The sequence below is a fragment of the Burkholderia sp. SJZ089 genome, assembly GCF_007828315.1.
GTDB classification, from domain to species: Bacteria; Pseudomonadota; Gammaproteobacteria; order Burkholderiales; family Burkholderiaceae; genus Burkholderia; species Burkholderia gladioli.
In genome coordinates, this window is sequence record NZ_VIUM01000019.1 from 1 (window position 1) to 57,671 (window position 57,671).

40 protein-coding genes (1 of these 40 running past the window's edge) are annotated in these 57,671 nt (G+C 69.1%); 20 read left to right on the forward strand and 20 right to left on the reverse strand.

The annotated features are described in order from the left end of the window. The coding region (locus tag FB600_RS28905) for an IS3 family transposase (protein WP_145758142.1) at positions 1-614 on the forward strand (614 nt) is incomplete at its 5' end. A gap of 193 nt (positions 615-807) precedes the next feature. Here the strand turns inward: FB600_RS28905 and mdeB are convergent. Beyond that, positions 808-3,528 (reverse strand): alpha-ketoglutarate dehydrogenase, encoded by a 2,721-nt coding sequence (gene mdeB, locus FB600_RS28910; protein WP_145758143.1) that lies wholly within the window; start codon positions 3,526-3,528, stop codon positions 808-810. 171 nt (positions 3,529-3,699) lie between these two features. On the opposite strand from mdeB, the gene FB600_RS28915 reads away from it, so the two are divergent. From FB600_RS28915 to FB600_RS28925, 3 genes are all read left to right on the forward strand, one after another. Further along, positions 3,700-4,227, forward strand: coding sequence for an Lrp/AsnC family transcriptional regulator (locus FB600_RS28915; protein WP_096752733.1), 528 nt, complete (start codon positions 3,700-3,702; stop codon positions 4,225-4,227). 174 nt (positions 4,228-4,401) lie between these two features. After that, positions 4,402-5,442, forward strand: coding sequence for a D-cysteine desulfhydrase family protein (locus tag FB600_RS28920; RefSeq protein WP_186068891.1), 1,041 nt, complete (start codon positions 4,402-4,404; stop codon positions 5,440-5,442). 333 nt (positions 5,443-5,775) lie between these two features. After that, complete coding sequence (locus FB600_RS28925) at positions 5,776-8,310, forward strand: penicillin-binding protein 1A (RefSeq protein WP_145758144.1); 2,535 nt, start codon at positions 5,776-5,778, stop codon at positions 8,308-8,310. Positions 8,311-8,386: 76 nt separating this feature from the next. On the opposite strand, the gene FB600_RS28930 is transcribed toward FB600_RS28925, so the two are convergent. Beyond that, the gene (locus FB600_RS28930) at positions 8,387-9,778 is read right to left on the reverse strand and encodes a short-chain fatty acid transporter (protein ID WP_046582738.1); all 1,392 of its coding nucleotides are present in this window, start codon (positions 9,776-9,778) and stop codon (positions 8,387-8,389) included. Positions 9,779-10,311: 533 nt separating this feature from the next. Between FB600_RS28930 and FB600_RS28935 the strand changes: the two genes are divergently transcribed. Continuing rightward, a complete protein-coding gene (locus FB600_RS28935; RefSeq protein WP_105821376.1) occupies positions 10,312-10,581 on the forward strand; it encodes a type II toxin-antitoxin system ParD family antitoxin in 270 nt (89 codons plus the stop codon). Next, the gene (locus tag FB600_RS28940) at positions 10,578-10,901 is read left to right on the forward strand and encodes a type II toxin-antitoxin system RelE/ParE family toxin (protein ID WP_096752738.1); all 324 of its coding nucleotides are present in this window, start codon (positions 10,578-10,580) and stop codon (positions 10,899-10,901) included. The genes FB600_RS28935 and FB600_RS28940 overlap by 4 nt, the downstream gene beginning before the upstream one ends. A 45-nt stretch (positions 10,902-10,946) precedes the next feature. Here FB600_RS28940 and cynS read toward each other — a convergent pair whose 3' ends face one another. The 8 genes from cynS to FB600_RS28980 form a co-directional block, all read right to left on the reverse strand. Beyond that, a complete protein-coding gene (cynS, locus tag FB600_RS28945; RefSeq protein ID WP_013689718.1) occupies positions 10,947-11,396 on the reverse strand; it encodes a cyanase in 450 nt (149 codons plus the stop codon). 321 nt (positions 11,397-11,717) lie between these two features. Further along, positions 11,718-14,489, reverse strand: coding sequence for a malto-oligosyltrehalose synthase (gene treY / locus FB600_RS28950; RefSeq protein WP_145758145.1), 2,772 nt, complete (start codon positions 14,487-14,489; stop codon positions 11,718-11,720). Further along, positions 14,486-16,882, reverse strand: a complete 2,397-nt coding sequence (malQ, locus tag FB600_RS28955) for a 4-alpha-glucanotransferase (protein WP_145758146.1) — start codon at positions 16,880-16,882, stop codon at positions 14,486-14,488. Before malQ ends, treY begins: the two co-directional genes overlap by 4 nt. After that, complete coding sequence (gene treZ / locus FB600_RS28960) at positions 16,879-18,963, reverse strand: malto-oligosyltrehalose trehalohydrolase (RefSeq protein WP_145758147.1); 2,085 nt, start codon at positions 18,961-18,963, stop codon at positions 16,879-16,881. The genes malQ and treZ overlap by 4 nt, the downstream gene beginning before the upstream one ends. Before the next feature lie 31 nt (positions 18,964-18,994). After that, positions 18,995-21,436 (reverse strand): glycogen debranching protein GlgX, encoded by a 2,442-nt coding sequence (gene glgX / locus FB600_RS28965; protein WP_145758148.1) that lies wholly within the window; start codon positions 21,434-21,436, stop codon positions 18,995-18,997. Between the two features lie 79 nt (positions 21,437-21,515). After that, on the reverse strand, positions 21,516-23,714 hold the full coding sequence (gene glgB / locus FB600_RS28970) for a 1,4-alpha-glucan branching protein GlgB (protein ID WP_145758149.1): 2,199 nt from the start codon (positions 23,712-23,714) through the stop codon (positions 21,516-21,518). Further along, positions 23,711-27,181, reverse strand: a complete 3,471-nt coding sequence (treS, locus tag FB600_RS28975) for a maltose alpha-D-glucosyltransferase (RefSeq protein WP_098151833.1) — start codon at positions 27,179-27,181, stop codon at positions 23,711-23,713. The genes glgB and treS overlap by 4 nt, the downstream gene beginning before the upstream one ends. Next, on the reverse strand, positions 27,178-30,708 hold the full coding sequence (locus tag FB600_RS28980) for an alpha-1,4-glucan--maltose-1-phosphate maltosyltransferase (RefSeq protein ID WP_145758150.1): 3,531 nt from the start codon (positions 30,706-30,708) through the stop codon (positions 27,178-27,180). Before FB600_RS28980 ends, treS begins: the two co-directional genes overlap by 4 nt. A gap of 336 nt (positions 30,709-31,044) precedes the next feature. On the opposite strand from FB600_RS28980, the gene FB600_RS28985 reads away from it, so the two are divergent. The 3 genes from FB600_RS28985 (at position 31,045) to FB600_RS28995 (ending at position 35,130) form a co-directional block, all read left to right on the forward strand. Continuing rightward, the gene (locus FB600_RS28985; RefSeq protein ID WP_025099222.1) at positions 31,045-31,491 is read left to right on the forward strand and encodes a hypothetical protein; all 447 of its coding nucleotides are present in this window, start codon (positions 31,045-31,047) and stop codon (positions 31,489-31,491) included. Positions 31,492-32,066: 575 nt separating this feature from the next. After that, on the forward strand, positions 32,067-33,062 hold the full coding sequence (locus FB600_RS28990) for a LacI family DNA-binding transcriptional regulator (RefSeq protein ID WP_047838521.1): 996 nt from the start codon (positions 32,067-32,069) through the stop codon (positions 33,060-33,062). 283 nt (positions 33,063-33,345) lie between these two features. Then, the gene (locus FB600_RS28995; RefSeq protein ID WP_098153171.1) at positions 33,346-35,130 is read left to right on the forward strand and encodes an IlvD/Edd family dehydratase; all 1,785 of its coding nucleotides are present in this window, start codon (positions 33,346-33,348) and stop codon (positions 35,128-35,130) included. 102 nt (positions 35,131-35,232) lie between these two features. Here the strand turns inward: FB600_RS28995 and FB600_RS29000 are convergent, their stop codons facing one another. The 4 genes from FB600_RS29000 to FB600_RS29015 form a co-directional block, all read right to left on the reverse strand. Then, on the reverse strand, positions 35,233-36,324 hold the full coding sequence (locus tag FB600_RS29000) for a potassium channel family protein (RefSeq protein WP_096752745.1): 1,092 nt from the start codon (positions 36,322-36,324) through the stop codon (positions 35,233-35,235). 111 nt (positions 36,325-36,435) lie between these two features. Continuing rightward, positions 36,436-37,179 carry a FadR/GntR family transcriptional regulator gene (locus FB600_RS29005; protein WP_096752746.1) on the reverse strand — a complete coding sequence of 248 codons (744 nt, stop codon included), beginning with the start codon at positions 37,177-37,179 and terminating at the stop codon, positions 36,436-36,438. 154 nt (positions 37,180-37,333) lie between these two features. Further along, on the reverse strand, positions 37,334-38,182 hold the full coding sequence (locus FB600_RS29010; protein ID WP_036035539.1) for a fumarylacetoacetate hydrolase family protein: 849 nt from the start codon (positions 38,180-38,182) through the stop codon (positions 37,334-37,336). Positions 38,183-38,252: 70 nt separating this feature from the next. Then, complete coding sequence (locus FB600_RS29015; protein WP_013689731.1) at positions 38,253-38,987, reverse strand: SDR family oxidoreductase; 735 nt, start codon at positions 38,985-38,987, stop codon at positions 38,253-38,255. A 398-nt stretch (positions 38,988-39,385) separates the two neighbouring features. Here FB600_RS29015 and FB600_RS29020 point away from each other — a divergent pair, with 398 nt between their 5' ends. The 7 genes from FB600_RS29020 (at position 39,386) to FB600_RS29050 (ending at position 46,767) form a co-directional block, all read left to right on the forward strand. Beyond that, positions 39,386-41,935: a type VI secretion system Vgr family protein gene (locus FB600_RS29020; protein ID WP_098151834.1), complete on the forward strand. Its 2,550-nt coding sequence runs from the start codon at positions 39,386-39,388 to the stop codon at positions 41,933-41,935. Further along, on the forward strand, positions 41,935-42,789 hold the full coding sequence (locus FB600_RS29025; RefSeq protein ID WP_098151835.1) for a DUF4123 domain-containing protein: 855 nt from the start codon (positions 41,935-41,937) through the stop codon (positions 42,787-42,789). Before FB600_RS29020 ends, FB600_RS29025 begins: the two co-directional genes overlap by 1 nt. A 30-nt stretch (positions 42,790-42,819) precedes the next feature. Continuing rightward, entirely contained in the window at positions 42,820-43,305 is a 486-nt protein-coding gene (locus FB600_RS29030; protein ID WP_080959759.1) for a DUF3304 domain-containing protein, read from the forward strand. Positions 43,306-43,410: 105 nt separating this feature from the next. After that, positions 43,411-43,896 (forward strand): DUF3304 domain-containing protein, encoded by a 486-nt coding sequence (locus FB600_RS29035; RefSeq protein WP_080959757.1) that lies wholly within the window; start codon positions 43,411-43,413, stop codon positions 43,894-43,896. Between the two features lie 19 nt (positions 43,897-43,915). Then, entirely contained in the window at positions 43,916-45,508 is a 1,593-nt protein-coding gene (locus tag FB600_RS29040) for a T6SS phospholipase effector Tle1-like catalytic domain-containing protein (RefSeq protein ID WP_098151836.1), read from the forward strand. A gap of 189 nt (positions 45,509-45,697) precedes the next feature. Then, the gene (locus FB600_RS29045) at positions 45,698-46,183 is read left to right on the forward strand and encodes a hypothetical protein (protein WP_081060743.1); all 486 of its coding nucleotides are present in this window, start codon (positions 45,698-45,700) and stop codon (positions 46,181-46,183) included. 224 nt (positions 46,184-46,407) lie between these two features. Further along, positions 46,408-46,767: a DUF3304 domain-containing protein gene (locus FB600_RS29050; RefSeq protein ID WP_227742837.1), complete on the forward strand. Its 360-nt coding sequence runs from the start codon at positions 46,408-46,410 to the stop codon at positions 46,765-46,767. 358 nt (positions 46,768-47,125) lie between these two features. Here FB600_RS29050 and FB600_RS29055 read toward each other — a convergent pair whose 3' ends face one another. Further along, complete coding sequence (locus FB600_RS29055; protein WP_013689736.1) at positions 47,126-47,686, reverse strand: DUF4337 domain-containing protein; 561 nt, start codon at positions 47,684-47,686, stop codon at positions 47,126-47,128. Positions 47,687-47,918: 232 nt separating this feature from the next. Between FB600_RS29055 and FB600_RS29060 the strand changes: the two genes are divergently transcribed. Further along, positions 47,919-48,419 carry a methylated-DNA--[protein]-cysteine S-methyltransferase gene (locus tag FB600_RS29060; protein WP_096752752.1) on the forward strand — a complete coding sequence of 167 codons (501 nt, stop codon included), beginning with the start codon at positions 47,919-47,921 and terminating at the stop codon, positions 48,417-48,419. Between the two features lie 129 nt (positions 48,420-48,548). Here FB600_RS29060 and msrA read toward each other — a convergent pair whose 3' ends face one another. Genes msrA through msrB form a run of 3 tightly spaced genes read right to left on the reverse strand, consistent with a single transcriptional unit; the run spans position 48,549 to position 52,034 of the window. Then, complete coding sequence (gene msrA / locus FB600_RS29065) at positions 48,549-49,304, reverse strand: peptide-methionine (S)-S-oxide reductase MsrA (RefSeq protein WP_098151838.1); 756 nt, start codon at positions 49,302-49,304, stop codon at positions 48,549-48,551. A gap of 44 nt (positions 49,305-49,348) precedes the next feature. Then, the gene (locus tag FB600_RS29070) at positions 49,349-51,502 is read right to left on the reverse strand and encodes a cytochrome c biogenesis protein DipZ (RefSeq protein WP_145758151.1); all 2,154 of its coding nucleotides are present in this window, start codon (positions 51,500-51,502) and stop codon (positions 49,349-49,351) included. A gap of 28 nt (positions 51,503-51,530) precedes the next feature. Further along, a complete protein-coding gene (msrB, locus tag FB600_RS29075) occupies positions 51,531-52,034 on the reverse strand; it encodes a peptide-methionine (R)-S-oxide reductase MsrB (protein ID WP_096752755.1) in 504 nt (167 codons plus the stop codon). A 310-nt stretch (positions 52,035-52,344) separates the two neighbouring features. Here msrB and FB600_RS29080 point away from each other — a divergent pair, with 310 nt between their 5' ends. Further along, a complete protein-coding gene (locus tag FB600_RS29080) occupies positions 52,345-53,076 on the forward strand; it encodes a response regulator transcription factor (protein WP_013689742.1) in 732 nt (243 codons plus the stop codon). A gap of 2 nt (positions 53,077-53,078) precedes the next feature. Further along, the gene (locus FB600_RS29085) at positions 53,079-54,560 is read left to right on the forward strand and encodes a sensor histidine kinase (RefSeq protein ID WP_098151840.1); all 1,482 of its coding nucleotides are present in this window, start codon (positions 53,079-53,081) and stop codon (positions 54,558-54,560) included. A gap of 57 nt (positions 54,561-54,617) precedes the next feature. Here FB600_RS29085 and FB600_RS29090 read toward each other — a convergent pair whose 3' ends face one another. Then, positions 54,618-55,331: a GNAT family N-acetyltransferase gene (locus FB600_RS29090; RefSeq protein WP_145758152.1), complete on the reverse strand. Its 714-nt coding sequence runs from the start codon at positions 55,329-55,331 to the stop codon at positions 54,618-54,620. 138 nt (positions 55,332-55,469) lie between these two features. Beyond that, complete coding sequence (locus FB600_RS29095) at positions 55,470-56,117, reverse strand: DsbA family oxidoreductase (protein WP_025101804.1); 648 nt, start codon at positions 56,115-56,117, stop codon at positions 55,470-55,472. A 568-nt stretch (positions 56,118-56,685) separates the two neighbouring features. Here FB600_RS29095 and FB600_RS29100 point away from each other — a divergent pair. Then, a protein-coding gene (locus FB600_RS29100) for a chitosanase (RefSeq protein ID WP_145758153.1) crosses the window boundary here: on the forward strand, positions 56,686-57,671 show its 5' portion. 136 nt of this gene lie beyond the right edge of the window; only the first 986 of its 1,122 coding nucleotides appear in the window; it begins with the start codon at positions 56,686-56,688; the stop codon falls past the right edge of the window.

Sequence of the window (57,671 nt, forward strand, 5' to 3'; positions counted from 1 at the left end):
TGCGCACGCTGATGAAGCGCATGGGCGTGGAAGCGCTGTACTGCAAGCCGAACACGAGCCGCCGCAACGCGCAACACAAGATCTGGCCGTATCTGTTTCGCGGCGTGAAGATCGATCGTGCCAACCAGGTGTTCGCCCTCGACACGACGTACATGCCGATGGCTCGCGGCTTCGTGTACCTGACGGCAGTGGTGGACTGGGCGAGCCGCAAGATTCTCGCGCACCGGGTTGCCATCACACTGGAGGCCGCGCACGCTGTTGAGGCGCTGGAAGAAGCGTTTGCCCGCTACGGGTTGCCGGACATCGTGAACCCTGATCAGGGCAGTCAGTTCACGGCGGGTGCGTTCACAGATGCCGTGCTGGGCCGACAGGTTCGCTTGTCGATGGACGGCAAAGGGGCTTGGCGTGACAACGGGTTCGTCGAGCGGGTGTGGCGCAGCATCCAGTATGAAGAGGCCTACCTGAAGGCGTACGAGTCGGTCAGCCATGCGCGGCGCTCCCTCGACGAATACATCGATCTGTGCAACCGGAAACGGCCTCATTCGAGCCTAGCGGATCAGACACCGGATGAGGCATACTTCGCGACGCTGCCTGCGATCAAATCGGCAGCATGATTGCCTCGGACGTTCCACTTGAAAATCCAAGAAAACTGTCCGAACGGGCGAGGCCACTTCTCTGGCTGAACGTCTGACCCGTGATGGATTTCATGGCTGCCTGGCGCAATGAGTCAATAAAAAGGGACGTCTGTACTGAAGACGTCCCTTTTTCTGTTCGTGGCTCTTGCCGCAATCAGTCCTCTTCTGTCTACTACACCTGCCACGAAGCCGCGCGCCCCGCCTGCTTGCCGTAACGCGAGCGCGCCGCGCGCACCGTCTCGCGCTCGACTTCGCCCTGTTCGGCCAGCGCATGCAGCGCCGCCAGCACGATCGAGGCGCGATCCACCTCGAAGAACTCGCGCAGCGCCTGGCGCGTGTCGCTGCGCCCGAAGCCGTCGGTGCCGAGCGTCACATACGGCGCCGGCACCCAGGCGCGGATCAGCTCGGGCAGGGCGCGGGCGTAGTCGGTCGCGGCGATCACCGGCCCTTGCGCGCCTTGCAGCGCGCGGCGCACCACCGGTTCCGCCAGGGCATCTCCATGCGCATCCGTATCCGCCCCAAGCCGCCGCGCGCGCTCGATCGCGATCGCGTCGCGATGCAGCTCGGTGAAGCTGGTCACGCTCCACACCTGCGCCTCGATCCCCCAGTCGTCCTGCAGCATCGCGGCCGCGGCCAGCACCTCGGTCATGATCGCGCCGGCACCCAGCAACTGCACCCGTGCCGAGCCATGCCGTTGCGGATGCAGCGAATAGATGCCGCGCAGGATTGCCTCGCGCACCGCCTCGCCGGCCGGCATCGAGGGCTGGGCGTAGTTTTCGTTGGTCACGGTCAGGTAATGGAACACGTCGCGCTGCTGCTCGCCCATCTCGCGCATGCCGTGCTCGACGATCACCGCCACCTCGTAGGCGAAGGCCGGGTCCCAGGCACGGCAGTTCGGGATCGCCGAGGCGGCCAGGTGGCTGGTGCCGTCCTGGTGCTGCAGGCCCTCGCCGCCGAGCGTGGTCTTGCCCGAGGTGGCGCCGATCAGGAAGCCGCGGGCGCGCTGGTCGGCGGCGGCCCAGATCAGGTCGCCGACGCGCTGGAAGCCGAACATCGAGTAGTAGATGTAGAACGGCAGCATCGGCAGGTCGTGCACGCTGTACGAGGTGGCGGCGGCGATCCACGAGGAGATCGCGCCGGCCTCGGAGATGCCTTCCTCGAGGATCTGCCCGCTGGTCGATTCGCGGTAGTAGAGCATCGAGCCGAGGTCCTCGGGCTCGTAGCGTTGCCCCAGCGGCGAATAGATGCCGACCTGGCGGAACAGGTTGGCCATGCCGAAGGTGCGTGCCTCGTCGGCCACCACCGGCACGATCCGCTCGCCGATCTCCGGCGCCTTGAGCAGGCCGCCCAGCATGCGCACGATCGCCATGGTGGTGGACATCTCCTTGCCCCCGGCCTCCAGCGCGAACTGCCCCCAGCCGGCCATCGGCGGCACCGCCAGCGGCCGGCTCGCGGCGCGGCGGCGACGCGGCAGGTAGCCGCCGAGCGCCTGGCGGCGCGCGTGCAGGTAGCGCATCTCGGGGCTGTCGGCGGCCGGGCGGTAGAACTTCACCTCGGCCACCTCGGCATCGCTGAGCGGCAGCGCGAAGCGGTCGCGGAAGGCCTTCAGGTCGTCCAGGTCGAGCTTCTTCTGCTGGTGCGTGGTCATGCGGCCCTGGCCGATCGCACCCATGCCGAAACCCTTCATGGTCTTGGCCAGGATCACGGTGGGTTGGCCGCGATGCGCGAGCGCCCTGGCATAGGCCGCGTGCAGCTTGCGCACGTCGTGGCCGCCGCGGCGCAGGCGGTCGATGTCGTCGTTGCTGAGGTGGGCCGCCAGCGCGGCCAATTGCGGGTTCTGCTGGAAGAAGTGCTCGCGGTTGTAGGCACCGTCGTTGGCCGAGAAGGTCTGGAACTGGCCGTCCACGGTGTTGGCGAAGGCGCGCAGCAGGGCGCCGTCGCGATCGCGCGCGAACAGCGCGTCCCAGTCCGAGCCCCACAGCACCTTGATCACGTTCCAGCCGGCGCCGGCGAACAGCGTCTCCAGCTCGTCCACCACGCGGCCGTTGCCGCGCACCGGGCCGTCCAGGCGCTGCAGGTTGCAGTTGATCACGAACACCAGGTTGTCGAGCTGCTCGCGCGCGGCCAGCGACAGCGCGCCGATCGATTCGGGCTCGTCCATCTCGCCGTCGCCGAAGAAGCCCCACACGGTGCGTCCCGCCGTGCCGAGCAGCTTGCGATGCTCGAGGTAGCGCATGAAGCGCGCCTGGTAGATCGAGTTGATCGGCCCGATCCCCATCGAGCCGGTGGGGAACTGCCAGAAGTCCGGCATCAACCACGGATGCGGATAGGAACAGAGCCCGGGCCCGGCGATCTCGCGGCGGTAGTGGTCGAGATGCGCCTCCTCCAGAAAGCCCTCCAGGTAGGCGCGTGCATACACGCCCGGCGCCGAATGCGGCTGGAAGTAGACCAGGTCGGCGTCGCGCTCGCCGTCGGCGGCGCGGAAGAAGTGGTTGAAGCCGACCTCGAACAGGTCGGCGGCCGAGGCGTAGCTGGCGATATGGCCGCCCAGCTCGCCATAGGCGCGGTTGGCGCGCACCACCATGGCCAGCGCGTTCCAGCGCAGCGCGGCGGCCAGCCTGGCCTCGATCTCCAGGTCGCCCGGGTAGGGCGGCTGGGCGTCGAGCGCGATGCTGTTGGCATAGGGCGTGGCGCGCACGCGCCCGGTGGCCAGCCCTTGCGACGAGGCGTGCAGGGCGAGCTGGTCGAGCAGGTAGCGCGCGCGCTCCGGGCCGGCGTGCTCGACCACGCCGTCGAGCGCGGCCAGCCATTCCCCGGTTTCGCCGGGGTCCTCGTCGATCGGGTCGAGGGGCAGGGCGAGGATCGACGGCACGCCGTTCGACAGGTCGGTCATGATGCGGCTCCGGGCAGGAGAAGGCAGGTGGGGCCGCGGGTTCGGAAGCAGCGGCGATTCGACTAGCGTACTGAGCCCGTTGCGGAATGTGTGTCTGAATTGCATTGCGTTTCGGCCAGGAATCAGTATAAATATTCCGCCGATCCCGCCTTTTCCGGAATTGTTACATTCATGCCCAGTGACTCGACCCGGCTCGACCGCACCGACATCGCGATCCTCAACCAACTGCAGCAGAACGCGCGCATCACCAACGCCGAACTGGCGCGCGCGGTGAACCTGTCGCCCACGCCCTGCTTCAACCGCGTCAAGGCGCTGGAGAAGCTCGGGCTGATCAAGCAGCAGGTGACCCTGCTCGATCCCGGTCCGCTGGGCCTGAAGATCAACGTGTTCATCCAGGTCAGCCTGGAGAAGCAGCAGGAGGACGCGCTGCGCCGCTTCGAGGCGGCCATCGACAAGCGGCCCGAGGTGATGGAGTGCTACCTGATGTCGGGCGACGCCGATTACCTGTTGCGCGTGCTGGTGCCGAGCATGCACGGGCTGGAGCGCTTCATCATGGACCAGCTGACCACCATCCCGGGTGTGTCGAACATCCGCTCGAGCTTCGCGCTCAAGCAGGTGCGCTACCGCACCGCCTTGCCGCTGCCGGCGGCGGGGCTGACGCTGAGCCGCGAGGAAGAGGATACGCACGACGAGGGTTAATGCCTGAGCGGGGCGCGGCGGCCTTCCGCCGGCGCCTGCCCGGGCTTGCACGAGCCGTCTCGGCGGATATCGCCGTGCCTCGTTCGCATTAGTGTGTCTAATGTTTTGGGTAGAAATGCTCGTTTGTCGGGCTGGCCCCGCGCGCGCAGAATGCCCGGCCAAGGAGGAATGGTCATGGACACCATCGAAATCAAGGGCAGCCGCTTCCCGCGCTTCGCGCTGCTCGACGCCGTCACGCCGATCCAGCGGCTCGCGCGGCTGGAAGCCGAACTCGGCGAGCGCCTGAACGGCGTGCAGCTTTATGCGAAGCGCGACGACCACGTCGCGCTCGGCGGCGGCGGCAACAAGCTGCGCAAGCTCGAACTGCACCTGGGGCAGGCGCTGGCCGAGGGCGTCGACACGCTGATCACGGTCGGCGGGATCCAGTCGAATCACGCGCGGCAGACCGCGGCGGCCGCGGCGCTGGCCGGTCTGCGTTGCGAACTGGTGCTGGCGCGCATGGTGCCGCGCGAGGGCGTCGACTACGAGCGCAACGGCAACGTGCTGCTCGACGAGCTGTTCGGCGCGACCGTCCATATCGCGCCGGCGGGCACGTCGGCGCTCGATCTGGCCCAGGCGCGCGCCGAGGAGTTGCGCCGCGCCGGCCGCAAGGTGCTGGTGATTCCCTCGGGCGGCTCCACCGGCCTGGGCGCGCTCGGTTATGCCGCCTGCGCCGCCGAGATCGACGCGCAGGCGCGCGAGCTCGGCATCGAGTTCGCCTGCGTGGCCTGCCCGAACGGCAGCGCCGGCACGCATGCGGGGCTGGTGGCCGGCTTCCACGCGCTGGGCCGCGACCCTGGCCTGGTGCGCGCCTACGGCGTGCTGGCGCCGGCCGACGAGGCCGCCGCGATGACCGTGAAGCTGGTCGACGAAGCCTGCGCGCTGCTCGGCATCGCCCCGCCGCCGGCCGGCACGATCGGCGTGGAGGGCGCGCATCGCGGCGAGGGGTACGGCATTCCCACCGAGGGCATGCTGGCGGCCGTGCGCCTGATGGCGCGCAGCCAGGGGCTGCTGCTCGATCCCGTGTACAGCGGCAAGGCCTTCGCCGGGCTGCTGGCCGACATCGGGGCGGGACGCTTCCGGCGCGGCGACAAGCTGCTGTTCCTGATGACGGGCGGCGCGCCGGCGCTGTATGCCTACCGCGGCATCTTCGAGGAGGCGCGCGGCCAGGCCTGAGCCCCGGCCGGCCTGCTCCAGGGCCGGCTTCATTAACCGGGCTAATGCGGCGAGAAGAAATCCTCGCTTGAGCCCCGCGCGACGCGCCGCCAGAATCCGCCCTGGCGCGTCGACGCGACTTCACGCGGCGCGCCGGCGCCCGGCGCGCGCGGCACGGCCGACGCGCCGCGCGTGTTCCGGCGCGGGGCGTCATGCACCCGCCGCCCTTCGCATCGACCTCGTCGCGTCGATCCCGCTTCCGGCCGTTGCCGATCCCCGATCGCTACGGATTCCTCATCACGATCCGGCGCGCGGCCCAGCCCGCCGCGCCCGATCGCCAGCCGCGCCCATCCCATGTTCCTTCGCAAGCCCGATCCCTCGACAGCCCCTTCCTCCGAACCGCCCGGGCAACCCGGCGGCGATCGCGCGCCGCGCCGACGCGGCGGCTGGCGCCGCCTGCGCACGGCGCTGGTCGGCCTGGTCTGCGCCGGCGTGGTGGCCGGCGCCTCGACGCTGGCCTACCTCGCATGGGTGGTCTACCCGTCGCTGCCGCCGGTTTCCGCGCTCGGAGACTACCAGCCCGCCGAGCCGCTGCGTATCTTCTCCTCGGATGGCGAACTGCTGGCCGAATACGGCATCGAGCGCCGCATTCCGCTGGAGGCGGGGGCGATCCCGCTGCGCGCCAGGCAGGCCCTTCTGGCGGCCGAGGATGCGAGTTTCTACGCGCATCCCGGCGTCGACGCGGGCGGCCTGCTGCGCGCGGTGTTCGTCGACGCGCTGCGCGGCGGCAAGGCGCAAGGCGGCAGCACCATCACCATGCAGCTGGCGCGCAACTTCTTCCTGTCGCGCCACAAGACCTTCGCGCGCAAGCTCTACGAGGTGCTGCTCGCCATCAAGCTCGAACGCAGCCTGCCCAAGGATCGCATCCTGCAGCTCTACATGAACCAGATCTACCTGGGCGAGCGTTCCTACGGCTTCGGGGCGGCGGCGCGTACCTATTACGGGCGCGACCTGGGCGAACTGACGATCGCGCAGACGGCCATGCTCGCGGGCCTGCCGAAGGCGCCTTCGGCCTACAACCCGATCAGCGATCCCGAGCGGGCGCAGGCACGCCAGCGTTACGTGCTGGCGCGCATGCGCGAGGTGGGCTACCTGAGCCCGGCCGAGTATCGCGCCGCGCTCGACGAGCCGCCGTACCAACGGCCCGAGCCGCGCCGCGATTCGGTGCCGGCCGGCTCGGTCAGCGAGCTGGTGCGGCAGATGATGGTCGAGCGTTACGGCGAGGCGGCCTACGAATCGGGCTTCCGGGTCACCACCACGGTGGCGCTGGGCGAGCAGCGCGCCGCCTTCGAGGCGGTTCGGCACGGCGCCGAGGCGTATCAGCAGCGCCATGGCTACGCCGGGCCGGAGGCCAGCGTGGCCGCGCCGGTGCTGGTCGATGGGCAGTTGTCCGAAGCGGCGGCGCAGGCGCTGAAGCAGCGACCCGAAGTCGGCGGCATGGCCAGCGCGGTGGTGATCGGCGCCGGCGCCGGCCGTCTCGACCTGATGCGCGCCGACGGCGAGCGCGTGGTGCTGTCGGGGCGCGCGCTGGCGGTGCTGTCGTCCGGCGCCGGGCGGCGCGTGGTTTTGCCTTCGTCGCTGAAGCCCGGCGCGATCGTGCGCATCGCGCGCGATGGTGATGGCGATGGCCGCTGGATGCTGCGCCAGTTGCCGGCGGTGCAGGCGGCGCTGGTCGCGATCTCGCCCGACGACGGCGCGATCCGCGCGCTGGTCGGCGGCAACGGCTACACGCCTGGCCAGCTCAACCACGTCACCCAGGCCTGGCGGCAGCCCGGCTCGAGCTTCAAGCCCTTCATCTATTCGGCGGCGCTGGCCAAGGGCTTCGCGCCCGCCAGCGTGATCGACGACCTGCCGCTGGAGATCCCCGCCAGCTACCCGGGCGGCCCGGTCTGGCGGCCGCGCGAGAGCGGCGCGCTGCTCGGGCCGATCGCGTTGCGCGAGGGCCTGGCGCGCTCGAAGAACCTGGTCGCGGTGCGCGTGCTGCGCGCGATCGAGCCGGCCTATGCCAAGGACTACATCGTGCGTGCCTTCGGGCTGCGCTCCGACCTGATCGTGCCGAACCTGCCGATGGCGCTGGGCGCGGGCGCGCTCACGCCGCTGCAGATGGCGACCGGCTACGCGAGCTTCGCGAACGGCGGCTTCCGCGTGCAGCCCTACCTGATCGCGAAAATCCAGGACGGCGCGCGGCAGGTGCTGTTCGAGGCGGCGCCGGCGCGTGCCGGTGCCGACGCGCCGCGCGTGATCAGCGCCGCCAACAGCTATTTGATGACCGACATGCTGCGGCGCGCGGCGATGCACGGCACGGGCGCGGCCACCAAGGCGCTCAAGCGCGGCGACCTGGCCGGCAAGACCGGCACCACCAACAACTATCGCGACGGCTGGTTCGCCGGCTACCAGCGGCAACTGGCGACCGTGGTGTGGATGGGCTTCGATACGCCGGCCTCGATGGGGCCGCGCGAGTACGGCGCGCGCAATGCGCTGCCGGTCTGGATCGAGTTCATGGGGCACGCGCTGGCGGGCGTGCCGGAATCGATCGAGGCGCCGCCCGAGGACATCGCGCTGATCGACGGCGAGCCTTACGACAAGGCCTTCCTGCCGGGCCAGGGTTTCGTGGCGGCGCTCGATGCGCAGGGCGCGATTCCGCTGATGGCGCAGCGCGCCGGCGGCGAGGCTGGCGCGATCGCGGCGGTGGCCGCGTCGGGGCCGGTCGCGGCGCACGCCGATGCGCGCGCGGCGTCGACGCCCGGCGTGGTGTCCTCGGACGAGAAGGCGCGCATCCTGCGCTACTTCGCGGCGCCTTCGGAGGCGGGTGGCGGAGAGGAGATGTAGCGGGCGCGCCGGTCGAACGCAGTGGCCGTCGTGCCGCCATGGCCGTTGCGTTCGATGCGGCGGTTTCAGGCAGCGCTCAAGGCACCAGCCACAGCGCCAGCGCATAGATCACCAGCGACACCGCGAAGGTCACCGCCGTGTATCCCATCACACGCTGGATGCGGATCCCGGCGATCGCCACGATCGGCACGGCCCAGAACGGCTGCAGCATGTTCGAGACGTTCTCGGCCATCGCCACGCCCATGGCGGTGCGCGGCACCGAGGCGTGCAGGCTCAGCGCGGCGGGCAGCACGAAGGGGCCCTGCACGGCCCAGTGACCGCCGGCGCTCGGCACCAGCAGGGTGATGATCAGCGAGCTGAGATAGCTCCACAGCGGTAGCGAGAGCGGCGTGGCGATCGTCACGAAGGCCTTGGCGATCATCGAGGCCAGCCCGGTGCCCTTCATCATGCCCATGATCCCGCCGTACACGGGGTACTGCAGCAGCATCGAGCCGGTCTGGCGCGCCGCGCCGCGGATCGCGTTGGCGTAGGCGATCGGGGTGCGCTGCAGGGCCAGGCCGATCAGCAGGAAGATCAGGATGGTGGTGTTGATGTCGAGGTCGAAATGCCCCGAGCGCCATTCCATCACCAGGAAGCCGATCCCGAAGGCGAGCAGCAGCAGGGTGCCGAGCACCGATTGTTCGAGGCGCGTGGCGAACGAGGGCGTGCCGCCCACGCGCGCATGCGGATCGTCGCCGGGCGCCTGGCGCTGCTGGTCGGCCGCGTCGTCGAAGGCCACCACGTCCGCTTCGCGCGGATGCATGCGAATGAAGATCGCCGTCATCACCACCACCACCAGCACGGTGGGGATGAACACGAAGGGGGCGAATACCGTGGCGCCGAGCGGCACCACCTGGCCGGTGGCCTTCTCCACCAGGTTCAGCGCATTGCCGTGCGAGGCCTGCGAGAGCGCGATCGAGCTCGACAGCCCGCTGTTGCAGATCGACCAGGCCGAATAGCTGCCGGCCACCAGCCAGGCGAAATCGACGCGCACGCGCCGCGCGATCTCGCGCGAGAGCAGGGCGCCGACGATCAGGCCGAGGCCCCAGTTCAGCCAGGCCGCCACCGCCACCACCGGGAACACCAGCAGGGCCGCGCGCGCCGGCGTCTGGGCGCGCGACGCCATCGCGCGCAGGCCGCGCTGCACGATCGGCGCCTCGGCGATCGCGTAGCCGGTGGCGAGGATCAGGATCATCTGCAGCGCGAAGCCGAGGATGCCGAAGGTGCCCGTGTACCAGGAATCGAGCACGGTCGGGAGGTTGCCCTGCGGCGCGATCGCGAAGGCGAGCAGCGCGACGAAGGCGGTCAGGCAGATCGAGAGCACGAACGGGTCGGGCATGACCCGTTCGAACACGTAGACGAGGGCGGCGACCACGCCGCGCGATTCGGTGGCGCGCGCGGTTGCGGGCGCGAGGTTGTCTCTTTGCATGCTGTCAGTCTGTTGCGCAGCGGGGGCTGCTGCGGCGCCGGGCGGCGGATCGGCATGCGGGTGGGCCCGGGGCGGCGCGCGCTCGAAAGCTCGCGGGCCGCGCGACGGGTCGGGATGCGGTGCTCCTCCAGGTGCTCGTGGTGTTGCCACGGCGCAGCGGGTTCTCTATCGCGCCTTCCGCGTCGCACGCTCGACCTGCGCGGACAAGGAAGACGGCCAGCCTGTTCTTGTTACAAAAAGTTCGTCAAACGAACGTCGTTTCGATTAACGAACGGCGCATTATTCGGCGCGGGCGGTGGCGGTGTCAAGCCGGCAACGTGGGGGAAGGGGTCTTTTCGCCGGGAATCGCGGGGTGAAGGCGGGTATTTGAAAGATATTGAAGGGTATTTGAAATGAGTGGGGCGCTTCATGCGTGACCGGTGAGAGGTCGCAAGAGCGGGTTCACACAAAACGCGTGCTGATGTCAGAGCGTCGTGTGACAGGTCGGCAGGCGAGGAGTAGGATTCAATCCTATCGACGTCAATGGAACGATCATGCGCTCCACCCAACAATTGAGCATTACCTTGCCCCACGAGATGGCGGAATTGGTCCGGGCCAAGGTCGCCAGCGGCGAATATGCCTCCGACTCCGAGGTGATTCGCGATGCGCTGCGCACCCTTGCCGCGCGGGATCGCGCGGTCGAGGCGTGGTTGCGCGAAAGCGTGGTGCCGGCCGCCATCGCGCTCGAGGCGGATCCCGATCGCGCGGTCGAGCCGTCGGACGCCCGTGCCACCCTGGCGCGCCGACGAGCGGCTCGCTCGTGACGCCTGCTCCATATCGGGTCGTATTTTCCCCCGAAGCCGTCGATCAACTATCGGAACTCGAGGCACGCATCGCCGCGCGTGGCGCGCCCGTCACGGCGCAGAGATATGTCGACGCCATCGTCACGTTCTGTGAGCAGCTCGATCGTTTTCCCCAGCGCGGCGTGCCGCGCGAAGACCTGCTCGTCGGTTTGCGCCTGACGCATTACCGCGGCAGCACGGTGATTGCCTATCGAATCACCGAGGAACAGGTTGCGGTCCTCGGGATTTACCACGGCGGCCAGGATTACGCGGCCGATTTCCAGTCGTCGATCGACGACTGAACATCGATGTCCACGCCGGCGCGGCTTCCTGGCCGGGGCCGTGACTCAATACTGCTTGTACGGCAGGAACTTGCCCGACAACACCACATGCACGCGGTCGCCCTTCGGATCGGGCTCGCGCTGGATGTCCATCGAGAAATCGATCGCGCTCATGATGCCGTCGCCGAATTCCTCGTGGATCAGCTCCTTGATGGTGCTGCCGTAGACGTTGACGATCTCGTACCAGCGATAGATCAGCGGATCGGTGGGCACGGCGCTCGGCAGCGAGCCCTTGTAGGGGACGATCTGCAGCCAGGCCACCGCCTCGTCGGGCAGCTCGAACAGCTTGCCGATCGCCTCGGCCTGCGGCTTGTCGAAGGTCATCTGGCCGAGGCAGCCGGCGGTGGTGAACTCCTTGGACAGCCCGGTGGCCTCGGCGGCCTGGGTCCACTTGATGCCCTTGCGCACCTTGCTGGACAGAATCATCCTGGTCACTTCTTCACGGCTCGAAATCATGACTGGCTCCGTATGACGATAGGGAAGGCGCCGCGCATCGGGTACGGCGCCGCAACGGGAATGCTGCGGACGGCGTCGACGACGGGGTCGACAAGTCGGCGCGGCGCTGCGTCGGCGCCTCGCTCGCGAGGATCATGGGGAACGGCGTTCGGCCGTCGAGGCGGTGGCGGGGCAACGCGTGAGTGGACGTGGCGCATCGATCCGGCGGCTCGATCATAAAACCTCATTAACGAGCCGCCAGAAATCGATGTCAACGCGAGGCCGTCTGTGCTGCTTTTCCGGGACAGAGGATGTGCGTGGCGCGCGAGGCCGGCACGGCGCTCACGAACTGCTGTCGACCAGCACCGCGACGGGCAGGTCGGCCAGCAGATCGGCCAGCCGCAGCCGGGTGCCGCCGCCATCCCGCTTCGTGGCCTGGAAATCGCGATCGCCCAGCTCGTCGCGCCAGGCCGCCGACCCGGCCGGCATGTCGAGAGGCAGCACCACGCTGGTGTCGCCCCAATGACGCGCCTCGATGCGCGGCCCGGCATCGTCCGGGGCCAGCAGGCCGAGCGCGAGCCGGCTGCCGACCACCACGATGCGGGCTTGCGCGTCGTGCCGCATCAGCGCGATCGCATGCGCGCTGGCCGGTCCCTCGATCGCCAGCGGCAGGTAGGCGCCGCTCGCGAATGTCTCGGGATGACGTGCCCGCAAGCCCAGCATGCGCGTGACCAGCGCGCGCTTGACGCGCCCGTCGGCCCAGGTCGGCAGATAGCCGGCCACCGGGCCGTCGACGGGGATCGCGCGCCGCTCGGCGAAATCCACCTCGCGGCGGTTGTCGGGATCGACCAGGCTGAAATCCCAGGCGTCGGTGCCCTGGTAGAGATCGGGCACGCCGGGCGAGGCGATCCGCAGCGCGGTCTGCAGCAGCGAATTGACCACGCCGGCCGGCGCGATGCGGGCCACGAAGGCATGCAGCGCATGCGCGAAATCGTCGATGTCGCGCGGCCGCAGGATCTCGCGCACGAAGTCCTCGCAGGCCTGCTCGTAGCGCGCGTCGGGCGCGAGCCAGCCGGTCTCGCGCTTGGCCTCGCGCAGCGCCTTGGTCTGCCAGCGCACGATGCGCTCGGTGAGTTCGGCCAGGCCCTCGGCGTCGTCGGGCCCGAGCGTGGGGGGCCAGCAGCCGGCCAGCGTCTGGTAGAGCATGGCTTCGGTGGCGCGGCTCGGGCCGTCGGCCGGCGGCGCGTTGCGCGCATGCCAGGCTTCCAGCGCGCCGCGCCAGGGCACCGGCATCTCGCTGAGCACGGCCAGCCGCGCGCGCACGTCCTCGCCGCGCTTGTGGTCGTGGGTGGCGGTCGCCAGCATGGTGGCCGGCATGCATCGCGCGCGCTCCAGATTGCGCGCGTGGAAATCCTCCGGCGATAGCGCGAGCCGTTGCGCATCGGCGCCCACCTCGTTGCGCGACAGCAGGCGGCCATAGCGATAGCAGGCGGTATCCTCCACACCCTTGGCCGCGAGCGGCGCGCTCAGCCGCGCGAAGGACAGTTGCGCGCGCAACGACAGCGCGGGATCGACGTCCGGTACGACGGTATCGCCGGCCAGCTCGGGCCAGCCCAGCCAGGCCAGCGCGTGGTCGAGCGCGGCGCGATCGGTGCGCGGCAGGGCCCGGGCGGTGGCGCGCGCGGCGGCCTCGATGAAGGGCCGCTCCTGCTCGCGCTCGCCGTCCAGCGGATAGAGCCGGTAGACCGGCAGTTGCGCGGCCAGCTCGATGGCCGCGCGCCGCAGCGGCGCACGGGCCAGGTCGCGCGTGCGCGGGTCGGCGCGCGCGATCGCGTGCAGCGCGTCGGCCAGGCGCTCGGCCTCGGCCGCCAGCTGGCGCGGCACCGCCTCGCGCTTGCCGGCCAGCGCCTCGTCGGCGAAATCGGCCGTGCTGCCTGACAGTTCGGCCCAGTGATGTTCCAGCGGCTCGGCGCCGGCCGGATCGTGCAGCAGCGCGCTCACCTCGTCCATGAAGTCGTAGCCGGTGGTGCCGTCGGCCAGCCAGTCGGCCGGCAGCGTCTCGCCGCGCGCGAGGATCTTCTCCACCACCAGGTAGGGCGCCGGCTCGCGCAGCGCGGCCAGGCGCGCGCGCAGCTTGCGGCAGTAGCCGCGCGGATCGGCCAGGCCGTCGACATGGTCGATGCGCACGCCGTCGATCAGCCCCGCGTCGACCAGGCGGAACAGCAGCGCGTGCACGTCCTCGAACACGGCATCGTCCTCGACGCGCACGCCGGCCAGCGTGTCGATGTCGAAGAAGCGGCGCCAGTTGATCTCGTCGCTGGCGGTGCGCCACCAGGCGAGCCGCCAGGCCTGCCGTTCGAGCAGCGCGTGCAGGCGCGCGCGGCCGGCTTCGTGGTCGCCGGCGTAATGGCGCAGCGCGGCGTCGAGCGCGTCGCTGCCATGGGCGCGCAGATGCTCGCGCAGTGCCTCGAAGGCCAGCGCGATGCGCGGCGCACCCGGCGGCGCGTCGGCCAGCGGCGCGAAGCGCGCGGCCAGCGTGTCGAGGCCGGGATCGTGCGCGGCGCGCAGCACCTCGGCATAGGCGCCCAGGCCGATCGGCAGCGTGCGCCCGGGGCAGGCCACCGACAGCCGGCCGCTGGCCGGGTCGGCCTGCAGCGCGATCTCGCCGGCCGCGAGCGCCTCGCCATAGGGGCGGCCCAGGCAGGGCAGCAGCACACGGCCGTGCAGCGTCGGGTCGGCGGGCTGCCAGTCGATGTCGAAGTGGCGCGCGTAGCGGCTGCGCGGCCCCCATTCGAGCACGTCGTTCCACCAGCCGTTCGAGGTGCCGCCCACGCCCATGTGGTTCGGCGCGAAATCGACCACGGTGCCGAGCCCGTGACGGCGCAGCGCGCCGACCATCCGCACGAAACCGTGCTCGCCGCCCAGCTCCTCGCTGATGCGCCCGTAGTCGACGCAGTCGTAGCCGTGCGTCGAGCCCGGTTCGGCCTGGGTGATCGGCGACAGGTAGACATGGCTCACGCCGAGCTTCGCGTATTGGTCCACGTAGGCGGCGGCATCGTCGAAACCGAAGCCGGCGTGTAGTTGCAGGCGCAGGGTGGCGCGCGGCGGGCTCATCGCGGCTCTCCCGCGGTGCGGCGCGCGAGCGCGATGGCCGCCAGCGCGGCCGCGGCGGGATCGTCGATCAGCCGCGCCGTGTCGCGCGGCATGCGTCGTCGCCAGTTCGGATGGCCGACCGGCGGCCCCGGCAGGTTTGGCTGGGCGGGCAGGGCCAGCAGGTCCTCGAGCGGCAGCAGGGCGAGCGTCGAGGCGCTGCGCGCGACGAAGGCCAGCGCCGCCGCCACGGGCGGCGCGTCGGCCGTCGGCGGTGCCTGGGAGGCCGCGTTGGGCGGCACCACGCCGGCCGCCAGCAGCGCCTGCCAGAGCTGGGCGCGATCGGCTTCGCGTGCGGCGAGATCGGGCGGCAGCGGCGCGGCGGAGGTGGCCGGTGCGGCGGAGGCTCCGGAAGCGCCGGCCGCCTCCACTGCATCGCGCGGCACTTCGGCATCGCGCGCCACCGGCCGCGTCGGCGAGGGCGCGTGTTCCTGCAAAGCGGGGGCGAGAGACGAAGCCCTATCGATCATGCGGTTCTCCATGGGTGGCCAGGTTGCCTCGGGATCATCGGGCTGCATCGCGTCGGCGAACGCGGCGCTTGCCGCTGCGGCCTCACCGGCCTCGCGCGCCGGCCCGCCCTCGTCGGCGCGCCGGTCCTGCCCGGCCAGCACATGCCGGCGCCAGGCCAGGTCGACGCCGCGCCACCAGCCGGCCAGCGTCGGCAGGTCGTGCGTGGAGGACATCGCCGCCGCGTCGCGGTCCCAGGCCTCGGGCGGCCGGAACGCGCCGTCGCGTTCGCGCTCGAAGGCGAGCACGCGCATGCCGGCGATGCCGCGCGCGGCCAGCCGTTCGCGCAAGCCCTCGGGCACGGTGCCGAGATCCTCGCCGATCGCGATGGCGCGATGCCGCGAGGATTCGAGCGCGACCAGCCGCAGCAGGTCGTCGAGCGGGTAGCGCAGGTAGGCGCCCTCGCGCGGCGAGCCGCCGTCGCGCACGATCCACAACCGCTGGAAGCCGAGGATGTGATCGATGCGCACGCCGCCGGCATGCGCGAAGGCGCCGCGCAGCAGCGCGATGAAGGGCGCGTAGCCGTTCGCGCGCAGGCCGGCCGGGGTCCAGGTGGCGACGCCCCAGGCCTGGCCCTCGGGATTGAACAGGTCGGGCGGCGCGCCGATCGACAGCCCCGAGAGCAGCGTGTGCGGCGCGGCCCAGGCATCGGCGCCGTCGGGCGCCACGCCGACCGCGAGATCGGCGATCGTGCCGATCGACATGCCGGCCTCTCGCGCGGCCTGGCGCGCGCCGTCCAGCCCGCGCGAGGCCAGCCATTGCGTGAAGGTGAAGAAGGCGACGTGCTCGGCGCGCGCGGCCGCGAAGGCGCGTACCTCGGTGGTGCCGGGGCTCTGCCACTCTGCGGGCCAGCGGCGCCAGTCGGGGCCGAGCCGCTCGGCGATGGCCTGCGCCTGCAGGGCGTCGAACACGGCTTGCGCGTGCAGCGCGTCGCCGCCTTCGGTCGAAAAGCGCGCGAAGGCCTCGTGTTCGGCCGAGGGATGCGCGCGCCAGCGCTCGAACAGGGCACGCAGCACGCGCAGCTTGAGATGAAGCGCGCGCGGCCAGTCGACCAGCGGCGCGCGCGACAGCGCCTCGGCGGTCTCGGCGAGCCCGGTTTCGGCCAGCACGGCGCGCGTCGCCTCGGCGCCCAGCACCATGTCGGGATCGACATAGGCGAGGTTGTGCCAGCGCCGCGAGGAGGGCGAATAGGGGCTGTCGCGCTCGGGCTGGGCCGGGAAGCCGGCGTGGGTCGGGCTCAGCGCCAGCGCGTCGGCGCCCAGCCTCGCGGCCGAGCGAGCCAGGGTGGCCAGCGCGCTGGTGTCGCCCAGGCCCAGGTCGCCGTCGCGGCGCAGGCCGTAGAGCTGGGCCGCCAGGCCGAACGGGCGCGCGCGGCCGGCCGCATGCGCGGCGTCGTCGAGGGTCCAGCCGCGCGCCGGCGCGACGGCGACGGTGAGGCTCGTCGCGGCGGTCTCGACCTGGTGGTAGCCGGGCGTCGCGATCGGCGGCAGCAGAAGGCCGGGGCCGGAGCCTGCGCCGCCAGCATCGGCAAGCAGCTTGCCCTGGCTGGATTCGCCGCTCTCCAGCGTCAGCGTGTAGCTGTCGCCGACGCGGTCGTGCCCGCCGGGCCAGGGCACCGGCGCGCCCACGTCGGCCGTCACGAGCGGCGGCGCGGCGGCCGGCGCGTGCAGCGCGGCGCTGCTCCATTCGCGATCGGCACGCGTCGCGCAGGGCAGCCCGAGCGCATCGAGCAGCACCGCCAGCGCCGCGTCGTCGACGCGCCGCGCGGTGCCGCCGGCATCGGTCCAGTCCGGCTCGAGGCCGGCCGTGCGCGCCAGCGCCGCGATCGAGGAGGCTTGCGCGGCGCTCATCGGCCGTGCCCCTCGCGCCGCGCGTCGGCCGGCGCATCGAGCCAGGCCAGGCAGGCGTGCGCGTCGAGCCGGCCCTCGCCGAGCGAATCGCGCACGCGCGGCGGCGTCTCGAACACGATCTTGCCGGGCGGCAGCTCGGGCAGGGCGATCGCGCGGTCCTCCAGGTTCAGCGCGATGGTCAGGCCCGCGCCGTTGCCGAGCCGCCAGCGCGCGACCAGCGCGCGCGGCGCGGCGGCCGGCGCGGCGCCGTCGTCGCGGGCGGCCTTGCGCGCGGTCGCGGCGGCGAGTTCGGCCGCGGCCTCGCGCTCGCCCTGCCGCTCGGGATCGACCTGCGGCAGCCGCGATTCGTCGGGGGCGAGCGCGGGATCGTCGTTGCGCGGCGGGGGCGCGTCGCCCGCGGCGCGATCCGGATCGCGAGCGTCGCGCCCGGGGTTCGCGGGCGGCGCGTCGTCGCCGGCCGCGCGCCCCAGCAGCGTCACGCCCTCGGCGCGCGCGCCGGGCAGGTGCGGCACGATGAAGCCCGAGCGCACCGCCAGCGCGCCGCGATAGAAGGCACGCCAGGCGCGCGCGTCGTCGCTCTCGTGGTCGGCATCGACGGCCGCCAGCGAGGCGCGCGCGAAGGTGGCGGGATCGTTCGGATCGGGGATCGCCTCGCGGTGCTCGGCGCTGGCGAAGGCGGGAAATGCCGCGAACTCGCGGCGGCGCCCCTCGCGCACCGCGTCGGCCAGCTCGCCCTGGTAGTCGGTGAAGAACTGGAAGGGCTGGGTCGAGCCGGTTTCCTCGCCCATGAACAGCAAGGGCACCTGCGGCGCGAGCAGCAGCAGCGCGGTGGCCGCGCGCAGCGCGTCGTCGTTGATCAGCATGCGCAGCCGCTCGCCGAAGGCGCGGTTGCCGACCTGGTCGTGGTTCTGCAGGAAGGCCACGAAGGCGGTGGGCGGCAGATGCGCGCTCGGTTCGCCGCGCGGCCGCCCTTCATGCAGCGGCGAGGGCTCGCCCTGGTAGGCGAAGCCCTCGGCCAGGGTGCGCGCGAGGCGCTGCAGCGGCGCGTCGGCATAGGCGCGGTAATAGCCCTCGCGCTCGCCGGTCAGCAGCACGTGCAGGCTGTTGTGGAAGTCGTCGTTCCATTGCGCGTCGAAGCCGGCGTCGCCGAGCAGGCGCGCGCTGTTGCGCTCGTTCTCCAGCACCAGGTGGATATGCCGCGTGTGGTTGGCGTAGTCGCGCACGCGCGCGGCCAGCGCGACCAGCCAGCCGTCGTTGTCGATCGCGTGCGCGGCATCGATGCGCAGCCCGTCGACGCGGAATTCCTCCAGCCAGTAGAGCGCGTTGTCGGTGAAGAAGCGACCCACCTCGTCGCGATCGAAATCGATCGCGGGGCCCCAGGCGGTGTGCGTTCCCTCGCGGAAGAAGCTCGGCGCATAACTGGCCAGCCAGTTGCCGTCGGGGCCGAAGTGGTTGTAGACCACGTCGACGAAGACCTGCAGGCCCAGGCCGTGGGCGGCGTCGATCAAGGCCTTGAGGTCCTCGGGACGCCCATAGGGGGCCGGCGGCGCGAACGGCAGCACGCCGTCGTAGCCCCAGTTGCGCTCGCCGGGGAAGCTGGCCAGCGGCATCAGCTCGATCGCCGTCACGCCGAGCGCGGCCAGCTCGCCGAGCCGCCGCTCGACCCCGCGATAGCCGCCCAGCGCGCCCACGTGCAGCTCGTAGATCACCGTCTCGTGCCAGGGCCGGCCGCGCCAGTCGTCGTGCCGCCAGCGATAGGCGGCCGGGTCGATCACCTCGCTCGGGCCGTGCACGCCCTCGGGCTGGAAGCGCGAGGCGGGATCGGGCACCGCCTCGCCGCCGTCGAGCCGGTAGCGGTAGCGCGTGCCGGGGCCGAACGGCGCGGTGGTGTCGAACCAGCCGCCCTCGCGGGCGGTCATGGCGACGCTGGCCTGGCGCTGGCCGTCGTCGAGCTCGACCGAGACGGCCTGGCAGGCGGGCGCCCACAGCCGGAAGTGGGTGCGCCGCGCATCGAGGCAGCAGGCGCCGAACGAGGCCGGATACGCGTGGCGGCCGGCGGGATAGGACAGGGAATCGGACATCGTCACATCCTCGGGAAAGAGCGCGTCAGCGTCAGCCTCGCGGCGGGGCCGGCGCGCGCGCGGAATCGGGAGCGGCCTCGCGCGGGCTGGCGCGGCCGGTGTGGCGCGGCGCTTCGCGTCGCGCGGCGGAATCGGCAGCCGTGCCGGCGGCGTGTCGTGGGGCGCATGCCCCAATCGATGCCGGCACCGGGATCGACTGCCGGCTGGCGGATGCCGCGGCCGCCGCGCGCTGCGCGACCGGCTCGGGTTGCGCGCCGGGCTCGTTGGCCGGCGCGGCGGCGGCCGGCAGTTCGTCGGGCGCGTCCTCGGCATCCTCGGGCAAGGCGTCGCCCGTCGCGTCGGTGTTCGTCTCGTCGAGCCGGACGCGTTCGCGCGCGCCCAGCTTCGCGGCCGCGATCAGGGCCGTGTGCGGCGGCAACTCGATGCCTTCGGCGGGCAGCGCCTCGGCCTCCACCTCGGGCCGGCTGCTGTCGGCCAGCACACGCCACGCGAGCATCGGCGCGGGCGGCACGAAGCGCAGCGGCTGGGCCGAGCCGTTGAGCATCAGCAACAGCGCCTCGCATTCACCCCGGCGATCGGGGCCCACCCGGCGCATCGTCAGCGCGCGGCGCTCGCGGTCCTGCCAGGCAGGCACCGAGACGCTCTCGCCGCGTTCGTCGAACCAGTCGATCTCGCGCAGGCCCGGCGCCGCCTCGCGGTCGCCCGAGGGATAACGCGGCCCGGACAGCAGCGGATGCTCGCGACGCAGCGCGGCCAGGCGTGCCACGAAGGCGCTCAACTGCCTGCCGTCCTCGCTGTCGGCCAGCTCCCAGTCGAACCAGGACAGCTCGTTGTCCTGGCAGTAGGCGTTGTTGTTGCCGCGCTGGCTGCGGCCGAACTCGTCGCCGCCGAGCAGCATGGGCGTGCCGAGCGCGGCGTACAGCGTCACCAGCATCGAGCGCGCCACGCGCGCGCGCACCGCGCGGATGCCGGCGTCGTCTGTCGTGCCCTCCACGCCCCAGTTGGCGCTGCAGTTGTCGTCGCGGCCGTCGTGGTTGTCCTCGCCATTGGCCTCGTTGTGCTTGGACGAATAGGCGACCAGGTCGGCCAGCGTGAAGCCGTCGTGCGCGGTCACGAAGTTGATCGAGGCCCAGGGCCGGCGCCGCTGGTGGTGGAAGATGTCGGCCGAGCCGGCCAGGCGCGCGGCCAGCTCCGGGCGCATGCCGGCGTCGCCGCGCCAGAAGCGGCGCACCGTGTCGCGGAAGCGGTCGTTCCATTCGCCGAAGCCGGGCGGGTGGTTGCCGAGCTGGTAGCCGCCGGGGCCCACGTCCCAGGGTTCGGCGATCAGCTTTCGGGTGGCCAGGATCGGGTCCTGGCCGAGCGCGTCGAAGAAGCCCGAGCCCTTGTCGTAACCGTTCGGCTCGCGGCCCAGCGTGACGCTCAGGTCGAAGCGGAAGCCGTCGATGTTGAAGGCGGTGCACCAGTAGCGCAGCGAGTCCATCACCATCTGCAGCACGCGGGGATGCGAGAGGTTCAGCGTGTTGCCGCAGCCGGTCTCGTCGATGTTGAGGCGCGGGTCGTTGGGCTGCAGCCGGTAGTAGCTGGCATTGTCGAGTCCGCGCCAGCTCAGCGTGGGTCCCAGCTGGTTGCCCTCGCAGGTGTGGTTGTAGACCACGTCGAGCAGCACCTCGATGCCGGCCGCGTGCAGCTGGCGGATCGCGATGCGCATCTCGTCGAGCCGGCGCGTCGACAGGTAGGACGGCTCGGGCGCGAAGAAGCCGAGCGTGTCGTAGCCCCAGTAGTTGCGCAGGCCGCGGTTGACCAGCGCGCGGCTGTGCACGAAGGCATGCACCGGCAGCAGTTCGACGGTGGTCACGCCGAGCCGCAGCAGGTGCTCGACGAACCCGGGCGAGCCGAGCGCCGCGAAGGTGCCGCGCTCGGGCTGGCGCAGCCCGCCGCGGCGCATCGAGACGCCGCGCACGTGGGTCTCGTAGATCACCGTCTGCGGCCAGGGCACCTCGGGGCGGCGGTCGTCGCGCCAGTCGAAGGTCTCGTCGACCACCACGCACTTGGGCATGGCCGGCGCCGAATCGCGCCGGTCGATCGAGAGATCGGCGCGGTTCGAATGGAGCCGGTAGGCGAACAGCGCGTCGGACCAGCGGAACTGTCCGATCAGCTTGCGCGCGTAAGGGTCGAGCAGCAGCTTCGAGGAATTGAAGCGATGGCCGTGCTGCGGCTGGTAGGGCCCGTCGGCGCGAAACGCGTAGACGGTGCCCGGATGCGCGTCGGGCAGGTAGCCGTGCCAGATCTCGTCGGTGCACTCGGGCAGGTCCAGCCGCGCGATCTCCTTGCGCCCGGTCGCATCGAACAGGCACAGCTGGATGCGCGTGGCATGCGCCGAGAACACCGCGAAGTTGATGCCCAGGCCGTTCCAGTTCGCGCCGAGCGGGTAGGGCCTGCCCGGTTCGAGTCGGTCGGCGGTGGCTGCGCGCATGATGCTGCTCTCCTGGTTTGTCGTCGTTGCTCGTGTCGTTTCGATGCGGCGGGCTGCGCGAGGGCGGCTCGCGTGGGCCTCAATCCGGGCGCAGCCAGAGCGTGGCCAGCGGCGGCAGGCGCAGCGCCGCCGACCAGGACTGGCCATGCGCCGGCACGTCCTGCGCCTGGACCGCGCCGCCGTTGCCGCGATTGGTGCCGCCGTAGGCCGCGCTGTCGGTGTTGAGCAGCTCGGTCCAGCGCCCGCCCGCCGGCAGCCCGACGCGGTAGCCCTCGCGCGGCACCGGCGTGAAGTTGCAGATGGCGACCAGCACGCGGCCGCTGTCGTCGCGGCGCTGGAAGGCATAGACGCTGTTGCTGGCGTCGTCGCCGACCAGCCAGCCGAATCCCTCGGGCAGGCTGTCGAGCCGGTACAAGGCCGGTTCGGCGGCGCTCAGGCGGTTCAGGTCGCGCACCAGGCGCTGCACGCCGCGATGCGCGGGCGCGTCGAGCAGGTCCCAGGGCGGCTGGCCGTCGTGCGAGAACTCGCCGGGCTGGGCGAACTCGCCGCCCATGAACAGCAGCTTCTTGCCCGGATGCGCCCACATGAAGCCGTAGTAGGCGCGCAGCGTGGCGAAGCGCTGCCAGGCGTCGCCCGGCACCTTGGCCAGCAGCGAGCCCTTGCCGTGCACCACCTCGTCGTGCGAGAGCGGCAGCACGAAGCGCTCGGAGAAGGCGTAGACCAGGCCGAAGCCGATGCGGTCGTGGTGATGGCGGCGATGTATCGGGTCCTCGCCGAGGTAGGACAGCGTGTCGTGCATCCAGCCCATGTTCCACTTGAAGTCGAAGCCCAGGCCGCCATGCGCGGTGGGCGCCGTCACGCCGGGCCAGGCGGTCGATTCCTCGGCGATGCTCAGCACGCCGGGCGGCGCGAGCGGGCCGTGCAGGGTGTCGTTGAGTCCGCGCAGGAAGGCGATCGATTCCAGGTTCTCGCGCCCGCCGTGCACGTTCGGCACCCACTCGCCCGAGGCGCGCGAATAGTCGCGGTAGAGCATCGAGGCCACCGCGTCGACGCGCAAGCCGTCGACATGATGGTCGCGCACCCAGGCCAGCGCCGCGGCGATCAGGAAGCCGCGCACCTCGTGGCGGCCGAGGTTGAACACCAGCGTGTTCCAGTCGGGATGGAAACCCTCGCGCGGATCGGCGTGCTCGTAGAGCGCGGTGCCGTCGAACTGGCCGAGCCCGTGCGGGTCGGTCGGAAAATGCGCGGCCACCCAGTCGACGATCACGCCGAGGCCGGCCGCGTGCGCGCGGTCGACGAAGCGCGAGAAGCCCTCCACCGGCCCGAAGCGCGCCGAGGGCGCGAACGGCGAGAGCGGCTGGTAGCCCCAGGAGCCGCCGAACGGGTACTCGGCCACCGGCATCAGCTCGATGTGGGTGAAGCCCATGCCGGCCGCGTAGGGGATCAGCCGGTCGGCCAGCTCGTCCCAGCTCGGTGCGCGCGGCGGATCGCCGATCCTTTGCCAGGATTCCGGATGGACCTCGTAGACCGACATCGGCGCGCGCTCGGCATCGGTTTCGGCGCGGCGGCGCATCCAGTCCTGGTCGTGCCATTCGAAGCTCGACAGCGCCTCGGCGTCGGCCACCACCGAGGCCGTCAGCGGCGGCGCCTCGGTGGCGCGCGCGCAAGGATCGGCCTTGAGCGGCAGCACCACGCCCTCGCGCGTGCGCAGCTCGAACTTGTAGCGCACACCGGCGCCGATGCGCGGCACGAACAGCTCCCACACGCCCCAGGGGCGGCGCAGCCGCATCGGGTTGCGGCGCCCGTCCCAGGCGTTGAAGTCGCCCACCACCGAGACCCGCGCGGCGCTCGGCGCCCACAGCGCGAAGCGCACGCCGGGCACGCCGTCCACGCTCATCGGCCGCGCGCCGAGGCAGTCGAGCACGGCCAGCGGGTCGCCCTCGGCCAGGCGCGCGAGGCGGTCCTCGGCCAGCAGCGGGCCGAAGGCATAGATGTCCTCGACCTCCTGGGTCACGGTCATCCAGTCGATCGAGAGCCGGTAATCGGCGTCGTCCTCGAGCGTGCCGGCGAAGCAGCCGGCCGGCGCCACGCGCTCCAGCTCGCCGAGCACGCGGCCGCCCTCGCGCGCCACCGCGTGCACGCGATGCGCGCCGGGCAGCAGGGCGCGCACCACGGTGCGCTCGCCGAGGCGATGCTTGCCGAGGCAGGCGAACGGGTCCGGGTGGCGCGCGTCCAGCAGCGCATCGATATCGGACAGGTCGAACAGCGTGTCGCTCATTGCGGGTTCTCCGGCGGGAGCTCGTCGGGTGAATGGGATTCGGAGGACGGGGCGTCCTGGTCCTCGTCCGGGTCGCGGTCGCGGCCCAGCAGTTGCGCGCTGAGCGCGGCCAGCCCGAGCACCGGCACGCTCAGCCAGTCGGGCCGGTTGGCGGCCTCGTAGGCCAGCTCGTAGGCGGCCTTCTCGACCAGGAACAGCATCAGCAGGCGCTCGGCGTCGGCGGGCCCGGCGAACGGCGTGGGCGCGAGCTCGACGGCGCGCCGGTAGTTGGCGAGGAAGCGGTCGGCGGCGGCCTGCCCGAAGCGGTCGAACAGCGTGCGCTTGAGGTCGGCGGTGGGCGCGGGGGCCTTCTCGATCGAGAACTGCGCGGCGGCGCTGGCATAGGAGAGCGAGCGCAGCAGGCCCGCCACGTCGCGCAAGGGATGCGATTTCGCGCGGCGTGCGTCCAGCGCGCGGGCCGGCTCGCCCTCGAAGTCGATCAGCATCGCGTCGCCATGCACGTCGAGCACCTGGCCGAGATGGAAATCGCCGTGGATACGCGTGCAGAGCGCGTCGAGGTGTTCCGGCAGCAGCGAATCGAGCGCCGCGACCAGGTCCTCGCGCGAGGCCAGCAGCGCGAGCGCGGCATCGCGCACGCCGTCGTCGAGGTCGTCCAGACGCGGCGCGAGCAGGCCCATCGCGCGATCGACCATCGCGATCGCGTCCTGCGTCCAGCGCGCCACGTGGGCGGGCGTGGCGCGCTCGGGCGCGAAGGCCGGGTCGTCGGTGGGCGCGGCCAGCGTCACGTGCAGCTCGCCCAGGCGCGTGCCGATCGCGCCGGCGAACTCGGCATAGGCGTCGATCTCGTCGGCCTCGCCGTCGGCCTCCCGGGCATCGGGCGTGGCCGAGGCCGACAGCGCCAGGTCACCCACCGCGCGCTTGAGGAAGTCGAGCGAGCGGACCCAGGCGTCGCCCTGGTTATCGACGAAGGCCTGCACGATCGCCACCGTGTGCGGCGTGCCGTCGGCGCCCACGCGCAGCACCTCGCCGGCCAGTGCCGGCGCGTTGGCGTAGCCGGCGCGCGTCAGGTGACGGCTCATCTCGGCCTCGGGATGGATGCCGGCCGCCACCCGCCGCACCAGCTTGAGCACCAGGGTCTCGCCGATCACCAGCGAGCTGTTGCTCTGCTCGGCGGCGAGCCAGCGGATCCCGGGCGTCGGGCCCAGTGTCGGCATCACCTCGGCGAGCGTGGGCTCGGGCGAGAACACCAGGGTCCCTCCACTGGTCAGGGGCACGCTGGCGCGCTCGGCCAGCTTGGCCAGCACGCCGTGCGCGAAGCCGGGCAAGGCGAAGGCGTCGGTCAAATAGCCGACCGTCGGGCCGCGCCGCACGCGCGCCAGCGCCAGCCGCATGAACAGCGGATGCGGGGTCTCGTCGCCCCAGGCGGCGGCCAGCGGCACCACGTAGCGTTCCTCGTGGCCGTCGGAGCTCGCGACCACCTCCGCGTACTGGAACGGCTCGCCGGGTATCGACGTGACGCAGTCGAAGCGTGCCGCGTCCAGCGAGCGGTCCTTCGAGGCGAACCAGCGGCGCCGCGTGAGCCACTGCGGCAGCACCTCGGCCTCCAGCGTGGCGACCAGCGGCGGGGCCGGCTGTGCATCGCCGCGCCGCATCACCAGGGTGGTGTACTCGGGCAGCGGCTCGGCATGCGGGCGGTGCCAGGCCGGCTCGGCGCCGGTCGGCGAGAGCGAGAACCACAGGAAGCCGTAGGGCGGAAAGGTCAGCAGGTAGGGCAGCTCGCCGATCGCCGGGAACGGCGAATCGGAGGTCATCTCCACCGGCACGCTGCCGGCGAATTCGGAGAGGTCGAGCTCGACCGCCTGCGAGGCGCGCGACAGGTTGGCCACGCACAGCACGGGCGTCGCGTCGGGCAGCTCGCGCAGATAGGCCAGCACCTTGCGGTTCTCGGGGCGCAGGAAGCGCAGCGTGCCGCGCCCGAACACCTGGGTGGCGCGACGCGTGGCCAGGATCCGGCGCATCCAGTTCAGCAGCGAATGCGGGTCGCGCGATTGCGCCTCGACGTTGACCGCGTCGAAGCCGTACAGCGCGCCCATCACGGGCGGCAGCACCAGTTGCTCGGGATCGGCGCGCGAGAAGCCGCCATTGCGGTCGGCCGACCACTGCATCGGCGTGCGCACGCCGTCGCGGTCGCCGAGGTGGATGTTGTCGCCCATCCCGAGCTCGTCGCCGTAGTAGATCACCGGCGTGCCGGGCATCGACAGCAGCAGCGAGTTGATCAGCTCGATGCGGCGCCGGTCTCGCTCCATCAGCGGCGCCAGGCGCCGCCGGATGCCGAGGTTCAGGCGCGCGCGGCGGTCGCTCGCGTAGGCCTGCCAGAGCAGGTCGCGCTCGGCGTCGGTGACCATCTCCAGGGTCAGCTCGTCGTGGTTGCGCAGGAAGATCGCCCACTGGTTGCTGGGCGCGAGCTCCGGCGTCTGCCGCATGATGTCGATGATCGGGAAGCGGTCCTCGCTGGCGATCGACATGTAGATGCGCGGCATCAGCGGGAAGTGGAAGGCCATGTGGCATTCGTCCTCGCGGCCGAAGTACTCCTGCACGTCCTCGGGCCATTGGTTGGCCTCGGCCAGCAGCATGCGGTTGGGGTATTCGGCGTCGATCGCGGCGCGGATCCGCTTGAGCACCGCGTGCGTCTCGGGCAGGTTCTCGTTGCTGGTGCCCTCGCGCTCGACCAGGTAGGGCACCGCGTCCAGGCGCAGGCCGTCGATGCCCAGGTCCAGCCAGAAGCGCATGACCTGCAGCACCTCGCGCACCACCGCCGGATTGTCGAAGTTGAGGTCCGGCTGGTGCGAGTAGAAGCGGTGCCAGTAGTACTGGCCGGCGACCGGGTCGTGGGTCCAGTTCGACGGCTCGCTGTCGACGAAGATCACGCGCGTGCCGGCGAACTTGGTGTCGGTGTCCGACCACACGTAGTAGTCGCGATGCACCGAGCCGCGCTTGGCGCGGCGCGCGCGCTGGAACCAGGGATGCTGGTCCGAGGTGTGGTTGATCACCAGCTCGGTGATCACGCGGATGCCGCGCGCGTGCGCCTCGCGGATGAAGCGGCGCACGTCGGCCAGGGTGCCGTAGTCGGGATGGACGTTGCGGTAGTCGGCGATGTCGTAGCCGTCGTCGCGGCGCGGCGAGGGATAGAAGGGCAGCAGCCACAGCGCGTCCACGCCGAGCGAGGCGATGTAGTCGAGCTTGGAGATCAGGCCGGGGAAGTCGCCGATGCCGTCGCCGTTGGAGTCGAAGAAGGACTTCACGTGCAGCTGGTAGATGATCGCGTCCTTGTACCAGAGCGGATCGCCGGCCAGGGTGCCGCGCTCGGAAAAGCGCGCCCCGTTGCGGCGCGTGCCGCGCCGGGCGCCGTCGGCGCCGCGCTGGAACGGCGCGTGTTGCGGCGAATCGAGGCTGTCTTCGCGGATCATCGATGGCTTCCTTCGCCGGGCAGCGGCGTCGAGGCGGCGCGCCGCGGCTGGTCGGGCGCGATGCGCCAGAGCGCGAACGGCAGCGCATGCGGGTCGAGGTTCACGTATTGGCGGGTGCCGTGCCAATGGTGCTGATGGCCGTTGGCGAGTTCCACGCTGCGCAGCGCGGCGCCCTCGGGCACGCCCCAGCCTTCGTAGAGCGCCGCGTCGAGCATGAAGTCGGTCGACTGCGGGGCCCAGGGGTCGAGGCTGATCGCGGCCACGATCACGTTGTCGAAGCCGGGCGTGGCCTTGCGGAACACCAGCACCGAATCGTTGGGCGCGTCGAGGAAGCGGATCCCGAGATGGGTCTGCAGGGCGGGGTTGCCGCGCCGCAGGCGGTTGAGCAGGGCGATCTCGGCGGCCAGGTTGCCGGGCCGGTGCCAATCGCGCGCGCGCAACTCGTATTTTTCCGAGTCGCGGTACTCCTCGCCGTCGTCGGTCAAGGGCGCCGATTCGCCCAGCTCGAAACCGCTGTACATGCCCCACAGCCCCGAGAGCAGCGCGGCCAGCGCGGCGCGGATCACGAACTGCGCGCGTGGTGCGTGGTGCAGGTAGCGCGGGTTGATGTCGGGCGTGTTGACGAAGAAGTTCGGGCGGAAGAATTCGCGCGCCGGGCCGTCGGCCAGCTCCAGCAGGTACTCGCGCAGCTCGTGCTTGTTCTCGCGCCAGGTGAAGTAGGTATAGGACTGCGAGAAGCCGAGCTTGGCGAGCCGGTACATCATCGCCGGCCGCGTGAAGGCTTCCGAGAGGAACACCACGTCGGGATGGCGCGCGCGCACGTCCTCGATCAGCCAGGCCCAGAACGGCAGCGGCTTGGTATGCGGATTGTCGACGCGGAAGATCTTCACGCCGGCGTCCACCCAGTGCAGGATCACGTCGCGCAGCGCGACCCACAGCTCGGGCATCGCGTCGCTCGCGTAGAAGTCGGGGTTGACGATGTCCTGGTAGCGCTTGGGCGGGTTCTCGGCGAAGCGCAGCGAGCCGTCGGGGCGCCAGGCGAACCAGCCCGGGTGGCGCGCCAGCCAGGGATGGTCGGGCGAGCACTGGATCGCGAAGTCGAGCGCGATCTCGATGCCGTGCGCGTGCGCCTGCGCGACCAGCGAGCGGAACGCGCCCAGCGTGCCCAGGCTCGGATGCAGCTCGGTATGGCCGCCGATCGGCGAGCCGATCGCGTAGGGGCTGCCGACGTCCTCCGGGCCCGCGCGCAGGCTGTTGTTGCGCCCCTTGCGCGCGGTCAGGCCGATCGGGTGGATCGGCGGGAAATACAGCACGTCGAAGCCCATCTCGCGGATTCGCGGCAGGTGGCGCGCCACGTCCTCGAACGTGCCGTGGCGCTGCACGTCGTCGGCGGCCGAGCGCGGGAACATCTCGTACCAGCTGCCGAAGCGCGCGGCGCGGCGCTCGACCTCGACGAGATGGACGCGGCTGTCGCGCGTGAGCGCGCTGCGCCGGTACAGCGCGGCATAGGCGGCGGCCGAGTCGGGCGCGTGCAGCAGGGCGAGCTGGCCGCCCGCGTCGCTGCCGTCGAAGGCCTTGGCCAGGGCCTGGGCGGCGCGCGTGTCGCGGCGCGGGTCCTCGGCCTCGCGCGGGTTCGTCTTCAGCGCGGCGGCCAGCAGCGCGCGCGCTTCCTGCAGCTCCAGCGCGATCTCCTGGCCGGCCGCGTGCTTCTTGCCGATGTCGTCGACCAGCGAGCCCCAGTCGTCGCGCCAGGCCAGCACCCGGAACTGGTGGCGGCCGATCCGGTCGAGCGGGATGCTGGCCTGCCAGCGGTCGTTGCCGAGCGGGGCCAGCGGCACTTCGCGCCAGTCGGCCTCGTCGGCCGCGCGGAAGGCCACCGCGGCGCCGAGCCGGGCATGGCCGTCGACGATCAGCGTGGCGCTCACGCGCATCGCCTCGCCCACCACGCGCTTGGCCGCGAAGCGGCCGTCGTCGACGCTCGGCTCGACACGCTCGATCGCGATCCGGTCGGCCTCGAGCGCGGCGGCCAGCGCTTCCTGGGCGGCCGAGCGGGCGCGGCGGCGCGGGGCGGTGTCGGCTTGCGCCTGCACGGAGCGGCCGGCCTCGTCCCGGGCGTCTTTCGTATCCTTGGCGCCCTTGGCGGGCTTGCCGTTCTTGCTCGCCTCGGCGCTCTTGCCGCCGTCCTTGGGTTCCTTGCCGGGCTTGACCGGCTTGGCGCGCGCCGCGCGCAGCAGGCTCACGCCGCCGGGCATCAGCGCCAGCGGGCCGAGCGGGGCGGTCTTCGCGCGGCGGCCCGCCGATAGCGGCGCGAAACGGGTGAAGGCGCCGGGCACGCCGGCCAGGCAATCGGGATCGATGGCGCCGGGCGCGTCGAGTTCGGGGTTCAGGGCGATCAGCAGGGCCTCGTCGGCCTGTTCCAGCCAGTCGCTGTCGCCGCGCAGCAGCACGGTGACGGCCGCATCGGCGCCGCTCAGGGCCGCCAGCTCGCCGCGCGAGGCGAACACCGCCGAGTCGCGCCGCCGCCGGTTCGCCTCGGCGAGCGCCTCGGACAGGTCGAACGGGGCGCGCTCGAAAGCCTCGCGGAACGCGGCCGGCTGCGGATGCGCGGTCATCAGCGGGGTGGCGACGCCGCGCTCGAAACCCATCGGCACCAGCCAGCCGGTGCCGAGCGCCGCGGCGGTCTCCAGCGCGCGCCGGTAGCCGCGCTCGATCGCCTCGGGCGGCAGGCCGCGCAGGTCGTGCGCGAGGCGCGGGCCGTCGAAGGCGTCGGGGAAGGCGATCGGCGAGGCGACCCGGCGCAGCAGCGCGTGCTCGTCGACCAGCCAGGGCGCGCGCAGGTCCCACCAGCGCAGCGAGCTGAACACGCCGTCGAAGCCGGCGCCCTCGAAGGCGCCCAGCGCCTCGCGCGCATGGCCGGGGATGCCGGCGATCCAGCGCACGTCGTCGAGCTCGCCGTGGCGCGAGCCCAGCCAGGCACGCCACCATTCGGCCGGCAGGCGCTGCGGCGCGTCGACCAGGAAGCCGGCCAGGCCGGTTGCCGAGAGCGTCGCGAAGCGGCCGTGCCACCAGCCGGCCAGCGCCTCGCCCACCTCGGGCCGCGCGATGTCGGCATAGGCGAGGGTCTGTTCGAAGGCGGCCGTGCGCGGGTCGATGCGCGCGTCGTCGTGCGCGCGCTCGATGTACCAGTCCGGCGCGCCGCGGCGCAGCGGGTGCTCGACGGCGATCCGGTCGACCGTCACGTCGAGCATCAGCCGCAGGCCGAATTCGCGGGCCTGCTCGACCAGCCGCGCGAGCGCGTCGCCGGTGTCGAGCGAGGTGGCCAGGGCTTCGTGCGGGCGATCGTGGTCGGCCACCACGCGCGGGTGGCCGGCGCGGCCGGTGGTGTTGAACGCGCCGACCAGCACGTGATCGAAGCCGAGCCCGGCGATCCGCTCGAACCAGGCGGGCCAGGCATCGAGCGGGCCGACCAGGCGCGCGTCGACGAAGTAGAGATGCGGGGAGAAAGCGGTTGCGGTTGAAGGTGCCATCGGGCCGTCCGTTGCGCTGGGCAGGCGGCGGTTGCCGGCTGCCAGCGGGGGGAACGCAACGGCCGTGCCCGAGGCGGGCGGCATGCCATGCGCCGGCCCGCGCCCGCCGCACCGGCCCCGGCGCCGTGCGCGCTGTAGTTTCGGCCGGCGACTGTAGTTTTTACAGCCAGTGGGGTGCGACGGGATTTTTTTGGCATGCCTCGTCGCTCCTGACATTTTTGTTACACCTCTTACGGACGGCGATCCCGCGCGTTACAGCTTCCTTTCGATCGCTTGGCTACACTCAGCGCCATTGGTTCACGCAACCCCGTACTTCAACGAACAAGAGCGTTCATCATGGCGAACACACTGATCAAACTCGTCGCGGTCGCGGCCCTGGGCGCCGCCGTTTCGATGCCGGCCCTCGCGCGCGGCGACCTGAACAATGCGCTGGGCGGCGCGCTCGGCGGCGTGGCCGGTGCCGCGCTCGGCGGCGCGGTGGGCGGCAGCACCGGCGCGGTGATCGGCGGCGCGGTGGGCGGCGGCGCGGGCGGCGCGGTCACCTCCAGTCGGCGCGAGCGCACCGGTGCCATCATCGGCGGCGCGCTCGGCGGCGGCGCCGGCACGGCGGCCGGCAACGCGATGGGCGGACGCTCGGGCGGCCTCGTCGGCGCGGCCCTGGGCGGCGGTGCCGGCGCGGCGCTGGGCGGCAACGTCTCGCGCTCGAACTCCTACGACGACGATTACCGTCGCGGCCGCTACGGCCATGGCCGCCATCATCGCGGTTACCGTCACTGGGATTGAGGATGGGCGGGCAGGGCGGCGTTGGTCGCCGCGCTGCCTGGCAAGCGCGGCAGCGCGCTGAGATATGGGGAACCCGGCCCGGCGCCTTGCCGCCGCCGGGTTTTTTCATGGCCGCGCGGGCTGTTCGGCCCGCGCGGCGCGCACCGCCGAAACTGTTGTCGGCGCGCGACGCGGGCCCGCTAGGCCGTTGCGAAGCCGGCTGCGCCGCACGATGGATCAATGATCGCGATTGATGCGCGAAGCTCATCGCGCGGCCTCGATTGATCCTGGAATCCTCAACGATTCTCTCCACTGCTTCCGATTGGTTCGTTTGCGCGGCGCCGGCGTCCCGTTTTCGAGTGCAGGCCGCGATCCATAAGGAATGCGATCGATGTCCAGGCTTTCTCACCCCCCCGGGCATTTCTTGCGCGTTTTCGATCCCGATCAGCCCACGGCGCTTTTGAGTCCCGTATGATGTCGCCCACTTTTCAACCCGCCCCGCCAGGCGGACAGGACATACCGGACTCCTATCGATGGGCAATGCCAGCCGACGCGCACCGAAACCCCCACCGACCCGTCTCGAGGGGCCGCCGCGCATGGCCGACGTGGCCAGGCTGGCCGGTGTCTCGAAGATGACCGTGTCGCGCGTGCTGGCCAACCATCGCGTGGTGGCGGCCGCCACCCGTGAGCGCGTGCTGCGTGCGGTCGACACGCTCGGCTACGTGGCCGACGCGGCGGCGGGGGCGCTTTCCTCGGGGCGTTCCGATTTCGTCGCGGTGATCGTGCCGTCGCTGTCCAGCTCGAACTTCTCCGATACCGTGCGCGGGCTGTCGAACGCGCTGGAGCCCCGGGGCCTGCAACTGCTGATCGGCGATACCGGCTACGACATCGCGCGCGAGGAGCGGCTGATCCGTTCCTTCCTGCGCTACCAGCCGCGTGCCATCGCGCTGACCGGCGCGTTCCATACCGAGGCCGCCACCGCCCTGCTCAAGCGCGCGGGCGTGCCGATCGTCGAGATGTGGGACCTGCCTGGCGCGCCGATCGACGCGGCGGTGGGTTTCTCGAACCAGCGGGCGGCGCGCGAGATGGTGGTCTACCTGCATGGGCGCGGTTATCGCCGGATCGGCTTCCTGTGCGGCGCCAACGACAACGACCGGCGCGGCATGGAGCGGCTCAAGGGATATCGCGCGGCGGTGCGCGCGCTGGGCCTGGGCGAGCCGCGCGTGGTGCGCATCGGCGACACGCCGGCCGACATGACCCACGGCGGCCCCGCGCTCGACGCGCTGCTGGCGCGCTGGCCCGATACCGACGCGGTGATGTCGATCAGCGACCTGTCGGCCTTCGGCGCGATCATGCAGTGCCATCGGCGCGGCCTGCGCGTGCCCGAGGACATCGCGGTGGCCGGCTTCGGCGATTTCGAGGTGGCCGAATGCTCGCATCCGACCATCACCACCGTCAGCGTCGATGCCCATGGCATCGGCCAGCGCACCGGCGAGGTGCTGTTCGACGCGATGGCGCACGGCACCGCGCTGGCGGCCGGCTACAAGCACGTGAAGCTGCGGTTCTCGGTGGTGCAGCGCGAAAGCGCCTGAGGGCGCGGCCTGAGCGGATCGGGGAAATCCGGCCGCGCCTCCTCGTTTTCCCCACATCCTTCTCCTCTCGAAGCACTCGCCGCAGGTCGCCAGGCGTGCTACCATCCGTTTCGGGTTACCGGTAACCGACAGGCTGCGCAAGGGATTGCACGGAAGCGGGCAGGGCGCCACGGCTTGCTCGTCGTGCCGGGACATCCAATCAGAGGAGACGGCCGCGGGTAGCGCGGGCACACGCCTCGAGGGCGGGCCGCGGCGTCGGAACGATCAGGACATGGAGAACGAGATGACACAACAGACCAAGCGACGCCTGCGCAGCCAGGAATGGTTCGACGATCCGTCGCATGCGGACATGACCGCGCTGTACGTCGAGCGCTTCATGAACTACGGGCTCACGCGCGAGGAAATCCAGTCGGGCCGGCCGATCATCGGCATCGCGCAGACCGGCAGCGATCTCGCGCCCTGCAACCGCCACCACATCGCGCTGGCCGAGCGCGTCAAGGCCGGCATCCGCGACGCGGGCGGCATCCCGATGGAATTCCCGGTGCACCCGCTGGCCGAGCAGAGCCGCCGGCCCACCGCCGCGCTCGACCGCAACCTGGCCTACCTCGGCCTGGTGGAGGTGCTGCACGGCTTCCCGCTCGACGGCGTGGTGCTGACCACCGGCTGCGACAAGACCACCCCGGCCTGCCTGATGGCGGCCGCCACCGTCGACCTGCCGGCCATCGTGCTGTCGGGCGGCCCGATGCTGGACGGCTGGCACAACGGCCAGCGCGTCGGCTCCGGCACGGTGATCTGGCATGCGCGCAACCTGCTGGCGACCGGCGAGATCGACTACGAAGGCTTCATGGAGCTGACCACCGCGTCCTCGCCCTCGATCGGCCACTGCAACACGATGGGCACCGCGCTGTCGATGAACAGCCTGGCCGAGGCGCTCGGCATGTCCCTGCCGGGTTGCGCGAGCATCCCCGCCGCCTATCGCGAGCGCGGCCAGATGGCCTATGTCACCGGCAAGCGCATTTGCGACCTGGTGCGCGAGGACGTGCGTCCTTCGCAGATCATGACCAAGCAGGCCTTCGAGAACGCGATCGTGATCGCCTCGGCGCTGGGCGCCTCGAGCAACTGCCCGCCGCACCTGATCGCGATCGCGCGGCACGTCGGCGTGGAGCTGTCGCTCGACGACTGGCAGCGCGTCGGCGAATCGGTGCCGCTGATCGTCAACTGCATGCCGGCCGGCGAATACCTGGGCGAGAGCTTCCACCGCGCCGGCGGCGTGCCGGCCGTGTACCACGAGCTGTCGAAGGCGGGCCTGGTGCATCGCGACTGCCTGACCGTGTCGGGCGGCACCATTGGCGAGATCGCCGATCGCTCGGCCACCAACGACCGCGACGTGATCCGCACCACCGAGGCGCCGCTCAAGCACGGCGCCGGCTTCATCGTGTTGTCGGGCAACTTCTTCGACAGCGCGATCATGAAGATGTCGGTGGTGGGCGAGGCCTTCCGCCAGACCTACCTGAGCGAGCCGGGCTCGGAGAACGCCTTCGAGGCGCGCGCGATCGTGTTCGACGGCCCCGAGGACTACCACGCGCGCATCAACGATCCGTCGCTGGAGATCGACCAGCACTGCATCCTGGTGATCCGCGGCGCGGGCACGGTCGGTTACCCGGGCAGCGCCGAGGTGGTCAACATGGCGCCGCCGGTCTCGCTGGTGCGCGAGGGCATCACCTCGCTGCCGACGCTGGGCGACGGCCGCCAGAGCGGCACCTCGGCCAGCCCCTCGATCCTCAACATGTCGCCCGAGGCGGCCGTCGGCGGCGGGCTCGCGCTGCTGCGCACGGGCGACCGGATCCGCGTCGACCTGAACGCGCGCAAGGTGGATGTGCTGGTCGACGATGGCGAGCTGGCGCGTCGTCGCGAGACCGCCGAGTTCAAGATCCCGCCGGCGCAGACGCCGTGGCAGGAGCTCTATCGGCAGGCGGTGGGGCAACTGTCGACGGGCGGCTGCCTGGAGCCGGCCACGCTGTACCTGAAGGTGGTGGAGACGCGAGGCAACCCGCGGCATTCGCACTGAGCCGGCGGCACGGGACGGAAGCCGGCGGGGCGCGATCCTCGTGGCGCATCGGGCGGCTTCGGCGGCCGGGGGCGGCAACCGCGTCGCGCCGAGCCACGCTGCTCATGGCTGGGAGCCGGCTGCCTGCCTGGTCGACTGGATGACCATCAGCACGTCGCCGGCTTCGATCGGAACGGGCGCTTCCTCGTAGAACGACATCAAGGTTCCGTTTCGCGCGAGGCCGATCACCACCACGCCGGGGACCTCGTTGCTCCTGCGGCCCACTTCATGGGGTTCGGCCGGGCGTTCCTGCAACATCACGCGCCCGCGCGTGGACAGCAGGTCGTTGACGAACGGCACCACGTAGCGGCTATTGACCGCGTTCGCCAGCAGCAGGCCGCCGATCTTGGTCGAGCCGACGATCACGTTCGCGCCGGCTTGCCGCAATTGTCGCCAGAAAGTCTGCTCGCGGATCCGCACGATGATCTTCGTGTCGGGCGCGATGCTGCGCACGGTCAAGGTCAGCAGCACGGCGGTCGCATCGTCGTTGACCGCCACGATCACGGCACTGGACTGGCGAACCTGGGCCTGTTGCAGCAGATCCTCGCGCGAGGGGTCGCCGCGCAGCCCGATCACGCCCAGTTCGGCGGCGGCCTCGAGCGATTCCTGCGCGGGATCGATGACCACGATGTCGCGTGGATCTACGCCGCCTTCCAGCAACTCTTGCACGGCCACCGATCCGGCCATGCCGAATCCGCAGACGATGACGTGCCCTTGCAACTCCTTTTGCAGGCGCTTCATGCGAAATTCCTCGACGACGCGTTGAATGACGAACTGGTAAGCCGTTCCCAGAAAGGTGAACCAGATGATGAGCCGGATCGGCACGATGAAGAACGCGTCGATCAAGCGGGCTTTTGCCGTGATCGGCACGATATCGCCATAGCCGACCGTGGCGATCGTCACCATGGTGAAGTACAGCAGGTCGACGCCGCCGGGCGACTGGCGATGCGCGTCGTACAGGCCATTGCGATCCAGGTACAGCACGATGAACGCCAGGGCACAGAGTCCGGCGACGAACAAGGCCCGGTAGAGCAGGGTCTTCAGCGGCGAACTCGTGGGGCGGGTGAACAGGATGCGATGCGCGATGCCCCGGTGCCCCGGGAAAAGGCGGCGCCTCAGGCGGGAAGGGAACGCTCTGCGACGGACTCGTGCCATGGGGAACTCCGGTGATCGTGCCCGGATTCTACTTCGGCCGCATCGTGGGCGCGCCGATTCAGGAAACGAGCCGGTCGATTCGCGGCAGGGTTTCCGGCACGACGCGGCGGCTTACTTGAACTGCCCCGCCAGCCGCTGCTCGGCATGCTGCATGTGCAGGCCCATCGCGAGGCTGATGCGGCGCACGTCGCGTTCGTTGAGCGCGGCGTAGATCTCCTCGTGTTCGTCCATCGACTCGGCCCACCACTGCGTGCTGAAGAAGTGCTGTTCGAGCGTCATGTAGAGCGGCGTGGTGCGATGGATCCACAGCTGGTCGAGCAGTACCACGTAGGCGCTGTTGCCCGAGGCCTCGGCCAGGCTCAGGTGGAACTGTCGATCGTATTCGTTGAGCTGCGGGTCGCCCACCTTGCCGGCGCGCAGCTTCTCCAGGCGCGCCAGCACGGTCTCGATCTGCGCGTCGGAGGCGTGGCGCACGGCCTGGATCGCGATCTCGGGCTCCAGGTAGGCACGCGCGCGGATCACGTCGAACGGCGAGACCGCGTGCATGCGCGGCGCGGTCGCCGGGTTCGCCGCGTCGGCGGCGTTCGTGGCATCGGCCGTCGCCGCGGCTGCCGCCGGCTTGCCGCGCTGCTTGACGAAGATCCCCGAGCCGCTGCGTACCTCGATGCTGCCTTCGATTTCCAGCGCGATCAGCGCCTCGCGCAGCGAGGAACGGCTCACGCCGAGCCGCGCGCTGAGATCGCGTTCGGCCGGCAGCCGCTCGCCGACGATGAATTCGCCGGCGTCGATCAGTTCGGTGATCTGCGCGGCGATCTGGCTGTAGAGCCGTTTCGTTTCGATCGGCTGGAAGGGCATGGCGAGCTCGACGGGTTGGCCGGCGGATTGAGAGGAGCGGCCCGCGCCGGTGGGCGCGGGGCGCGGGGCGCACATTATAGGACAACGCCCGGCGCCGGCCGCTGGCGGGCCGATGCCGGGCGTCGCGCATCGAGGCAGGGCGCGAGGCCGCCGCTTACAGCTTGAACGGCACCACCGTCTGCTGCTGCTCGCCGAGGCCCTCGATGCCGAGCTTGACCACGTCGCCGGCGCGCAGGAACTGCGGCGGCTTCATGCCCATGCCGACGCCGGGCGGCGTGCCGGTGGTGATCACGTCGCCGGGCATCAGCGTCATGAACTGGCTCAGGTGGCTGACGATCTCGGCCACATCGAAGATCATGGTGCTGGTGCTGCCGTTCTGCACGCGCTTGCCGTTGACCTCGAGCCACATCGACAGGGCCTGCACGTTCGGCACCTCGTCGCGCGTGACCAGCCACGGGCCGATCGGGCCGAAGGTATCGCAGCCCTTGCCCTTGTCCCATTGCGGCGTGCGTTCGAGCTGGAAGTGGCGCTCGCTGACATCGTTGATGGTGACGTAGCCGGCCACGTGCTGGAGCGCCTGCTCGCGCTCGACATAGCGCGTGACGCTGCCGATCACGATGCCCAGCTCGACTTCCCAATCGGTCTTCTCGGAGCCGCGCGGCAGCATGATCGGGTCGTTCGGCCCCTGGATGCACGAGATCGCCTTGGTGAACACCACCGGCTCCTTGGGCACCGGCTGGCCGGTTTCGGCGGCGTGGTCGGAGTAGTTCAGGCCGATCGCGAGGAACTTGCCGACGCCGTTGACGGGGCAGCCATAACGCGGCGCGCCTTCGACCAGCGGCAGCGACGCGACGTCGAGCGCGCGCAGCTTGGCGAGCGAGGCTTCGTCGAGCGTGGCGGGCGTGATGTCGGCGATGACGCCGCTCAGGTCGCGCAGCTTGCCGTCCTGATCGACGAGGGCCGGCTTTTCGCTGCCGGGCTGGCCATAACGGGCGAGTTTCATGAGGTGAGGCTCCTGGTGAATCCGGTGAAGACGGAAGGGAAATGCGGTTTCGTATCGGCGCGAGCGCGGCTCAGATCGTCATGCCGCCGTCGACCGAGTAGGTCTGGCCGGTGACGAAGGCTGCATCGTCGCTGGCGAGGAAGGTGACGATCGGCGCGATCTCGTCGGCGCGCGCGATGCGGCCCATCGGCTGGCGCGCCACGAAGGCGGCGCGCGCGGCGACCGGGTCGTCGTAGGCGTTGATGCGCTGCTGCAGCGAGGGCGTGTCGACCGTGCCCGGCGAGATCGCGTTGCAGCGGATGCCCTTGAGCACGTAGTCGGCGGCCACCGCCTTGGTCAGGCCGATCACGGCCGCCTTCGAGGCGCCGTAGACGAAGCGGTTCGGCAGGCCGCGGATGCTGCTCGCCACGCTGGCCATGTTGACGATGCTGCCGCCGCCGTTCTTCAGCATGGCGGGCAGGGCGGCGCGGATGGTCCAGAACATCGAGCGCACGTTGAGATCGAAGGCGAAGTCCCAATCCTCGTCGCTGGCCTCGAGGATGGTGCCGTTGTGGACGAAGCCGGCGCAGTTGAACAGCACGTCCACGCGCGGCAGGCCGGCGAAGAAGCCATCGATCGCGGCGCGGTTCATCACGTCGAGCGGCGCGGTCTGCACGTTGGCGACGCCCTCGAACGACTTCAGCAGCTCGGGCTTGACGTCGGTCGCCCAGACCTGCGCGCCCTCGCGCGCCAGCGCCAGCACCGCCGCCTGTCCGATCCCCGCGCCCGCGGCCGTGACGACGGCCACCTTGCCTTCCAGTCTCATCGTGTCTCCTGTTCGTATCCGGTTGCGGTCCGGGTGAAATTGGCCGGACCAGTGGGCCAGATGCGATCTTAGCGGGGAATCGGGCGGATGACGAGGGGGAGTGGCTGCGGGTTTTCCCTTGGGTGGAATTTGATTGAAATAAGCGGGTATTTGCCGACATGTTGCCCGCTACTTCGGGTGAAGGAGTATGGATGTCGTGTTTTGTCGATTGAATGGATCGGCCGTAAAGATATATTTTTATGGTCTGCCATTTGGGCTGCGTAATAACAGCGCGGAGGCACTGCCAACCTGACGCTGCTTAACGTCCCGCCGCGACCAGCTTCATAGAATTGCGCCCGAGGGTCGGATGGAGCACTCCATCGACATGACAAGAGCGAATAAAACGGAAGGGTTTAGCGATGGACGCGCATCAATTGGCGCAAGGCATCAGCTGCGGCTGGCTTCAGCAGGATCGCTTGCTGAAGCTGGATTCCCCGTTGGAGGGCACCGTCCTGCTGCCGCTGCGCGCGAGCGGATCGGCGCGGCTGGGGCGGCATTTCGAATTCACGGTCGACGTCGCGTCTCGCGACGACACGCTCGAACTCAAGGCCTTGATTGCCCAGCCGGTCACGCTCTGGATCCAGCAATCGGACAAATCGTATCGACCGCATCATGGCTACGTTCATACGGCGCGACGGCTTGGTGCCGACGGCGGGCTGAGCAGCTACCAGCTCGGTTTCGCCTCCTGGATGCACTTCCTGAAGTTTCGTCGCGACCAGCGGATCTGGCAGGATCGCCCGGCCGACGATATCGTCGCCGATGTGTTCAACCGGCATCCCCAGGCGCGAGGCGCGTTTCGCTTCGATCTTGTCGAGGCGCTGCCGCCGCGTTCGTTCTGCCGCCAGGACGAGAGCGACTGGAATTTCGTGCATCGCCTGCTAGAGGACGAAGGGCTTTACGGCTTCTGGGAGCAGGCGGCGGATGGGCGCTCGCATACGCTGGTCGTCACCGATCGACTGACGGCGCTTGCCCCCGCCGACGTCGTGCGTTTTTCCCGAGCCGATACGCGGAGCGAGGCGGACGCGCTGACTCAATGGTCGGGCAGCCGCACGCTGCAGAGCACCTTGTACACGACCCGAACCTTCGACTACAAACGTCCGGCGCCCGCCGTCAATCCCAAAGGCACGAACCTGCCGACGCAGGCGAATCAGGGCGCGCTGCCGGCGCAGGCCGAGGTGTATGAATACACGGGCGCGTATCGCTACCTGGAGCAGGCGCGCGGCGACGCGCTCACGCGGATCCGGATGGAGGAATGGGAATCGCGCGCCAAGCGTTTCGTGGGCGAGGGCGGTTTGCGGGCGATCGACGCCGGCCGACGATTCACGCTGCTGGATCATCCCGAGCACAACCGGGATCCGGCGAATCAGCGCGAATTCGCCGTGATCGAGGTGAAGTGGCTGATCGCGAACAACCTCCCTGGGGCGGCCGGCGGCGCGCGCTTTCCGCAGGATCTGCAGGCCTCGATCGATGAGGCACGCGCGGGTGAATCGAACGATACGTTCGCCGTGCCGCATTTCGACGGGGCGAGCGGTTACTACCGAGTCTGGATCGAAGCCCAGCGCAGCAGCGTGCCGTTCCGCAGCCCGTTCGAACATCGCAAGCCCGTCACGCATCTGGAGACGGCGATCGTCGTCGGGCCGCGCGGCGAGGAAGTCCATACCGACCCACTCAATCGCATCAAGGTGCATTTCGTGTGGGATCGCCGCAATCCGGGCGATGCCGGTGCGTCGTGCTGGGTGCGTGTCGCGCAGTCGGATACGGGCGGGGGGTATGGCGCGGTTCACTCTCCTCGTGTCGGCGAGGAGGTTCTGATCGACTACGTGGGCGGCGATTGCGATCGGCCCGTTGCGGTCGCTCGGGTCTACAACGGCGCGACGCAGCCGCAATGGCATTCGAACGGCATCCTGTCCGGCTATCGCTCGAAGGAATATGGCGGCAGTGGATACAACCAGCTCGTGCTCGATGATGCGACCGGCCAGAACCGCGTGCAGTTGTACAGCAGCCAGGGCAACTCGCAACTGCATCTCGGGTATCTGATCCAGCAGACTGGCAACGCGCGCGGCGAATACCTGGGCTCCGGATTCGACCTGCGCACGGATAGCCATGGCGCGGTGCGGGCCACGCGTGGACTGTATCTGAGCACGCATGCCAAGAGCGCCGGCAGTCAGCCTCTCGATGTGCGCGAGGCGCAGCAACAGTTGGTGAACGCGGAGAGCGTGATCGAGGCGCTGTCGCAGGCGAGCGAGGCCCATCAAGCCGACAGCCTGGCCGCGGGCCATGATGCGCTGAAGCGGTACACCGATGCCACCCAGGACACGGTAGCCGGCAACGCATCGGGCGGCCGAACGGCTGGAGGCGGCACGGGTAACGCGAATGCCTTCAAGCAGCCCGTGATGTTGATGGCGAGCCCGGCGGGCATCGCGATGTCGACGCAACAGTCGGCTCATCTGGCTGCCGAGCGGCATATCAACGTGGTGAGCGGGCAGGGCGTGCATGTGGCGGCCGGCAAGTCGTTGATCGCCGGCGTCGCGGACCGGATCAGCCTGTTCGTGCAGAACGCCGGCATGAAGTTGTTCGCGGGGAAGGGCAAGGTCGAGATCCAGGCGCATGCGGACAATGTCGAGTTGACGGCCCGGAAGACGGTGAAGGTCGTGGCGGCGACCGAGACGATCGAGGTGGCCGCGGAGCGGGAGATCCTGCTGACGTCGGGCGGTGCCTACATCCGGCTGGCGGGCGGCAATATCGAAATCCATGCGCCGGGCAAGATCGACGTGAAGGGCGGGACGCATGCCTTCAGCGGGCCTGCCCGCATGCCGTATTCGATGCCGGTGCCGTCTGACGCGGTCTGTGTGCCGTGCCTGATGAAGCAGGCTGCTGCCCGCAGCGCCTTCGTCACTCAGGGGGCGTGATGGAGCTGCGAACCGTGTTTGAGGAAGCGCGCGATCTGGCGGCAAGGCTGTATGTGCTTGCCGCGCCTTTGCATAACGACAGTCTGCCCGGGGCGTTGTCGGATAGGCCGGATCATGTCGTCTGCCTGATGGACGGCGGAGCCGATGTGCAGGCCGTGTCGCCGCATCTTGTCCATATTCCGTTCGATCATTTCGAAGCCGCTCGTGAATGGCTCGAACAGCATGGGCCGGCGTCGCCCTGTGCGATGGTGATTGCCTCGCCCTTGTCGTTGGCGGAGTTCGAGGCACATCTGAAACCGCTGCTGCGGGTCCGCTTGCCGGATGACACGCCTATCGTGCTCGCCTGCTGGGATCCGTCGATTCTTGCGACGCTGGCGGGGTCGTCGGAAGACGATGATCTGTTCGTGAAGGGGCCGGTGCTATCCGAGGCGCAGCGTCAGACGTTTTTCGCGCCGGTGCTGCGTTGGTGGTATTGGGATCGTCATGGGAGGCTGCGTCAGATCGATTGGAGGCAGGATGAGGTGCTTGCAGAGTCGGTGGCGCTTCGGCCGCCGTTCAGGTTGGAGCAGGCGCAGGTCGATGATCTGATCGAGGCGAGTGTTCCGGATAATTTGCTGTTGCATCTCAACGAACGCGATTCATCGACGTTTGCCGCGATCCCGGAGCGGGAGCGTTACGGATTCGTGTGTCGCCAGATCGAGCGTGCGCGACGATTTGGTATCGAAGGGCTCGGGATACAGGTGGAATACTGTGCGCTGGCTGCGCGGCATGGGGAGGCGTTCGATGAGTCCCCTGAGGGCGCGGTTTTGTTGAGGCGGTTGAGGGCGGCGACGAGCGATGGGCGGCGAACGTGAATGCGGTATTGGTCGGTAGGAATACGCAAGATGATCTTGAATAGGTTTCCGCGGTTGGGCTTTGTGGTTGGCGCTACTGCTTTTACGCTGGCCGCTTGTGCGGGATCTAATGGCACGGCTGACGATCCCCTTGTTGGTGGTGGGCAAGCGCTCGCAATGGTGCCGGCTAATCATGTCAATCGCTGGGCTGTGAACATCTATGTCGACAAATATTGGGCAGGGAATGTGAGTCCGGAAGGGGGAGGTGCAAAAGCGGCATGCTGTTTCCCGGGGATGATGGATTGGAGCAAACCTGTCATGGTGACTTGGATCTGGGATGCTGTAGAGGACCCTAAAACCAAGGCAGTAGTAACACCGGAAGAAGCGCACAGCATTCAGGTGAATTTTCCCGCAGGTGGCCCACATCAGGACTCTGACTGGCATAAAGCAGATGCGTATCTGTGCGTCATATTGCGAGACCGCAATAGGGCTGCCTTGGAATTTTCGTCCAGTAGATCGGGTTGCATGAGCAAGTGAGCCGCTAGAGGTAGAGGGTCAATCATGGCTTTTCGGCAAGCAGGGGCACCAGAAAACGATGTGCAGCAAATTTAATCACGGCATTGACCGGTAGGAATACACAAGATGATCTTGAAAAGATTCTGGCGTTTGGGGCTTACGTTCGGTGCCGCCGTTTTTACGCTGACCGCTTGTGCGGGATCCAACACCATGCCTGATGATCCCCTTGCTGGCGGCGGGCAAGCGCTCGCAATGGTGCCTGCTAACCATGCCGATCGGTATGCCGTGAATATTTTTGTCGATAAGTACTGGGCGGGTGATGTAAGTGCGCATGCAGGGGGCTCAAAAGCCGCCTGCTGCTTTCCTGACATGAAGAGTTGGAGCGAACCCGTCACCGTGACATGGGAGTGGGGGCGCGAAGAGGATTCCCAAACAGGCACAGTCACTATGCCGGACGAAAAGCATAGTGTTCAGGTAAATTTCCCTGCCGGCGGCCCGCATCAAGATCCTGATTGGCATAAGGCAGATGCATACCTGTGTGTAATTCTGAGAAGCCGTAATACTGCAGATCTAGCATTTTCGCCAAGTAGATCTGGTTGTATGAGTAAATAAATGGTCGGAGGATAATTTCATGGCTGTTCGACAAGCTGGGATGCCATCGACTGATGAAGAACTTAAGCAGGTTGCGATTGATGGGGCGATGAAGCGAATCATCTCTCAAAATCCTATTGATAAGATGGATTCGATTGCCTGTCGGCTTTATCCGGCGCTATCGTTTTTCTTTGATGGAACGAATAATAATCTTGAGCGCGATCGACCTCAGGGAAAGCATTCGAACCTTGCCAAGCTATATCAGGTCGCAAAGGATTTGATTGAAGAAGATTCCCAAGCCACTTATCTTCCAGGCGTAGGAACGTCGTTTAAATTTGTCAAGGTTGCAGGCTACACCGATCATCTTAGGGATGACGAAGGAGGGGTGCTTGGGTTGGGGTTTGGCGCTGGTGGTGAACTAAGGATCGAATTTGCCCTTGGAGAATTCTCCCGACTATTGGAAATAGAATGGGGCCCAGGCTCGTGGAAGCATATGCGCGAAATTACCGTGGCGATTTTTGGCTTTTCGCGTGGAGCGACGGAAGCGCGTGCATTTGTCCGTCGGTTCATCGAGAAAAAATGCAACAAAGAGGCAGGCAACCTGTATTGGCAGGCTCCCAATGGCATACGCGTGCCGCTACGTGTCAGCTTTATGGGTATCTTTGATACTGTTGCGTCAGTTGGCGGTCCGGCTCTCCACCTTGATTGGGCATCGGAGTTGGCGATTCCGCCCGAAGTGGAGAGGTGTGTGCACTATGTCTCGGCGCATGAAGTGCGGCGCGCATTTCCCTTGGATTCTGTTCGAGTTGACAAGATATATCCTGGTAATTGCGAAGAGGTCGTGTACCCAGGTGTGCATTCTGATGTTGGCGGCGGCTACGGAGCAAACGAGCAGGGGCGGGATCGAGACTTATCGTTGATTCCACTGAGGCACATGTTTGTTGAAGCGCTGCGAGCCGGCGTGCCATTGAAGTCACTGGACCAAATGGAGCCGCGACTTAAGGACGATTTCAAGCTACAGAATGGCTCTCGAATAGTGACTCTCTACAACGACTACATGGCCGCGCTCCCCGCAGCACCCGGCAGCGACCTCGAATCCTTGATCCAACCTCACCGTTATCTGAATTTCCGGTGGCGCAGCATCCTGGCTCGCCACCAGGCGGACGAACGTGTGCTGGGTCATCTATACGAAAAGGTCGGTGCCGCATTCTGCTCCACCGTTCCGGCGGGATCCGACGAAGACCACCCAGCCTGCCAGCCGAACGAATGGGTATATGACGTCCCGAAGAACCCGGAAGAACAGGCGAAGCAGCTTTTACGCGAGCAGCGACGACTGGAGCGGCATATCGAATTCCTTCGCAATCCGATCGAGCCGCGAGCCGGCAATCGCTCATATCCTCCGCAGCCGCGCGAATTGCGCCCCTACGAAAAAATGATCCTGGCGGCGTGGGACAAGGTCGGCACGATACCCCTGGCGGTAGATCAGCTATTGGCGGAACACATTCACGAATCGGTTGCCTCCTTCACGTCCTGGCCGTGTGCCCTGTGGGATCAACGTGGGATTTACTGCGATGGGACACGCTATCTGGCGCAAAACGATCCCATCACACCGGACGACGCAGCTGTTGCTTGAAGCAATCTGTACCGAGAGTTAGCTTGCGGTCTGGCTCGCCGAGGCAGATGGAATATGAATGCAGAGTGCGGGATGGGGAAAAACGTTCAACGAGTCTCCGGGCGCCCCATTTTTTTGAAGCGACCGAGGTCACGAGCTGACGATGAGTAACTTACGAAAGCGTGACATTGGCTGATAGGAATGCGCCAAATGGTCTTGAGCAGATTGCTGCGTTTAAGGTTCACGGCGGGCGTTGCTGTTTTTACGTTGACCGCTTGTGCCGTATCCAATGGCATACCTGACCACAACGTCTCCGGCAGTGGTTCGGTCCTCTCGATGGTGCTCGCTAATCGCGTTGATCGTTGGGCGGTGGACGTCTATGTCGATAAACACTGGGCGGGGATCGTGGGCCCTCAAGATGGAGGTGCTGCAGCAGTCTGCTGCTTCCCGGGAGTGACGAATTGGAACCATCCAGTCACGGTAACTTGGTATTGGGACATCCTAAAGAATCCGAAGACGAAGGCAGTAGTCGCATCGAAAGAAAAACGCAGCGTCCAAGTGAGTTTTCCGGCAAGTGGTCCACATCAAGATCCCGACTGGCACAAGGCGGACGCCTATTTGTGTGTCATCTTGCGGGATGACAACACGGTCGCTCTCGCATTTTCGCCGACCAGGTCGGAGTGTGTGAGCAAATAAGCTGTTATGGAGTAGTCATGGCGTTCGACGGGATGGAGCACGCCGACACACGATAGACAGCATATGCAATGCGATATTGACTGGCCAAGATACAGAAAATGATCTTGTTTCTATTTCAGCGGTTAGCGGTCACGGTGGGTCTCACGGTCACCACGTTAGCCTCCTGTGCCACGCCGAATGCCGTGTCCGATGGCATATTTCTTGGAAGTGGGCCCGCGCTCGCTATGGTGCCTGCTAACCACACGGACCGATACACCGTAGGTATCTATGTCGATAAATACTGGGCGGGCGGGGTGTACCCCCAGTCAGGGGGAACGGCTGCGACATGTTGCTTTCCTGGCATGAAGGATTGGAGCAAACCGGTTACCGTGACTTGGGTATGGGGGGCCGAGGAGGATTCCAAGACCAAGGCGATCACAATGCCTCGTGAAAAGCATAGTGTCGAGGCCAACTTTCCTGTCGAAGGCCCGCATAGGGATCGGGACTGGCATAAGTCGGATGCTTATCTGTGCGTGATCCTGCGAGGTCTCAACGCCGCTGAGCTTGCGTTTTCGCCGACGCGATCGGGTTGCATGAGCAAATAAAAAGCGTTACGAAAAAAGATCCTGTCGGTATGCCAAGTCAGCGCGCGGATTGTAATGATGCATTCAAGCTGGATGCGATTGTCGGCACGACAAAATGCCAGCTCTGTCGGTAGTCGGTCGATAAATCGGATGCAATCGCGTGCCGGCCCTTCACGTCATGGCTTTGTACGATATGTGATCAGCGTGGGATTTACTGCGACGGGATGCGCTACAGGGCTCAAAGCGTGAGTGCTTATGGCCAGAAGTCGCTGGCCCACCTGCCAAGTGACCCGACGTTGCCATCCACATGTCCGTCAGCCTCCAGTCATCCAGGCTCCGCCCGGATGACTCATCGACGCAAATCCTCGAAGCACCGCACCTAGATATTCAAAAACGCCGCCACCGAAACCGCAACCCCCGCCAATCCCGCCAGCCCGACGAACATGAACAGCCGCCGGCTGCCCGTCAGCGAGGTGATCGCCGCCAGCGAGATCGCCGCGCTGATCAAGGCCAGCGCCTGCCCGAACATATGCTGCGGATGTTCCTTGCTGGCCGACTTGCGATTGGCCTCGTCGACCTGCCGTTCGAGATCCTTGGCCTTGTCCGAAATGTCCTTCTTGCGCGCGTTGTACTTGTCGATCTGCTCGCGGAAGCGCGCCTGCTTTTCCGGGCCGGCCAGCTCGGCCGCGACTTCCATCATGTGCCCCTTGTTCGACTGCGCCTGGTAGAGGTTCCATTGATCGCTGGCCTGGCTCTGCAGCAGGACGGCGTCGTTCTTGTACATCAGTGCCTGGGTCTGCAGCACGCCTTCCTCGTAGTGCAGCAGGCTGGCCAGCGCGGCGAGGATGGCGGTGAAGACCGCCACCCAGCGGGAGAGCGGATCGCCCGAGCGGGCGGCGTGTTCGACGGCGTGATCGTGGGGAGCGTGTTCGTGCGACATGGTGAGTCTCGGTGCGTCGGTGTAAGTGTTGAAAGCCTCGCGCCGCCTGGGCGAGCGCGTGTTTTGGGGCCGGCCATTATGGCAGGCTCGCGGGGCGGGTCACATATCGATTCGCCGGTCCACGAATGTATCGATTCGTCGATCGAATTCAAGCGCAAGATCCGGGCGGGCCTCGTCGCGCGTTTGCCGCTACACTGGCGCGGTTGGTATCAGGCAGGACAGGAGAACGCCCATGTCTCAGGTATGTAAACGGATCCCGTCGCCGGTCGGCGAGCTGACCCTGGTCGCGCGCGACGACAAGCTGGTCGCGATCCTCTGGGAGAACGACCGGCCCACGCGCGTGAAGCTCGGCCCGATGCGCGACGCCGACGAGCACCCGGTGCTGGTCGAGACGGCACGCCAGTTGCGCGAATACTTCGCCGGCCAGCGCACCGATTTCGCGCTCGACATCGAATTCCACGGCACCGAATTCCAGAAACGCGTCTGGAACGCCCTGCTGACGATTCCGTTCGGCGAGACGCGCAGCTATCGCGACATCGCCGTGCAGGTCGGCAACCACAAGGCGACGCGCGCGGTTGGCGCCGCCAACGGCCGCAATCCGCTGTCGATCGTGGCGCCCTGCCATCGCGTGATCGGCACCTCGGGCGAGCTGACCGGCTTCGCCGGCGGCAAGGACAAGAAGGCCGCGCTGCTCGCGCTGGAATCCAACGCGCGCCAGCCGATGCTGTTCTGACGCGATCGGCAGGCAGAACCGACGCAGCCGACGCGAAGGTCGCGTTTCCCGCTGATCCTCCCACGCAAAAAAACGGCCTGACGGGGCGCTTCCCCGTCAGGCCGTTTTGCTTCGAGGCCGCGCGCCGCCTCAGTTCTTCGCGTAGAGCACCGGCGTATTCACATACCACTTCGGATACTGCGTCTTCAGCGCCGCCACCTTCGGCAGGTCGTTGATCACGATGTACGGATAGTCGGGATGATTGACCAGGAAGTCCTGGTGATACCCCTCGGCCGGATAGAAGCTCTTGCCCATCTCGATCTTGGTGACGATCGGCGAGGAGAAGGCATGCGCGTTGCCGAGCTGGGCGATGTAGGCCGTCGCGATCGACTGCTGCTGCGCGTCGACCGGGAAGATCGCCGAGCGGTACTGGGTGCCGCTGTCGGGTCCCTGGCGGTTCAACTCGGTCGGATCGTGCGCCACCGAGAAGAAGATCTGCAGCAGCCGGCCATAGCTGATCTGGGTCGGGTCGTAGACGATCCGCACCGATTCGGCATGCCCCGTATCGCCTTCGCTGACGGTTTCGTATTGCGCCGTCGAGGCCGCGCCGCCCGCGTAGCCGGCGGCCACCTGCTTGACGCCGGCCACGTGCTCGAACACGCCCTGCACGCCCCAGAAGCAGCCGCCCGAGAACACCGCGGTTTCGGTATGGCTCGCGCCGGGTTTCTCGTCGAGCGTGGGCATCGGCAGCGGCTTGACGTTTTCGGCCAGCGCGGCCGGCTGCCAGCCGAAGGCGACCGCCATCACCGCGCCGATCGCGGCGATGCTGCCGACGATGCGCGTGATCAGGCGCAGCCGCGCGCGCGGCGCGCCGGCGGGGGAGGATGAGCGTTGCTTGCGGTTCATGGTCTGGACTCCTTGCGGAAATCGGTTCGGGTTGGGCATCGGGTTCAACCGAAGGTGAAGGCGAAGGCCTGCACGCCCGGGTCGAGGAATTCGATCGAGAAAGTGTGGTCGACGATCGGGCCGGACTGGCGGATCAACTGGTAGAGACGCTGGCCGGTCACGGTGCCGACGCCGTCGGCGTTCACGTCGGCGCCGTGCGAGGCGCCCGGAGCGGTGCCGTCGATCGTCACGCGAAAGCGCACCGGCGCGCCGTTCTTGCCCGGGCCGAGCACCAGGTGCAGGTCGCGGGCATGGAAGCGGTAGACGATCCGGCCGCCCGGCTTGGCCAGCGTGGCCTGCTGCTCGGCCACGCTCCAGGCGCCGGCCAGGCCCCAGTCGTCCAGGCCCGGCTGCGCGGGGGCCGCGTAGTCATGCTCGCGGTCGTGCAACTGGCCGCCCGGCGAGCTGAAGTTCTCGGCGCGCGCATAACCTACATAGGTTTCCGGCGAACGCATGTCGGCGTTGTCCGCGGCGGCTTGCGCGCCGCTGGCCGCCGGGCCGTCGATGCCGAGCGGGACCTGGGCCGCGTCCGGGTGGCCGGCCTCGACGAGCAGTTGCTGGATCGCGCGTTCGGATTGCACATAGTCGCCCTCGCCGAAGTGGTGGTAGCGGACCCGGCCCTGCGCGTCGATGAAGTAGTGCGCCGGCCAGTACTCGTTGTTGAAGGCGCGCCAGATCGAGTAGCGGTTGTCGATCGCGACCGGATAGGTCACGCCGAGGTCGTGCGTGGCCTTCTTCACGTTGCCGATGTCGCGCTCGAAGGCGAACTCGGGCGCGTGCACGCCGATCACCACCAGCCCGTCGTTGCGATACTTGCGGGCCCAGGCCTTCACGTAGGGCAGGGTGCGCAGGCAGTTGATGCAGGAGTAGGTCCAGAAGTCGACCAGTACCACCTTGCCGCGCAGCGAGGCGTTGGTGAGCGGCGGCGAGTTCAGCCACTCGGTGGCGCCCGCCAGCGACGGTGCATCGCCCTCGACCGGCAGGGCCGGCGCCGAGACGCGCAGCATCGCCGCATTCTGGCGGGCCGATTGCGTGGCGGCCGACATCATCGCGCTGCCGTTGTCGGCGCTGGGGCTGGCGCCGTTGGCGGCGGCGCGCATCGCGTCGCCGGCGGCCATCATGGCGTTGCCGTTGCCCGCGTCGCCGTGGTTGGCGGCGGCGCGCATCGCGTCGCCGGCGGCCATCATGGCGTTGCCGTTGCCCGCGTCGCCGTGGTTGGCGGCGGCGCGCATCGCGTCACCGGCGGCCATCATGGCGTTGCCGTTGCCCGCGTCGCCGTGTTTGGCTGCGGCGCGCATCGCATCGCCGGCGGCCATCATCGACGGGCCGCTACCACCCGCCGCGTCGCCACCATTCGCATTGCCGTTGGCCGCCATCATGGCCGGCCCGTTCGCATCGGCGGGAGCGTTGCCGTGCATGGCATTGCCGCGCGGCGCGAAGCGGTCGACCAGCGACTGCTCGAGTCCGCCCGTGGCGATCGTCGAGACCTGGGTCAGCACGCCGGTATCGAGCCCGAGCGCGATCGCGCCGACCCCGGCCAGCATCGCCACGCCCAGCCCGCGCCGAACCCATTCGCCGGCGCCCAGCGAGCGCTTCATCGCCGCGAACAGCTTGCCGCCGATCAGCAGGGCCGCCGCCAGCGAGGTGGCCGCGCCGGCCGCGTAGGCCACCAGCAGCAGGGTGGTGCCCACGCTGGCGCCGCGCAGCGCCGCGCCGGTCAGCACCAGGCCCAGGATCGGGCCGGCGCAGGGCGCCCACAGCAGGCCGGTGGCCACGCCCAGCAGCAGCGAGGGGCCGATGCTGCCGCGCCCGTCCTGCTCGGCGTTCGAGGCCACGCCGCTCAGGCGGTTGCCGAGCTCGACCAGCGGCCGCGTCAGGTGCTCGGCCAGGCGCGGGAACAGCAGGGTCAGGCCGAACACGCCGACCAGCGCGATGGCGATCCAGCGCCCCGCCTGGTTGGCCTGGGCGATCCAGCCGCCGCCCACGGCGGCCAGCGTGGCCACCACCGCGAAGGTCACGGCCATGCCGACCAGCAGCGGCAAGCCGTTACGCAGGAACGGGCGGTCCGCGCGGGCGAACACGAAGGGCAGCACCGGCAGGATGCAGGGGCTCACGATGGTGAGCACGCCGCCGAGATAGGCGAGGACGAGGAGCAGCATGGCGGGGTCCTGGAGGAAAGGGCGGCGCTCAGGCCGAGGACGGACGGAAGCTCATGGCCGTGCCGTTCATGCAGTAGCGCAGGCCGGTCGGCTTGGGGCCGTCGTCGAACACGTGGCCGAGGTGGCCGGCGCAGCGGCGGCAGCGCACCTCGGTGCGGATCACGCCGAACGAGGTGTCGGTATCGGTCGTCACCGCGTGGTCGAGCGGCGCCCAGAAGCTCGGCCAGCCGGTGCCGCTGTCGAACTTGGTCTTCGAGGAGAACAGCGCGATCCCGCAGCCGGCGCAGGAGAAGGTGCCCGAGCGATGCTCGTCGTTGAGCGGGTTGCTGTACGGGCGTTCGGTTCCCGCCTCGCGCAGGACCGTGTATTGTGCGGGCGTGAGGCGCTTGCGCCATTCGGCATCGGACAGCACCAGCTCGGCCGGCGCGGCCGGCTTCGGGGGCTGTTGCGCGAAGACGCCGTTACGCGTGAGCGCGGCCACGGCGCCGGCGAAGGCGGCGCCGGTCAGCAGGAAACGTCGGCGGCTGGTCATGGTGGACTCCTGTCGGACCAAGGGTTGATGCCGCACAGAGTAAGGACGCAGCGGTCGCGAAGTCCTCACGGAAAGTTAAAGTTTTCGTGATAATTCGGCGGGCGGCCCCTGTTGTGGCCCGAATGTAAGACCCGCGGCAAGGGCCCGGCCCGGCGCCGCGAATGTTCACGAAACCGTGACGACTCGCCGGCGCGGATCGCGGAGAATCGTCGTGACGGCGGCCCGCGCCCCTTCGGGCAGCCGCATCGGCCATGCCCGGCGCTGCCCCTGGCGGCGCCCCGTGGCTGGCCTGGCCCCTTTCCTGACGCGTATGGACCCACAGAAACGCATCCTGATCGTCGAAGACGATGCCGATATCGCCGAGGTGCTCGCGCTGCACCTGCGCGACGAGCGCTACGAGGTGGTGCACTGCGCCAACGGCGACGACGGCCTGCGCCGCCTCGAGCAGGGCAACTGGGACGCGCTGATCCTGGACCTGATGCTGCCCGGCGTCGACGGCCTGGAGATCTGCCGCCGGGCGCGCGCGATGGAGCGCTATACGCCGATCATCATCATCAGCGCGCGCTCGAGCGAGGTGCACCGGATCCTCGGCCTCGAGCTGGGCGCCGACGACTACCTCGCCAAGCCGTTCTCGATGCTGGAGTTGGTGGCGCGCGTGAAGGCGCTGCTGCGGCGCGTCGAGGCGCTGTCGCGCGACACGCGCTCGGAGGCGGGGCGCGTCGACGTGGGCGGCCTCACGCTCGATCCGCTCACGCGCGAGGCGGCGGTGGACGGCGCGGCGATCGACCTGACGCCGCGCGAATTCGACCTGCTGTACCACTTCGCCCGCCATCCCGGCAAGGCCTTCTCGCGCACCGACCTGCTCAATGCCGTCTGGGGCTACCAGCACGAGGGCTACGAACACACCGTGAATACCCACATCAACCGGCTGCGCGCCAAGATCGAGGCCGATCCGGCCCAGCCGGCGCGGATCCTGACCGTCTGGGGGCGCGGCTACAAGCTGGTCGCGCCGGGCCCGGCCGAAGCCGGCAAGGACGCCTGAGCATGCGCCGCCTGAGCCTGACCCAGCGCCTGGCGCTGGTGTTCTCGGTGCTGCTGCTGGCCTGCTGCGGCGCCTCGGCCTGGATCCAGATCCGCGCCAGCGACATGCACGAGAAGGAGGTGGTGCAGCGGCTGTCGCGCGACCTGGCCGGCCATATCGCGCTGAGCGCCTCGCTGCTCGACGACAACGGCCTGCGGCCCGACGCGGTGCGCAAGCTGTTCGGCCAGCTGATGGGCGTCAATCCGAGCGTCGAGGTCTACCTGCTCGACAATGCCGGGCGCATCCGCGGCGACGACGCGCCGCCCGGCCGCGTCAAGCGCGACCGTGTCGATCTCGCGCCGGTCAAGCGCTTCCTGGCGGGCCAGCCGCTGCCCATCCTCGGTGATGACCCGCGCAGCCTCGACGCGCGCAAGGTGTTCAGCGCCGCGCCGCTGCAACTGCCGGGGCACGCGCCCTCGGGCTACATCTACGTGGTGCTGCTGGGCGAGGCGCACGACGAGCTGGCCGCGCGGGTAGCCGCCAGTTCGGTGCTGCGCACGACGCTCTGGTCGATCGCGCTGGTGGCGCTGCTCGGGCTGCTGGCGGGCCTCACCGCGTTCGGGCTGATCACGCGGCCGCTGCGCCGCTTCGCCGACGCGATGCGCCGCTTCGACGCCAACGGCGAGCCCGACGCGCAACCCTCGCTGCCGCATTCCTCGGCGGCCGGCGCGCGCGACGAGATCGCCGTGCTGGAGACCACCTTCGAGCAGATGGCCGCGCGCATCGGCGAGCAATGGCGCGAGCTCAAGCAGCAGGACCTGCAGCGGCGCGAGCTGGTGGCGAACCTCTCGCACGACCTGCGCACGCCGCTGACCTCGCTGCACGGCTACCTGGAGACGCTGGCGCTGAAGGACGGCACGCTGGAGACGGCCGAGCGCGAGCGCTACCTGTCGGTGGCGCTGGTGCAGAGCGAGAAGGTGGGGCGCCTGGCGCGTGCGCTGTTCGAGCTGGCGCGGCTCGAATCGGGCCTGGTGCAGCCGGCGCTGGAGGACGGCTCGCTGGCCGACCTGGTGCAGGACGTGTTCGCCAAGTTCGAGCTGAGCGCCAAGGCGCGCGAGGTGACGCTCGACGCGCGCATCGAGCCGCGCCTGCCGAACATCCACGCCGACCTCGGCATGATCGAGCGGGTGCTGACCAACCTGCTCGACAACGCCCTGCGGCACACGCCCAAGGGCGGTCACGTGGCCGTCGAGCTGGCCTCGCGCGAAGGCGAGGTCACCGTCACCGTGCGCGATACCGGGCCCGGCGTGCCGGCGGCCCTGCGCGAGCACCTGTTCCGGCGCCCGGTGGGATCGTGGGAGGCGCCCGGCGACGCGCATCGCGGCGGGCTGGGATTGCTGCTGGTGCAGCGCATGCTGCAACTGCACGGCAGCGAGGCACGGCTGCTCGACGAGCCGCGCGGCGGGGCGGTGTTCAGCTTCTCGCTGCCGGCCGCGGGGCGCTAGGGCGGGCCGGCCGCTCGTATCGCGCGATGCGGGCGGCGCCGGTCGCCCGCCGCCGCGCTACCGCACTTCGCGCAGTTCCGCGAGCGAGCGGCGCTGGCGCCCCTGGGCGTCGAAATTCTGCGGCGCCAGCCAGGCCTCGAAGGCCTCCCGCAGCGTCGGCCATTCGCTGTCGATGATCGAGAACCAGGCCGTATCGCGGCTGCGCCCCTTGTAGACGATCGCCTGCCGGAAGATCCCCTCGAAACGGAAGCCGAGCCGCTCGGCCGCGCGCCGCGACGGCGCGTTGAGGCTGTCGCATTTCCACTCGTAGCGGCGGTAGCCGAGCTGCTCGAACACATGGGCCATCAGCAGGTACTGCGCCTCGGTCGACAGCGGCGTCTGCTTGAGCTTCGGCGAGAAGGTCACGTGGCCCACCTCGATCACGCCGTGCGCCGGATCCTGCCGCATCAACGCCAGCGTGCCGACCGCGCGGCCGCTGGCGCGGTCGATCACGGCGTAGTGGCGCGGATCGGTGCTGCGTTCGGCCTTCTCGACATGGGCGCGATAGTCCTCGACGCTCGTGAACGGGCCGACCGTCAGGTAGGTCCAGTCGCTGCCGTCCCGGGCCGACAGATAGGCCTCGGCCAGCGCGTCGGCGTGGCGCGCCGCGTCGAGCGGCTCCAGGCGGCAATGGCGGCCCTCCAGCGTGACGGCGGCGGGCAGCGGGCGAGGGGTCCAGCCGTCGACGGGAGCGCCGATCGGTTGGCCGTATTCGTTGGTGCGGGTGGACATCGGGACTCCGGACGAGAGCGGGCGGAAAGCGCCTACTCTAGAGCCGTCGTGGCCCGTTGGAAAGGTCCAGCGAGGCGGCGGACGATGGAGCCACGACGGCGGCCCGGCATCGTCTCGCCGAGGTTTCCGGGTGGGGTTTCAGGCCGCCGGTTCGGCCAGGATCTGGCGGATCGCGCCTTCGAAGGCCTCGACCGGCTGGCCGCCCGTCACCAGGTAGCGCTGGTTGAAGATGATCGAGGGCACCGAGTGGATGCCCTGCTGCTGCGCCTCGGCCTCGGCGGCGCGCACCTCGTCGGCATAGGCGCCGCTGGCCAGCACCTCGCGCGCGCGATCCGCGTCCAGGCCGACCGATTGCGCGATCGCCGCCAGCACCGCGTGATCGTTGGTCGGCTTGCCTTCGCCGTGATAGGCGCGCAGCAGCGCGAGCTTGAGCGGCAGTTGCTTGCCTTCCAGGCCGGCCCAGTGCAGCAGGCGATGCGCGTCGAAGGTGTTGTAGACATGCTCGCGCGTGCCGAAATCGAATCCGACGCTGGCGCCGCGCTCGCGCAGCATGGCCTGCGTCTCGGCGATCTGCTCGGGCGTGCGGCCGTATTTCCTGCCGAGGTAGGCGACGATCGATTCGCCTTCCGGCTTCATGTCCGGGTTCAGTTCGAACGGGTGCATGCGGATCTGCACCTCGGCGGCGTCGCCGATCCGCTCGAGCGCGAGCAGCAGCGAGGACAGGCCGACCGCGCACCAGGGGCAGGCGATGTCGGAGACGAAATCGATGGTCAGGGCTTGGGACATGATGGTGGGGCCTGCGAGACATGCAATGGGCCGGACAGGGTAGCGCGAATCGGTTGGCGCTGCTGACGGCTGCCGTCGCGGCAAGGGGCGCAACCCGGTTCGGCAATGCAAGTCATGCGGTGATGGCGGCGCTTGAATTCGTGCCACATGACGCGGCTTCGTCACATATCCGCGTTTCGGAAAGGTATTCCAAAAATAATTTGTAATGTGAAGGAGGCTTAATTAGAATTCGCCAGGAAATTCGTTATCGCGGATTTCCCGGCCTTGTATCCCGATCGGTCGCCACCCGGTCGATCGGGCTGAACGCCAAGTTTCACGTCACCACGAAAAGACGCTGTATCCGGCTAGCCTGGCCGGACGGGGCGGCCTTGCGCCGCCTGCTTTCCGCATCATTCCGCCATGACGAATCGTTTGTGCTCCGATTTTGAATCGCCGCGCAAGGGGAACCGTTTTGCCTGGATTTCATGTAAATCGACTTCGGCACGAACGATTGAGCGGTGCATAAAACAATGAAGCGACTCGCGTGGTTTGTTTTTCTTTCGAAAATAATTAACCGGAGAGTTTCATCATGAAAATCGTCTCGACGAAATGCTGGATTCATGCCGGGCTGTGCGCGGTCGTGATGGCGACCCTGCCGCTGGCCACGGCCGACGCCTCGGCACGCACCGTGCATGTGGCCCGCGCCCCGCAAGCGGCCGCTGCGGTCGCCTCGCCCGAAATTTGCAGCTCGCCCTGGACGGCATCGCGCATCTACGAAGCCGGCAACGTGGCGAGCTTCGACGGGCGCGACTACACGGCCGCCTACCGCAGCCAGGGCAACGCGCCCGCGACGGCCAGCGGCGAGGCCGGCAGCGGCCAGCCCTGGGTGGCCGGCGCAGCCTGCAAGCCGGCCAAGCTCGGCAAGGCGGCGCTCGACCACGACGCCAACTTCTCGCCCGCCACGCTGCAATTCCTGAAGGACAACACCGGTCTGGACGGCGAGCAGTGGGACAACATCATGAAGCTGGTCAATAAGCCGGAGCAGGATTCGCTCGACTGGACCAGGTTCTACGGCTACTGCGAGGACATCGGCGACGATCGCGGCTACACCATGGGCATCTTCGGCGCCACCACCGGCGGGCCGAACGACGGCGGCCCGGACGGCCCGGCCCTGTTCAAGGCCTACGACGCGGCCAGCGGCGCCAGCCATCCCTCGGTGCAGGGCGGCCTGGCGCGGATCGGCGCGCACGGCTCGATGCAGGGGTCGATCCTGAAGATCACCGACAGCGAGAAGGTGTTCTGCGGCAAGGTCAAGGGCCTGCAGAACGACGCGGCCTGGCGCGAGGCGATGTGGCGCACGTTCTACTCGGTCTACATCCAGTACAGCGTGCAGCAGGCGCGGTCGCGCGGCTTCGGCAGCGCGCTGACGATCGGCTCCTTCGTCGATACGGCCTTGAACCAGGGCGCAGACGGCGGCAGCAACACGCTGCAAGGCCTGCTCTCGCGCTCGGGCAACAGCACCGACGAGAAGACCTTCATGACGAGCTTCTACGCGCAGCGCACCAAGGTGGTCGA

Excerpts from the sequence above, each read along its gene's own strand:
- mdeB (WP_145758143.1), bottom strand. The coding sequence starts at position 3,528 with ATGACCGACCTGTCGAACGGCGTGCCGTCGATCCTCGCCCTGCCCCTC.
- FB600_RS29080 (WP_013689742.1), top strand. The coding sequence starts at position 52,345 with ATGGACCCACAGAAACGCATCCTGATCGTCGAAGACGATGCCGATATC.
- FB600_RS28925 (WP_145758144.1), top strand. The coding sequence starts at position 5,776 with ATGTTCCTTCGCAAGCCCGATCCCTCGACAGCCCCTTCCTCCGAACCG.
- FB600_RS29070 (WP_145758151.1), bottom strand. The coding sequence starts at position 51,502 with ATGCTGCTCCTCGTCCTCGCCTATCTCGGCGGCGTGCTCACCATCGTG.
- FB600_RS29015 (WP_013689731.1), bottom strand. The coding sequence starts at position 38,987 with ATGAGACTGGAAGGCAAGGTGGCCGTCGTCACGGCCGCGGGCGCGGGG.
- FB600_RS29060 (WP_096752752.1), top strand. The coding sequence starts at position 47,919 with ATGTCTCAGGTATGTAAACGGATCCCGTCGCCGGTCGGCGAGCTGACC.
- FB600_RS28990 (WP_047838521.1), top strand. The coding sequence starts at position 32,067 with ATGGCCGACGTGGCCAGGCTGGCCGGTGTCTCGAAGATGACCGTGTCG.
- glgX (WP_145758148.1), bottom strand. The coding sequence starts at position 21,436 with ATGCGCGCAGCCACCGCCGACCGACTCGAACCGGGCAGGCCCTACCCG.
- FB600_RS28935 (WP_105821376.1), top strand. The coding sequence starts at position 10,312 with ATGCGCTCCACCCAACAATTGAGCATTACCTTGCCCCACGAGATGGCG.
- FB600_RS29055 (WP_013689736.1), bottom strand. The coding sequence starts at position 47,686 with ATGTCGCACGAACACGCTCCCCACGATCACGCCGTCGAACACGCCGCC.
- treS (WP_098151833.1), bottom strand. The coding sequence starts at position 27,181 with ATGATCCGCGAAGACAGCCTCGATTCGCCGCAACACGCGCCGTTCCAG.
- FB600_RS29045 (WP_081060743.1), top strand. The coding sequence starts at position 45,698 with ATGGTCTTGAGCAGATTGCTGCGTTTAAGGTTCACGGCGGGCGTTGCT.
- FB600_RS28930 (WP_046582738.1), bottom strand. The coding sequence starts at position 9,778 with ATGCAAAGAGACAACCTCGCGCCCGCAACCGCGCGCGCCACCGAATCG.
- FB600_RS29095 (WP_025101804.1), bottom strand. The coding sequence starts at position 56,117 with ATGTCCCAAGCCCTGACCATCGATTTCGTCTCCGACATCGCCTGCCCC.
- FB600_RS28985 (WP_025099222.1), top strand. The coding sequence starts at position 31,045 with ATGGCGAACACACTGATCAAACTCGTCGCGGTCGCGGCCCTGGGCGCC.
- FB600_RS28980 (WP_145758150.1), bottom strand. The coding sequence starts at position 30,708 with ATGGCACCTTCAACCGCAACCGCTTTCTCCCCGCATCTCTACTTCGTC.
- treY (WP_145758145.1), bottom strand. The coding sequence starts at position 14,489 with ATGAGCCCGCCGCGCGCCACCCTGCGCCTGCAACTACACGCCGGCTTC.
- malQ (WP_145758146.1), bottom strand. The coding sequence starts at position 16,882 with ATGAGCGCCGCGCAAGCCTCCTCGATCGCGGCGCTGGCGCGCACGGCC.
- FB600_RS28995 (WP_098153171.1), top strand. The coding sequence starts at position 33,346 with ATGACACAACAGACCAAGCGACGCCTGCGCAGCCAGGAATGGTTCGAC.
- FB600_RS29005 (WP_096752746.1), bottom strand. The coding sequence starts at position 37,179 with ATGCCCTTCCAGCCGATCGAAACGAAACGGCTCTACAGCCAGATCGCC.
- msrB (WP_096752755.1), bottom strand. The coding sequence starts at position 52,034 with ATGACCAGCCGCCGACGTTTCCTGCTGACCGGCGCCGCCTTCGCCGGC.
- msrA (WP_098151838.1), bottom strand. The coding sequence starts at position 49,304 with ATGAACCGCAAGCAACGCTCATCCTCCCCCGCCGGCGCGCCGCGCGCG.
- FB600_RS29020 (WP_098151834.1), top strand. The coding sequence starts at position 39,386 with ATGGACGCGCATCAATTGGCGCAAGGCATCAGCTGCGGCTGGCTTCAG.
- cynS (WP_013689718.1), bottom strand. The coding sequence starts at position 11,396 with ATGATTTCGAGCCGTGAAGAAGTGACCAGGATGATTCTGTCCAGCAAG.
- FB600_RS29010 (WP_036035539.1), bottom strand. The coding sequence starts at position 38,182 with ATGAAACTCGCCCGTTATGGCCAGCCCGGCAGCGAAAAGCCGGCCCTC.
- FB600_RS29025 (WP_098151835.1), top strand. The coding sequence starts at position 41,935 with ATGGAGCTGCGAACCGTGTTTGAGGAAGCGCGCGATCTGGCGGCAAGG.
- FB600_RS28915 (WP_096752733.1), top strand. The coding sequence starts at position 3,700 with ATGCCCAGTGACTCGACCCGGCTCGACCGCACCGACATCGCGATCCTC.
- FB600_RS28920 (WP_186068891.1), top strand. The coding sequence starts at position 4,402 with ATGGACACCATCGAAATCAAGGGCAGCCGCTTCCCGCGCTTCGCGCTG.
- FB600_RS29040 (WP_098151836.1), top strand. The coding sequence starts at position 43,916 with ATGGCTGTTCGACAAGCTGGGATGCCATCGACTGATGAAGAACTTAAG.
- FB600_RS29050 (WP_227742837.1), top strand. The coding sequence starts at position 46,408 with ATGGTGCCTGCTAACCACACGGACCGATACACCGTAGGTATCTATGTC.
- FB600_RS29090 (WP_145758152.1), bottom strand. The coding sequence starts at position 55,331 with ATGTCCACCCGCACCAACGAATACGGCCAACCGATCGGCGCTCCCGTC.
- treZ (WP_145758147.1), bottom strand. The coding sequence starts at position 18,963 with ATGTCCGATTCCCTGTCCTATCCCGCCGGCCGCCACGCGTATCCGGCC.
- FB600_RS29085 (WP_098151840.1), top strand. The coding sequence starts at position 53,079 with ATGCGCCGCCTGAGCCTGACCCAGCGCCTGGCGCTGGTGTTCTCGGTG.
- FB600_RS29000 (WP_096752745.1), bottom strand. The coding sequence starts at position 36,324 with ATGGCACGAGTCCGTCGCAGAGCGTTCCCTTCCCGCCTGAGGCGCCGC.
- FB600_RS29035 (WP_080959757.1), top strand. The coding sequence starts at position 43,411 with ATGATCTTGAAAAGATTCTGGCGTTTGGGGCTTACGTTCGGTGCCGCC.
- glgB (WP_145758149.1), bottom strand. The coding sequence starts at position 23,714 with ATGAGCGACACGCTGTTCGACCTGTCCGATATCGATGCGCTGCTGGAC.
- FB600_RS29030 (WP_080959759.1), top strand. The coding sequence starts at position 42,820 with ATGATCTTGAATAGGTTTCCGCGGTTGGGCTTTGTGGTTGGCGCTACT.